This window comes from Streptomyces sp. NPDC088785 (genome assembly GCF_044750685.1).
Classification (GTDB): domain Bacteria; phylum Actinomycetota; class Actinomycetes; order Streptomycetales; family Streptomycetaceae; genus Streptomyces.
Genome location: NZ_JBIVKH010000012.1, coordinates 166765 through 221150 on the forward strand (window position 1 = coordinate 166765; position 54386 = coordinate 221150).

Annotated in this window: 55 protein-coding genes and 1 riboswitch (2 of these 56 only partly in view); of the genes, 25 read left to right on the forward strand and 30 right to left on the reverse strand. The window is 73.7% G+C overall.

Features of this window, described 5'->3' with window-relative positions; all coding sequences use genetic code 11:
* The 5 genes from ACIP5K_RS27685 to ACIP5K_RS27705 form a co-directional block, all read right to left on the reverse strand.
* Positions 1-892 carry the 5' portion of a YihY/virulence factor BrkB family protein gene (locus ACIP5K_RS27685; RefSeq protein ID WP_401413769.1) on the reverse strand. It extends 17 nt beyond the left edge of the window, so only the first 892 of its 909 coding nucleotides appear in the window; it begins with the start codon at positions 890-892; its stop codon lies off the left edge, out of view.
* A complete protein-coding gene (locus tag ACIP5K_RS27690) occupies positions 882-1463 on the reverse strand; it encodes a hypothetical protein (protein WP_401413770.1) in 582 nt (193 codons plus the stop codon). The genes ACIP5K_RS27685 and ACIP5K_RS27690 overlap by 11 nt, the downstream gene beginning before the upstream one ends.
* Positions 1453-2454, reverse strand: a complete 1002-nt coding sequence (locus tag ACIP5K_RS27695) for a DUF6286 domain-containing protein (protein ID WP_401413772.1) — start codon at positions 2452-2454, stop codon at positions 1453-1455. Before ACIP5K_RS27695 ends, ACIP5K_RS27690 begins: the two co-directional genes overlap by 11 nt.
* Positions 2451-2636, reverse strand: a complete 186-nt coding sequence (locus ACIP5K_RS27700; protein ID WP_401413898.1) for a hypothetical protein — start codon at positions 2634-2636, stop codon at positions 2451-2453. Before ACIP5K_RS27700 ends, ACIP5K_RS27695 begins: the two co-directional genes overlap by 4 nt.
* 81 nt (positions 2637-2717) lie before the next feature.
* Entirely contained in the window at positions 2718-3224 is a 507-nt protein-coding gene (locus tag ACIP5K_RS27705; protein ID WP_401413773.1) for an Asp23/Gls24 family envelope stress response protein, read from the reverse strand.
* Between the two features lie 254 nt (positions 3225-3478).
* Between ACIP5K_RS27705 and ACIP5K_RS27710 the strand changes: the two genes are divergently transcribed.
* Genes ACIP5K_RS27710 through ACIP5K_RS27720 form a run of 3 tightly spaced genes read left to right on the forward strand, consistent with a single transcriptional unit; the run spans position 3479 to position 5204 of the window.
* Positions 3479-4063, forward strand: coding sequence for an RNA polymerase sigma factor (locus tag ACIP5K_RS27710; protein WP_401413774.1), 585 nt, complete (start codon positions 3479-3481; stop codon positions 4061-4063).
* On the forward strand, positions 4060-4827 hold the full coding sequence (locus tag ACIP5K_RS27715) for an Asp23/Gls24 family envelope stress response protein (RefSeq protein ID WP_401413776.1): 768 nt from the start codon (positions 4060-4062) through the stop codon (positions 4825-4827). Before ACIP5K_RS27710 ends, ACIP5K_RS27715 begins: the two co-directional genes overlap by 4 nt.
* Positions 4824-5204 (forward strand): hypothetical protein, encoded by a 381-nt coding sequence (locus ACIP5K_RS27720; protein ID WP_401413778.1) that lies wholly within the window; start codon positions 4824-4826, stop codon positions 5202-5204. The genes ACIP5K_RS27715 and ACIP5K_RS27720 overlap by 4 nt, the downstream gene beginning before the upstream one ends.
* 97 nt (positions 5205-5301) lie before the next feature.
* Here the strand turns inward: ACIP5K_RS27720 and ACIP5K_RS27725 are convergent, their stop codons facing one another.
* Positions 5302-6261: a hypothetical protein gene (locus ACIP5K_RS27725; RefSeq protein WP_401413780.1), complete on the reverse strand. Its 960-nt coding sequence runs from the start codon at positions 6259-6261 to the stop codon at positions 5302-5304.
* A gap of 115 nt (positions 6262-6376) precedes the next feature.
* On the reverse strand, positions 6377-8335 hold the full coding sequence (locus ACIP5K_RS27730; RefSeq protein ID WP_401413781.1) for an acyl-CoA dehydrogenase family protein: 1959 nt from the start codon (positions 8333-8335) through the stop codon (positions 6377-6379).
* A 116-nt stretch (positions 8336-8451) separates the two neighbouring features.
* Between ACIP5K_RS27730 and ACIP5K_RS27735 the strand changes: the two genes are divergently transcribed.
* From ACIP5K_RS27735 to ACIP5K_RS27745, 3 genes are all read left to right on the forward strand, one after another.
* A complete protein-coding gene (locus tag ACIP5K_RS27735; protein ID WP_401413782.1) occupies positions 8452-9975 on the forward strand; it encodes an MFS transporter in 1524 nt (507 codons plus the stop codon).
* Positions 9972-10532, forward strand: coding sequence for a TetR/AcrR family transcriptional regulator (locus tag ACIP5K_RS27740; protein ID WP_401413785.1), 561 nt, complete (start codon positions 9972-9974; stop codon positions 10530-10532). Before ACIP5K_RS27735 ends, ACIP5K_RS27740 begins: the two co-directional genes overlap by 4 nt.
* 106 nt (positions 10533-10638) lie before the next feature.
* Complete coding sequence (locus ACIP5K_RS27745; protein ID WP_401413892.1) at positions 10639-11685, forward strand: enoyl-CoA hydratase/isomerase family protein; 1047 nt, start codon at positions 10639-10641, stop codon at positions 11683-11685.
* A gap of 26 nt (positions 11686-11711) precedes the next feature.
* Here the strand turns inward: ACIP5K_RS27745 and ACIP5K_RS27750 are convergent, their stop codons facing one another.
* Positions 11712-12188 carry a nucleoside deaminase gene (locus ACIP5K_RS27750; RefSeq protein WP_401413788.1) on the reverse strand — a complete coding sequence of 159 codons (477 nt, stop codon included), beginning with the start codon at positions 12186-12188 and terminating at the stop codon, positions 11712-11714.
* 100 nt (positions 12189-12288) lie between these two features.
* Positions 12289-13074 (reverse strand): SAM-dependent methyltransferase, encoded by a 786-nt coding sequence (locus ACIP5K_RS27755; RefSeq protein ID WP_401413790.1) that lies wholly within the window; start codon positions 13072-13074, stop codon positions 12289-12291.
* A 189-nt stretch (positions 13075-13263) separates the two neighbouring features.
* Between ACIP5K_RS27755 and aac(6') the strand changes: the two genes are divergently transcribed.
* Positions 13264-13737 carry an aminoglycoside 6'-N-acetyltransferase gene (gene aac(6'), locus ACIP5K_RS27760; RefSeq protein WP_401413792.1) on the forward strand — a complete coding sequence of 158 codons (474 nt, stop codon included), beginning with the start codon at positions 13264-13266 and terminating at the stop codon, positions 13735-13737.
* Between the two features lie 172 nt (positions 13738-13909).
* Here aac(6') and yicI read toward each other — a convergent pair whose 3' ends face one another.
* Together yicI and xylB are read right to left on the reverse strand one after the other, a co-directional pair.
* A complete protein-coding gene (yicI, locus tag ACIP5K_RS27765; protein WP_401413794.1) occupies positions 13910-16150 on the reverse strand; it encodes an alpha-xylosidase in 2241 nt (746 codons plus the stop codon).
* A 113-nt stretch (positions 16151-16263) separates the two neighbouring features.
* Positions 16264-17724, reverse strand: coding sequence for a xylulokinase (xylB, locus tag ACIP5K_RS27770; RefSeq protein ID WP_401413796.1), 1461 nt, complete (start codon positions 17722-17724; stop codon positions 16264-16266).
* Positions 17725-17998: 274 nt separating this feature from the next.
* Between xylB and xylA the strand changes: the two genes are divergently transcribed.
* The 5 genes from xylA (at position 17999) to ACIP5K_RS27795 (ending at position 23734) form a co-directional block, all read left to right on the forward strand.
* A complete protein-coding gene (gene xylA / locus ACIP5K_RS27775) occupies positions 17999-19168 on the forward strand; it encodes a xylose isomerase (RefSeq protein ID WP_401413798.1) in 1170 nt (389 codons plus the stop codon).
* Between the two features lie 129 nt (positions 19169-19297).
* A complete protein-coding gene (locus ACIP5K_RS27780; protein ID WP_401413800.1) occupies positions 19298-20524 on the forward strand; it encodes an ABC transporter substrate-binding protein in 1227 nt (408 codons plus the stop codon).
* Between the two features lie 14 nt (positions 20525-20538).
* A complete protein-coding gene (locus ACIP5K_RS27785) occupies positions 20539-21489 on the forward strand; it encodes a carbohydrate ABC transporter permease (protein ID WP_401413802.1) in 951 nt (316 codons plus the stop codon).
* 5 nt (positions 21490-21494) lie between these two features.
* Positions 21495-22346, forward strand: coding sequence for a carbohydrate ABC transporter permease (locus ACIP5K_RS27790; protein WP_401413803.1), 852 nt, complete (start codon positions 21495-21497; stop codon positions 22344-22346).
* 8 nt (positions 22347-22354) lie between these two features.
* Positions 22355-23734, forward strand: a complete 1380-nt coding sequence (locus ACIP5K_RS27795) for a GH1 family beta-glucosidase (RefSeq protein ID WP_401413804.1) — start codon at positions 22355-22357, stop codon at positions 23732-23734.
* A gap of 106 nt (positions 23735-23840) precedes the next feature.
* On the opposite strand, the gene ACIP5K_RS27800 is transcribed toward ACIP5K_RS27795, so the two are convergent.
* Positions 23841-25097, reverse strand: coding sequence for an ROK family protein (locus ACIP5K_RS27800; RefSeq protein WP_401413806.1), 1257 nt, complete (start codon positions 25095-25097; stop codon positions 23841-23843).
* A 43-nt stretch (positions 25098-25140) separates the two neighbouring features.
* Positions 25141-25692: a TetR/AcrR family transcriptional regulator gene (locus ACIP5K_RS27805; RefSeq protein WP_401413808.1), complete on the reverse strand. Its 552-nt coding sequence runs from the start codon at positions 25690-25692 to the stop codon at positions 25141-25143.
* A 119-nt stretch (positions 25693-25811) separates the two neighbouring features.
* Between ACIP5K_RS27805 and ACIP5K_RS27810 the strand changes: the two genes are divergently transcribed.
* Positions 25812-27008, forward strand: a complete 1197-nt coding sequence (locus tag ACIP5K_RS27810; RefSeq protein WP_401413810.1) for an MFS transporter — start codon at positions 25812-25814, stop codon at positions 27006-27008.
* A 41-nt stretch (positions 27009-27049) separates the two neighbouring features.
* Here the strand turns inward: ACIP5K_RS27810 and ACIP5K_RS27815 are convergent, their stop codons facing one another.
* The 3 genes from ACIP5K_RS27815 to ACIP5K_RS27825 form a co-directional block, all read right to left on the reverse strand.
* A complete protein-coding gene (locus ACIP5K_RS27815; protein ID WP_401413812.1) occupies positions 27050-27931 on the reverse strand; it encodes an SDR family oxidoreductase in 882 nt (293 codons plus the stop codon).
* Between the two features lie 192 nt (positions 27932-28123).
* Positions 28124-28696, reverse strand: coding sequence for a helix-turn-helix domain-containing protein (locus ACIP5K_RS27820; protein WP_401413814.1), 573 nt, complete (start codon positions 28694-28696; stop codon positions 28124-28126).
* Positions 28697-28820: 124 nt separating this feature from the next.
* A complete protein-coding gene (locus ACIP5K_RS27825) occupies positions 28821-29228 on the reverse strand; it encodes an STAS domain-containing protein (RefSeq protein WP_401413817.1) in 408 nt (135 codons plus the stop codon).
* Between the two features lie 160 nt (positions 29229-29388).
* On the opposite strand from ACIP5K_RS27825, the gene ACIP5K_RS27830 reads away from it, so the two are divergent.
* The gene (locus ACIP5K_RS27830; RefSeq protein ID WP_401413819.1) at positions 29389-29778 is read left to right on the forward strand and encodes an ATP-binding protein; all 390 of its coding nucleotides are present in this window, start codon (positions 29389-29391) and stop codon (positions 29776-29778) included.
* A 41-nt stretch (positions 29779-29819) separates the two neighbouring features.
* Here the strand turns inward: ACIP5K_RS27830 and ACIP5K_RS27835 are convergent, their stop codons facing one another.
* Positions 29820-31022 carry a cytochrome P450 gene (locus ACIP5K_RS27835; RefSeq protein WP_401413821.1) on the reverse strand — a complete coding sequence of 401 codons (1203 nt, stop codon included), beginning with the start codon at positions 31020-31022 and terminating at the stop codon, positions 29820-29822.
* Between the two features lie 120 nt (positions 31023-31142).
* A complete protein-coding gene (locus ACIP5K_RS27840; protein ID WP_401413824.1) occupies positions 31143-31994 on the reverse strand; it encodes a patatin-like phospholipase family protein in 852 nt (283 codons plus the stop codon).
* Between the two features lie 115 nt (positions 31995-32109).
* Here ACIP5K_RS27840 and ACIP5K_RS27845 point away from each other — a divergent pair, with 115 nt between their 5' ends.
* The 4 genes from ACIP5K_RS27845 to ACIP5K_RS27860 all read left to right on the forward strand — a co-directional run bounded on the left by ACIP5K_RS27845 (position 32110) and on the right by ACIP5K_RS27860 (position 34858).
* A complete protein-coding gene (locus ACIP5K_RS27845; RefSeq protein ID WP_401413825.1) occupies positions 32110-32763 on the forward strand; it encodes a TetR/AcrR family transcriptional regulator in 654 nt (217 codons plus the stop codon).
* Positions 32764-32833: 70 nt separating this feature from the next.
* On the forward strand, positions 32834-33268 hold the full coding sequence (locus ACIP5K_RS27850) for a VOC family protein (protein WP_401413827.1): 435 nt from the start codon (positions 32834-32836) through the stop codon (positions 33266-33268).
* 302 nt (positions 33269-33570) lie between these two features.
* Positions 33571-33694, forward strand: a riboswitch (cobalamin riboswitch).
* 61 nt (positions 33695-33755) lie between these two features.
* On the forward strand, positions 33756-34154 hold the full coding sequence (locus ACIP5K_RS27855; RefSeq protein WP_401413829.1) for a (2Fe-2S) ferredoxin domain-containing protein: 399 nt from the start codon (positions 33756-33758) through the stop codon (positions 34152-34154).
* Positions 34151-34858 (forward strand): (2Fe-2S)-binding protein, encoded by a 708-nt coding sequence (locus ACIP5K_RS27860; RefSeq protein ID WP_401413830.1) that lies wholly within the window; start codon positions 34151-34153, stop codon positions 34856-34858. Before ACIP5K_RS27855 ends, ACIP5K_RS27860 begins: the two co-directional genes overlap by 4 nt.
* 18 nt (positions 34859-34876) lie before the next feature.
* Here the strand turns inward: ACIP5K_RS27860 and meaB are convergent, their stop codons facing one another.
* The 3 genes from meaB to ACIP5K_RS27875 are packed head-to-tail and all read right to left on the reverse strand — an operon-like array spanning position 34877 to position 39885.
* Positions 34877-35866, reverse strand: a complete 990-nt coding sequence (gene meaB / locus ACIP5K_RS27865; protein WP_401413831.1) for a methylmalonyl Co-A mutase-associated GTPase MeaB — start codon at positions 35864-35866, stop codon at positions 34877-34879.
* Positions 35867-35878: 12 nt separating this feature from the next.
* A complete protein-coding gene (gene scpA, locus ACIP5K_RS27870) occupies positions 35879-38074 on the reverse strand; it encodes a methylmalonyl-CoA mutase (RefSeq protein WP_401413833.1) in 2196 nt (731 codons plus the stop codon).
* Entirely contained in the window at positions 38071-39885 is a 1815-nt protein-coding gene (locus ACIP5K_RS27875; RefSeq protein WP_401413834.1) for a methylmalonyl-CoA mutase family protein, read from the reverse strand. Before ACIP5K_RS27875 ends, scpA begins: the two co-directional genes overlap by 4 nt.
* A gap of 157 nt (positions 39886-40042) precedes the next feature.
* Between ACIP5K_RS27875 and ACIP5K_RS27880 the strand changes: the two genes are divergently transcribed.
* Both ACIP5K_RS27880 and ACIP5K_RS27885 read left to right on the forward strand, forming a co-directional pair.
* Entirely contained in the window at positions 40043-40354 is a 312-nt protein-coding gene (locus ACIP5K_RS27880) for an NIPSNAP family protein (RefSeq protein WP_401413835.1), read from the forward strand.
* Positions 40355-40426: 72 nt separating this feature from the next.
* Positions 40427-41290 carry a DUF3626 domain-containing protein gene (locus ACIP5K_RS27885; RefSeq protein ID WP_401413837.1) on the forward strand — a complete coding sequence of 288 codons (864 nt, stop codon included), beginning with the start codon at positions 40427-40429 and terminating at the stop codon, positions 41288-41290.
* Here ACIP5K_RS27885 and ACIP5K_RS27890 read toward each other — a convergent pair.
* Positions 41262-41921 carry a TetR/AcrR family transcriptional regulator gene (locus tag ACIP5K_RS27890; RefSeq protein ID WP_401413840.1) on the reverse strand — a complete coding sequence of 220 codons (660 nt, stop codon included), beginning with the start codon at positions 41919-41921 and terminating at the stop codon, positions 41262-41264. The two genes, ACIP5K_RS27885 and ACIP5K_RS27890, sit on opposite strands and share 29 nt — an antisense overlap.
* Positions 41922-42118: 197 nt before the next feature.
* Here ACIP5K_RS27890 and ACIP5K_RS27895 point away from each other — a divergent pair, with 197 nt between their 5' ends.
* Positions 42119-43261: an oxygenase MpaB family protein gene (locus tag ACIP5K_RS27895; RefSeq protein WP_401413841.1), complete on the forward strand. Its 1143-nt coding sequence runs from the start codon at positions 42119-42121 to the stop codon at positions 43259-43261.
* Positions 43262-43341: 80 nt separating this feature from the next.
* Here the strand turns inward: ACIP5K_RS27895 and ACIP5K_RS27900 are convergent, their stop codons facing one another.
* The 5 genes from ACIP5K_RS27900 to ACIP5K_RS27920 all read right to left on the reverse strand — a co-directional run bounded on the left by ACIP5K_RS27900 (position 43342) and on the right by ACIP5K_RS27920 (position 47921).
* Positions 43342-43749, reverse strand: coding sequence for a hypothetical protein (locus tag ACIP5K_RS27900; protein WP_401413843.1), 408 nt, complete (start codon positions 43747-43749; stop codon positions 43342-43344).
* Between the two features lie 71 nt (positions 43750-43820).
* Positions 43821-44828 (reverse strand): helix-turn-helix domain-containing protein, encoded by a 1008-nt coding sequence (locus tag ACIP5K_RS27905; protein ID WP_401413845.1) that lies wholly within the window; start codon positions 44826-44828, stop codon positions 43821-43823.
* 239 nt (positions 44829-45067) lie between these two features.
* Entirely contained in the window at positions 45068-46051 is a 984-nt protein-coding gene (locus ACIP5K_RS27910) for a class I SAM-dependent methyltransferase (RefSeq protein ID WP_401413847.1), read from the reverse strand.
* The gene (locus tag ACIP5K_RS27915) at positions 46048-47151 is read right to left on the reverse strand and encodes an NAD(P)-dependent alcohol dehydrogenase (RefSeq protein WP_401413849.1); all 1104 of its coding nucleotides are present in this window, start codon (positions 47149-47151) and stop codon (positions 46048-46050) included. Before ACIP5K_RS27915 ends, ACIP5K_RS27910 begins: the two co-directional genes overlap by 4 nt.
* A 14-nt stretch (positions 47152-47165) precedes the next feature.
* The gene (locus ACIP5K_RS27920) at positions 47166-47921 is read right to left on the reverse strand and encodes a (5-formylfuran-3-yl)methyl phosphate synthase (protein WP_401413851.1); all 756 of its coding nucleotides are present in this window, start codon (positions 47919-47921) and stop codon (positions 47166-47168) included.
* A gap of 332 nt (positions 47922-48253) precedes the next feature.
* Here ACIP5K_RS27920 and ACIP5K_RS27925 point away from each other — a divergent pair, with 332 nt between their 5' ends.
* Together ACIP5K_RS27925 and ACIP5K_RS27930 are read left to right on the forward strand one after the other, a co-directional pair.
* Positions 48254-48775: an EF-hand domain-containing protein gene (locus ACIP5K_RS27925; RefSeq protein WP_401413853.1), complete on the forward strand. Its 522-nt coding sequence runs from the start codon at positions 48254-48256 to the stop codon at positions 48773-48775.
* 232 nt (positions 48776-49007) lie between these two features.
* Positions 49008-49928 (forward strand): SGNH/GDSL hydrolase family protein, encoded by a 921-nt coding sequence (locus ACIP5K_RS27930; RefSeq protein ID WP_401413855.1) that lies wholly within the window; start codon positions 49008-49010, stop codon positions 49926-49928.
* Between the two features lie 73 nt (positions 49929-50001).
* Here ACIP5K_RS27930 and ACIP5K_RS27935 read toward each other — a convergent pair whose 3' ends face one another.
* Entirely contained in the window at positions 50002-50571 is a 570-nt protein-coding gene (locus ACIP5K_RS27935) for a GNAT family N-acetyltransferase (protein WP_401413894.1), read from the reverse strand.
* A gap of 255 nt (positions 50572-50826) precedes the next feature.
* Here ACIP5K_RS27935 and ACIP5K_RS27940 point away from each other — a divergent pair, with 255 nt between their 5' ends.
* Positions 50827-51234 carry a four-helix bundle copper-binding protein gene (locus ACIP5K_RS27940; RefSeq protein ID WP_401413857.1) on the forward strand — a complete coding sequence of 136 codons (408 nt, stop codon included), beginning with the start codon at positions 50827-50829 and terminating at the stop codon, positions 51232-51234.
* Between the two features lie 36 nt (positions 51235-51270).
* On the opposite strand, the gene ACIP5K_RS27945 is transcribed toward ACIP5K_RS27940, so the two are convergent.
* Positions 51271-52485: a homoserine O-acetyltransferase gene (locus ACIP5K_RS27945; RefSeq protein ID WP_401413895.1), complete on the reverse strand. Its 1215-nt coding sequence runs from the start codon at positions 52483-52485 to the stop codon at positions 51271-51273.
* Positions 52482-53846, reverse strand: coding sequence for a bifunctional o-acetylhomoserine/o-acetylserine sulfhydrylase (locus tag ACIP5K_RS27950; RefSeq protein ID WP_401413858.1), 1365 nt, complete (start codon positions 53844-53846; stop codon positions 52482-52484). The genes ACIP5K_RS27945 and ACIP5K_RS27950 overlap by 4 nt, the downstream gene beginning before the upstream one ends.
* Positions 53847-54335: 489 nt before the next feature.
* Between ACIP5K_RS27950 and ACIP5K_RS27955 the strand changes: the two genes are divergently transcribed.
* Positions 54336-54386, forward strand: partial view of a helix-turn-helix transcriptional regulator gene (locus ACIP5K_RS27955; protein ID WP_401413860.1) — the 5' portion only. 651 nt of this gene lie beyond the right edge of the window; only the first 51 of its 702 coding nucleotides appear in the window; it begins with the start codon at positions 54336-54338; the stop codon falls past the right edge of the window.

Here is a 54386-nt window from a genome sequence, read left to right on the forward strand (position 1 = left end):
GCTCCTGTGCGGTGAGTTCGGCAGTGAACTGGGCGCCCGAGAGCAGTGCCAGGTTCGACAGCCACAGCCAGATCAGGAAGACCACGGCACCGGCGAGGGACCCGTACAGCTTGCTGTAGGTGCTCAGCGCCGACGCGTACAGGGCGAACCCGGCGGAGACGACGAGCCACAGGACGGACGCCAGGATGCCGCCGGGAATGCTGTGGTCGCGCGTGCGCGCCGGCACCGGACCGGTGTGGAAGACGATGATGACCAGCAGCGCGACCACGCCCATCAGCAGCGGCCAGCGCAGCAGACTCCACGCCCACGCGGCCTCGGTGCCGAACCCGAACGAACGGCCGAGGTCCTCGGCGACCGGACCGGTCAGCAGCAGGACGAGCGAACTGAGGACGAGCAGTCCCAGCAGGGCCAGGGCGGTGATCAGGAGGCGGTGCGCCTTGTGCCACGGCGAGCGGTGGTCCGCCACCCGGTGCATGCGGTGCAGGGCCCGACGGAACACCGCGAGATAGCTCGACGCCGACCACAGCCCGCTCGCCGTCCCGCCGATCAGCAGGGTCCACGCGGCCGTGCCGCCCTGCAACGTCCGCGACAGCACGTCGTGGAGCTGGGTGCCCGACTGCGCGGGCGCGTAGGCGGTGACGTGGGCGACGAACGCCTCCGCCGTGCCCGGACTGATCAGGCTGAAGCCGATGGCGGTGACCAGCAGCGAGGGCAGCACGGCGAGGATCGCGTAATAGGTGAGGGCGGCCGCGTAGTCCGACACGTCGTCGCGCCACATGGAGAGCGGGGTGCGCCGCAGGGCGGTCTGCCACTCCGGGGGAATCCGGGCACCCCGCCATCTCGCGGCGAGCGAACGCGGACGGCCGGCGGGGGCGTGTGGTTCAGCGGACATGAGGCCTTCGATGGGAGCGGCTGGAGAACCGGATGTGCATGCGCAAACGGTACGGGCTGAGCACCGCCTCCGTGTTCCGCGCGAGTCCGGTGAGGGCGGGCAGCACGGCGTGCGGAGGGGTGTCCTCTCCTAGCCTTACCCGTAGGACGACTTCCAGCCGTTGCCGACGCACTCTGGTGCGCGCCCGGCAGTGCGCGACCCCGTCGACGGCGGCCGCCCGGCCGGCGAGGGAGTCTTCGAGGGCCCGGGTCCGCAGCGCACTGTGCGGGGCGGGCAGCGGCACCAGCCGGTGGAATCCGCTGCGCAGCTGGCGCACGCTCACGCAGGCGAGGACCAGCGTCGCGACGATCGACCCCGCCATGACCGCCGGCGCCCACCACCCGTGCTCGCGCAGGTCGGGGAGCAGGTCGGCCGCCACGAGCGAGGAGTGCGGACCCGGCAGGGGCCACCGCTCCGGCAGGTCGCGGACCCACGAGGTCTCGCCCGCCACCAGCCAGAAGGCCGCCGCGAGCAGCGCCGCGCCGACTGCGGCGAGCGTGATCCGGTTCAGGGCCGTACGACTACGAAGCATCGGCGCCGCCTCCGTCGACTCGGGCGTCGGGATCCCGGACCAGCGCTTTCCTCGGTCCGGCGGGGGTGTGCGCCGGGGGAGCGGCGGGTGCGGGCTCCCAGGAGACGTCCGGGCGCACCCGGATCCGCGGCCTGGGCGGTCGCCGCAGGTCGCAGGAGTCGAGGACGCCCCGCGTCGCCTCGCGCACCCCGTCCCGCGCCGTCTTCCGGTCCCCGAAGGACAGCAGGGCGCGGACGGTGGCCCGGCGGCGCCCGACCCGTACGCGTACCGGTCCGATCCCCGGCACGTCACCGACCGCGTCCCGGACGAGGAGGGCGACCGACGCGCGGTCCACCGCCGCCCGCACGCGTCGGTCCGCCGACGACACGGTCAGCAGCCGCCGGCGGCCCGGGGTGACCGCCAGGAAGATCATCAGGATGCCGAGCGCGGCCAGCACCCCGGCCCCGGCGCGCACGAACGGGTCGGCGGAGCCGTGGCCGGTCAGCCAGTGCACGGTCTCCGTGCGCCACAGCGCGGCGGGACGGTCCGCGAGATGCACCAGGACCAGGTCGAGGGCCAGGGCGCCGCAGAGCACGGCCCCGATCAGCGTGAGCAGGCCCGTCGGCAGCCTGCGGGACGACCACCAGCGCAGCGGGGTCCGCCCGGCGGGCGGCGGCTCGGCCGGGGCCGGCGCGTGCCACCCCGGCCGCGGGGGCAGCAGGGCGGTCACGCCGACGCGCGGCGCGTCGACGTGCAGACCCGTCAACTCCCGGGTGCGGTCCGACACATGGGACTGCATCTGCCGGACCGTGTCCGACAGCGACTCCTGGCACGGCAGCGAGACCTCCAGCGCGACGTCCGCGCGCCGCCCGCGCACGGTCGCGGAACCCTTCGCCCCGTCCCTGACGGGCCGGGCCCCGACCGGCGCGGCCTCGACGGCGGCCCGCTCGGCGATCTTGCGCACCGCCCGTTCGGACACGACCGTCGTGCCGCGCCGCGCGGCGGCGGTCATCGACGGCTCCGCTCATAGGCGTCGCGCAGGTCCTGGAGACGGCCACCGCGGTCGGACCAGTGGCCCACCCACGCTCCCAGACCGCCCAGGGCGGCCACGAGCAGGAACGCTCCGAAGCCTCCGAAATATCCTGCGAAGGCCAGTGCCATGCCGACGATCACTCCGATGAACGTCCTGCTCACTGCCACTTTCTCCCCTTCCGCCGACGTCTTCGCGCGTCGGTCACCGAACCGCCGACCGCTGTGCTGCGCACCGCGGAGGGGTCACTCCACGCGGGACTCCGCGGCCGGTGCCTCGGTGTCGTCCTCGGGCAGGTGCACGTCGTTGACCGTCACGTTCACCTCGACGACCTCCAGGCCGGTGACGCGCTCCACCGCCGAGACGACGTTCTCGCGCACGTCGCGCGCCACGTCCATGATCGGGACGCCGTACTCCACCACGAGGTCCAGGTCGATGGCGGTCTGCTTCTCGCCGACCTCGACCTTCACTCCGCGGCCCACGTTCGGCCGGCCGCCCGGCACGCGGTCGCGCACCGCGCCGATGGTGCGGGACAGGCCGCCGCCCATGGCGTGCACCCCGGGGATCTCCCGCGCCGCGATGCCCGCCACCTTCACGACGACGACATCCGCGATGGAGGTCCTGCCCCGGTTCGCGGCGGGCTGGTCGGCCCCGGTGACTCCACCGGAGACCGCGGTCGTGCGCACCGACGGGCCCGTGCGCACCGCCGGGGCGTCCGTGCCGGTCGGAACGGTCTGCGTGCTCGTGGTCATGAGGAGACCCTCTTCCTGTAGCGGGCTGTGGTGATCTGTGACAGGTGACTGGCTGTTCTGTCGCGCTCACTGGGACAGACCCGCCCCGGCCGCATCTGTGACGCGGTGGAACGAAGAATCTTTCTCCGCCGCGCCCGGAGCGGGACCGGCGCCCGGTGGGCACCCGGTCAGAGAACGCCGCGTCTCAGAACGCCGCGTCACAGAACGCCGCCGGGTGTGTCCAACCAGCAGGACGAGACGAGAGGAGCCGCCCAGTGGCGGGGGCCCGCACAGATACCGCACCGCCGGACGGCAGCGGCGCGAGGGACGACACCTTGCTGGTGATCCGTGCCGCGGAAGGGGACGAGGACGCCTTCGCGGCCCTCGTGCACCACCACGCCCCGGCGCTGCTCCGGCTCGCCACCCGGCTGCTCGGCTCCCGTACGGAGGCCGAGGACGCCGTGCAGGACGCGTTCATCAGCGCCTGGCGGCGACTGCCCGAGTTCCAGGGCCAGGCGTCCTTCGGCACCTGGACGTACCGCATCGTCACCAACCGCTGCCTGAACGTCCTGCGCGGCCGCCGCCCCGCGGCGCCGCTGGAGTCGGCGGGCGAGGTGGCCGCACCCGAGCACGTGGTGTCACCGGCGCGGATCGCCGAGGGCCGCGACGCGGTGCGCGAACTCGGCCGGGCCCTCGACCACCTCTCGGCCGAACAACGTGCCTGCTGGGTGCTCCGCGAGCTCGACGGCCGGTCCTACGAATTCATCGCGGACGCGGTCGGTATCAGCCAGGAGGCTGTCCGCGCCCGCGTCTTCCGTGCACGACGCTGCCTGACACAAGCGCTGGGGGCCTGGCGATGACCGCTCACACAGAACCGCCCAACCCGCACGACGACCTCGCCGGCGACGAACGGCTGCCCTGCGGCCGTCCGCTGTCCCAGGTCTGGGAGTTGTGGGAGGAGCAGTCCGACGATCCCCACCTGCACGCCTGCCCCCACTGCCAGGACGCCACGGGCGACCTGTACCGGCTGGAGACGGCGGTGCGCGACCTGCGCGAGGAGCCGCTGGACGACGCCCGGTACGACGCGTCGACGCTGACCCGCCGCGTCATGGACGTCGTCCGCCTCGAACTGCGCCCGGGCCGCCCGCTGCCGCTCGGCGAACCCGACGAGGACCTGTGGATCATGGAGGCGGTGGCCGCCCGCACCCTGCGGGCTGCGGCCGAGACCGTCCCCGGCGTCCGGGCCGGGTCCTGCCGGCTGCGGCCGGCCGACGGGCCGTCCGCCGAGCGCGTGGAGGTGCGCCTGGAGATCCACGCGCCGTCCGACGCCCACCTGCCCGACCTCGCCGAGGACGTGCGGATCCGGGTCCGCGAGGTCGCCGACCGGGACCTGGGCATGGAGATCGCGTCGGTCGACATCCGGATCACCGACCTCACCGACGGCACCGACGGCACGGACCGCACCGATCTGCACGGTGGCACCGACCCCCACGGTGGCACGGCCCTCACCCACGGCACGGACCCCAGCGGCATGGGCCTCTACGGCACCATGGACCTCCACGACAGCACGGATCCCGGTGGCGTCGCCGATCGCACCGACCGACAGGAAGGCGGCACCCGATGACCCAGGACACCGTGTCCGGCACCCTCTCCGAGGGCATCGCCCGGGCCGTGGCGGGCCTGCCCGACGTCGCTTTCCTCACGCCCGACCTCGCGGGCCGGCTGCGCTCCGTACTGGCCCGCCCCGGGGCCCGGCCCGACGCGCGCCCCGAACCGGTCGCCCCGCCGTCCCCGTCCGCCGGAGTACGGCTGACCGGGCCCACCGACGGCGCCGGCGCCGGGCCCTGGCGGGTCGAGATCCAGCTCGTCGCGCGCGGCCGGGCCCGCACCGTGGACGTCGCCCGCGCCGCCCGCCGCGCCGCCGAGGAACACCTGGCGGCGGCGCTCCCGGCGGAGGCCGCGCGGGCGCACGTCACGGTGACGGTCACGGGTCTGGTCTGACCGGCCGCGGAGGGACGTGCGACACGCGCCCGCCCCTCCGCAGCCGCCAGACCCGACCCGACCCGACGCGACCGGGCTCGGCCCGACTCGGCCCGGCTCAGGCGAAGTAGTGCACGGTCCCGCGCAGCGCCGGCTCCGCACCCTCGCAGTGCTGGACGAAGGTCGCGGCGAACGCGGTCACGTCGCCGGTGGCGTCCGTGACCAGCCGGGTCAGTCTGAACTCCCCGGTCAGCGTGTTGCAGCCCCGCGACAGCCCGTCGACGTCCAGGGCCCCGACCGTCTGGCTCCGGAACCGTTCGGCCTGGTAGACCTTGCCGACCACGAACTTCTGGCCGTCCGGCGCTTCGAGGCGCACGGACCAGTTGGCCCGCTTCCCCGAGGCGGTGTACTCGATCGTCCGGTTCGTGCCCCGCACGCCGAACGTGCTGTTCGCCCCGGTGTACGAGTCCGTGGTGCCGTTGCCGACAGGGTCGCCGGGATCACTGCTGTAGCCGTACGAGAGGGGCTGGGCCCGGTACTTGACCCGGCCCTTGAGCGGCGGCGCGCCCGCGGTCTCGCAGTGCTGGGTGAAGGAGGCGTCCAGCAGGGTCACCTGGCCGTCCGCGTCGTGGGCGACCTGGTACACGGTGAACTCGCCGTACACCTCGTTGCAGGCGCGCCCCTCGCCGGTGACCGCGAGACCGGGGGAGCGCCCCGTGCGGAAGGCGGCGCGCTCGGCGTCGCGGTACACCCCGGGCCTCAGCAACTCGCCGGGCGCCCCGGCGAATTCGATCGTCCAGTCGACGTCGCCGTTGCCGGCGAAGACCCGGACGAGCCCCGGGTCGACCTCGACCGGATTACTGGCGGACACGCCGTCCTGCGGCGCGGTGAACGTGGCGCCGCGGCCCTGGCCGATGTAGTCGCCGGGGCTGCTGGTGTAGCTGAAGGACGTGGCCGGAGCGGTGCCCACGCCCGCGGCCGCCGCCGGGGCGGGCACGGTGGCGGCGGCCGCGGCGAGCAGCAGGGCGAGCCCGCCCCCGGCCGCGGCGCGACGCCATAACCCGATGAGTCTTCGCATGCGTGGTCCCCTCCCGTGAAGATCCCCTGCGGATCGGTGAGCCGTATACCCACCGGAGGGCTCCCGTCACCCTCGTCACAGGAGGAAAGAGCGGAGCGCGGCGCTCCGCCCGTCCTCACCCCACGAGGTCGGGCGCGCGCAGCATCTCCGGGGGGACACCCCAGGCGTCCACGAGATCGACGGCCAGCGGCCGGACCTTGCGGCAGAGGTCATTGATCTCGCGGCTGATCGCCTTGGAACGCTGGATCGTCAGCCGCCCGTGCTCCATGAACCAGGCGCGGTCGGCCTCGATCGTCGACAGCGCGAACAGGTCGCACAGCAGCCCCAGCGCGACCTTGTTGCCGTCGTCGGGCAGCGTGCGCGTCCGGTCGACGAACGCCTCCAGGACGAGCCGTTCGACATGGACGCGGGCCACCGCGATCACGTGGTCCTGCACATGGGAGAAGACGGTGCCCGCTCCGAGCCCCTGGTCCACGCCGCGCTTGAGGCGGCGGGCCAGCCCGGCGAGCATGTGCTCCTCGCGGAAGCGGAGCATCGCGAGGTGGTAGTCGGAGTCGAGCAGGCCGGCCTCCTGGTCCCACTCGTCGCCGCCGGGCAGCAGGTCGCGCACCCGCTCCAGGAGCTTGTGCACCGAGGTCTTCTCGATGACCGTCTCGACGGCCTGCCCGGTGACGAACCGCACCATGCCGAGCTGGTCCATGTCCTCGAACTCGTGCGCGTAGTTGGTCAGCAGACCCTTGGCCACGAGCTGGAGGAGCACGTGGTTGTCGCCCTCGAAGGTGGTGAAGACGTCGCTGTCGGCCTTGAGCGCGGCGAACCGGTTGACGGCGAGGTAGCCGGCGCCGCCGCACGCCTCACGGCACTCCTGGATCGCGCGCGTGGCGTGCCAGGTGCCGAGCGCCTTCGTCCCGGCGGCCCGGGACTCCAGCTCGCGCCGTGCCTGCTCGTCGTCCGTCGCGCCCGAGAACACCTCGTGGAGCTGGGTGCGGACCACGTCCTGGGCGAAGTGCAGGGCGTAGGTGCGGGCGACCAGCGGCAGGAGGCGGCGCTGGTGCATCCCGTAGTCGAGGAGGAGCTGCTCCCCGGTGTCCGGCGCGGCGTCGAACTGACGGCGGCGCACGGCGTACTTCGTGGCGATGGTGAGCGCCACCTTGGCGGCGTTGATCGCACCGCCGCCGACGCTGACCCGGCCCTGGACCAGGGTGCCGAGCATGGTGAAGAAGCGGCGCCCCGGGTTCTCGATGGGGCTTTGGTAGACGCCCTCGGCGTCGACGTCGGCGAACCGGTTGAGCAGTGCCTCGCGCGGCACCCGCACCCCGTCGAAGGCGATCCGGCCGTTGTCGACGCCGTTGAGGCCCATCTTGCGGCCGTCGTCCTCGATCCGGACGCCCGGCGCCGGCGCGCCGTCGACCCGCACCGGCACGACGAAGGCGTGCACCCCCTCGGACCGGCCGCCCACTTCGAGCTGGGCGAAGACGACCGCGAGTTCGGCGTGGCGGGCGGCGTTGCCGATGTAGTCCTTCCGGGCGCCCTCGCCCCGCGTGGTGATGACGAACTCCTGGCTGTCCGCGTCGTACGACGCCACGGTGCCCAGCGCCTGGACGTTCGAGCCGTGCCCGGTCTCCGTCATCGCGAAGCAGCCCATCAGCCGGCCCGTGATGAGGTCCGGCAGATACGCCCGGTGGTGGCGCTCGGTGCCGAGGTGCAGGATCGCGCCCCCGAACAGGCCGAACTGCACGCCCACCTTCACCAGCAGCGACAGGTCGCCGAAGGCGAGCGTCTCGAACGCGGCGATCGACGCGCCGATGTCGCCCCCGCCCCCGTACTCCTTCGGGAAGCCCATGCCCGTCTGCCCCGTCGCCGCCATCGCGACGGCCAGCTCGCGCACCCGCTCCCGGAACGCGTCGATGCCGAGTTCCTCGGCCTCTTCGAGCACGGAGGCGTGCTTCACCAGGTTCGTCCGGACCAGCTCGCGAATCTCGGCGTACTCGCCGTCGAGCACCCGGGCGAGGGCCGGTACGTCGATGTCCGGCCGGGTGTACCCGCCGGCGGGCGTGGAGGTGTCGGTGATCATGAAACCCCAGTACCCCGTACCGGCCGGACGCAAGCGATCCTCGTCGAGCGCATGTCATCATGCAATGACATCGATTGATGACATGAATTGATGAAAAGAAGAAGAGGAAGCCTTCCTTGCAGCCCTCCATACCGGCGCAGCCCTCCGGCCCGGAGTCCGCGGCCCGCTCCGACGCGACGGCACCCGCGCTCCGCCACCCGCGGGCCCTGGTGCCCGTCCTCGTCTCGCTCGGCATGCTCGTGGCCGTCGTCAGCAGCCTCGGCGCCCCGCTCATCCCGACGATCGCCGCCGAGGACCACGTGTCCGTCTCCACCGCGCAGTGGGCGCTCACGGTGACGATGCTCGTCGGCGCGGTGGCCACCCCGGTCATGGGACGCCTCGGCGACGGCCCGCACCGCAAGCGGGTCATCATCGGCGGGCTCTGCTTCGTCCTCGTCGGCAGCGTCCTCGCCGCCCTCCCCGCCGGATTCGCCTGCCTGCTGGCCGGCCGGGCCCTCCAGGGCGTCGGCATGGGGCTGGTCCCGCTCGCCATCGCCACGGCCCGCGACGCGCTGCCCGAGACCCGCGCCCGCTCCGCCGTGGCGACGCTCTCCCTGACCACCGCCGCGGGCATCGGGCTGGGCTACCCGATCACCGGCATGTTCGCCGAGTACCTCGGCATGTACGCGGGATTCTGGTTCGCGGCCGGGACCGCCGCCGCGGCGCTGACCGCCGCGCTGCTCGTCGTGCCGCGCGCCCCGCACCGCGCCGGCGCCCCCATGGACCTGCCCGGCGCCCTGCTGCTCACCGGCGGCATGGCGGCCCTGCTGCTGACCCTCGCCGAGGGGGAGCGCTGGGGCTGGACCTCGGCGCGCCTGCTCGGGCTCGCCGCCGCGGCCGTCGTCCTGCTGGGCGCCTGGATCGCACACTCGCTGCGCAGCACCCACCCCCTGGTGCGGGTCCGCCTCGTCAAGGACCGCGGCGTCCTGGTCGCCAACCTCACCACGATGATCGGCGGAGTCGGCACCTACCTCCTCATCGCACTGGTCACCCGCTACGTGCAGACCCCGACCTCGGCCGGGTACGGCTTCTCCGCCTCCATCGTCGTCACCGGCCTGCTCCTCGTGCCGTTCTCCGCCGCCAGCCTGCTGACCGGCCGGCTCGTGCGGATGCTGGGCAGCGCGGCCACCCCCGGCCGGATGCTCCCGCTGGGCTGCCTGCTCTCCCTCGCCTCCCTGGTCTGCTTCCTGCTCGCCCGCTCCAGCCTCTGGGGCATCGGCACGATGATGGCGCTCGCCGGACTCGGCGTCGGCGTCACCTTCGCGGTCACCCCCGGCCTGATCGTCGCCGGAGTGCCCGCGCGGGAGACGGGCAGCGCGATGAGTTTCAATCAGGTCGTGAAGTACATCGGATACTCGACCGGCAGCGCCCTGAGCGCCGTCGTCCTCCAGGCCGCCACCGCCCCCGGCGCGAGCCTCCCCGACAACGACGGCTACCGCACCGCGGGCCTCGTCGGCTGCGCCGCCTTCGCCGTCACCGGCGTCGTCGCCGTCGCCCTCACCCGCGGCGGCCCGCGACCGCGCCCGTCCGTCGTCGCGAGGGTCCAGCCGGGCCCGTCCGCCGCCGCCGACCCGGCACCGACCGCACCGGGCCGCCCATGAGCACCCCGCGCAACTCCGCCCGCAGCAGGGAAGCCCTCCTCCGGGCGGCCACCACCCTCTTCTCCGAGCGGGGCTACGACCGCACGACGATCCGCGAGATCGGCGAACGGGCCGGGGTCGACCCCTCGCTGATCGCCCGCTACTTCGGCAGCAAACCGCTCCTCTACGTGGAGGTGCTGCGCGCCGAGCACGGCGCCGGCCGCCCGGACGACCTGCTCACCGAACCCCGCCTGCGCGAGGTGGCCCGCCGCGCGCAACGCCGCGGACCCGTGCCGCTGCTGCGCGTCGCCGTCGAACCGCTGAGCGACACCGCCGCCCAGGAAGCCACCCGGGCGGCCCTGCACGACCGGCTCGTCGAGCCGCTGCGGGACCGTTTCACGCGAGAGGGCCGCGACCGGCCGGGCCTGCGCGCCGACATCCTCGTCGCCGCGGTCTCCGGCGTGCTGCTGGCCCGGCACTCCGGCGCCTTCGACGACCTGGCCGACGCCGAGGTCGACGACGTCGTCGACATCCTCCTGGACACCTTCGGCGCCGACGGACCGTCCGGCACCGCCTGACGTCCCGCAGCCCGGGCCGGCGGGGGCGCCCCGCCCGCCGCGCCGGGCGGGGTGATACAGATGGCCCGGCCGTGATCTTCACCGGAAGCAACCGGAAGGACCCGTGTTGACCCCCGACGCCGCTCCCGTGCTCACCGCTGTCGACGGGCACGCCGCCCGCCTCACCCTCAACCGGCCGCGCGCGCTGAACTCCCTGACGCCCGCCATGCTCGACGCCGTCGCCCGGGCGCTCGACGCCTGGGAGCACGACCCCGCCGTGCGGACCGTCGTGCTCGACGGGGCGGGGGAGCGCGGGCTGTGCGCCGGCGCCGACATCCGCCTCTTCCACGACGACGCGCGCAGCGGCGACCACACCGCGTCCGAGGCGTTCCTGCGCGCCGAGTACCGGCTCGACGCGCGCATCGCGCACTACCCGAAGCCGTACGTCGCCCTCATGGACGGCATCGTCATGGGCGGCGGCGTCGGACTGTCCGCCCACGGCTCCGTCCGGGTCGTCACCGAACGGTCGAGGGTGGCGATGCCCGAGGTCACCATCGGCCTGGTGCCCGACGTGGGCGGCACCTTCCTGCTGTCCCGCGCCCCCGGCCACCTGGGCACCCACCTCGCGCTGACCGGCCTGCCGGCCGGCGCCGCGGACGCCGTGCTGTGCGGCCTCGCCGACCACGTCGTCCCCTCGGCCGCCCTTCCCGGCCTCCTGGCCGATCTGGCCCGCCTGCCCGCGCACGACGCGGTCGCCCGGCACGCCCGCCCGGCCCCCGAAGGGGTGCTCGCCGAGCAGCGGGAGTGGATCGACGCCTGCTACGCCGCCGACACGGTCGAGGAGATCGTCGACCGGCTCCACGCCTGCGGCGAGCCCGCCGCCAAGGAAGCGGCCGAGACCCTGCTGGCCAAGTCCCCCTCGGCCGTCAAGACGACCCTGGAGTCCCTGCGCCGCGCGGCCCGCCTCGACTCCCTGGAAGCGGCCCTCGACCAGGAGTTCCGGGTGTCCTGCGCGGCGCTGGACACGCACGACCTGCCGGAGGGCGTCCGGGCCCAGATCATCGACAAGGACCGCGACCCGCACTGGGACCCGGCGACCCTCGCCGAGGTCGGCGCCGACCGGGTGGCACGCTACTTCGCGCCCCTGGGCGAGCGGGAACTCGGCCTCGCCTGAAGCCCGCCGCCCCGCCCCGCCCGGCCTCAGGCCCGGTCGGCGAGGCGGCGGTGCAGGGCCTTCACGGCCGGCACCAGCGCGTCGACGGGCCCCTCGACCGCCACCGACGGCGCGATCTCCCGCACGGACAGCGCGCGGACCGGAGGCAGGGGGCGCCCCCACTCGGACAGCCACTCGGTCAGCTGGGCGGCCGAGGCGACGTACACGATCCGGCCGAGACCGACCCAGGCGTGCGCGGCCGAACACATCGGGCAGTGCTCGCCCGAGGTGTAGACGGTGGCGTCCCGCCGCTCCCGCGGGGTCAGGTTCTCGGCCGCCCAGCGGGCGAGCCCGAACTCCGGGTGCCGGGTGGCGTCGCCGCCGGAGACCCGGTTGCGGTCCTGCGCACGGACCGCCCCCGCGCCGTCCACCAGCACCGACCCGAAGGGCTCGTCGCCCGCCTCCAGGGCCTCGGCCGCCAGCTCGACACAGCGGCGCAGGTGCGCCAGTTCCCGCTCGTCCATCGCAGCCTCTTTCTGCCGTGGGGTAGGGGCAGCCGCCCATGCTGGCACGGGAGGGGACCGCGGACACGGCGCCCCGGTCCCCGGGGCGCCGTGCGGGTGGTCAGGAGACGCGGGCCACACCGACGTAGAAGCCGCTCGGCTCCGGAGTCGGCGCGGGCGTGTCCTTGTACCAGTGGGTGGCCGTGACCAGGCCGGGATCGACCATCTCCAGGCCCTCGAAGAACGGCTCGACCTCGGCCTTCGTCCGCATCCGCAGCGGGATCTCGCCCTTCTTGTACGTGGACGTCACCGTCTTCACCAGATGCGGGTGCTCGACGGTGGTCCCGTGCGAGAGCACGAGGTAGCTGCCCGACGGCAGCGCGTCGACGAGCGTGCGCGCGAGGCCGTAGGGGTCCTCCTCGTCGGTGATGAAGTGCATCAGCGCGATCATCGACAGCGCGACGGGACGGCTGAAGTCCAGGAACGTCCGCGCGTGGTCGAGGATCGCCCCGGGCCGGCGGACGTCCGCCTCGATGTAGTCCGTCGCCCCCTGCGGGCTGCTGACCAGGAGCGCCTCCGCGTGCCGCAGCACGATCGGGTCGTTGTCGACGTAGGCCACGCGGGCCGACGGCAGGATGCCCTGCACGATCTGGTGCAGGTTGGGCTTGGTCGGGATGCCCGTGCCCACGTCGAGGTACTGGTCGATGCCCTTCCCGGCCAGCCAGGCCGCGGCGCGGTGCATGAAGGCCCGGTTCCGCATGGCGTTGTCCCGTGCCTGCGGCGGCAGCTTCTGCGCCACTTCCTGATCGACGGGGTAGTTGTCCTTCCCGCCCAGCAGCCAGTCGTAGACGCGCGCCGGATGAGGTCTGCTCGTGTCGATGCGGCTCGGGGAGGATTGTGCCGTCATGCCTGGCTCCAGCGTGGATCGGATCGCGGACCGGACGGGGAACCACGACGTTCCCGGTGAGGCCCTGGAGGACCTCGTGATTATGGCACTGGCCAGGAGATCACGCAGAGGCACCGGCAGGGGGCGGCCGGGCCCATCTGCCGTGCGGCGGACGCCGATTGGGCGGGCGCCGTAAGGGAGAATGGGCCCATGGAACTGCGGGGGAACGAGGTCGTGCTGCGCCCGGTGGCCGAGGGCGACACGGCGATCCTGGACCGGATCGTGCGGGAGCCGGAGGTCGCCGCGTGGTGGTCGCCCCCGGACGACTACGAGGGCGCGCTGGCGGTCGTGCACGACGGCGAGGTCATCGGCCTCGTCCAGTACGCCGAGGAGAACGACCCCGAGTTCCGCCGGGCCGGCATCGACATCTTCCTGACGGCGCGGCGCCACGGCCGGGGGCTCGGCGCCGACACGGTGCGCACGCTGGCCCGCTGGCTGGTGACGGAGCGGGGGCACCACCGGCTGACCATCGACCCGGCCGCGGCGAACAGCGCGGCGATCCGCTGCTACGGCAAGGTCGGGTTCCGGCCCGTCGGCGTCCTGCGCGCCTATTGGCGCAATCACCGTACGGGCGTCTGGGAGGACGGCCTCCTCATGGATCTCCTCGCCGACGAGCTGACCTGAGGTACGGCCGCCCGTGCCCACCGGACGCACGGGGTGACGCACGCAGGCCCCCGAGGACCCCACCCGTCAGCACCGGCGCCACGCCGATCAGCGGCCGACGGGACCGGACACCCGAATGCAGTTCGGGGCACGGGGACGCCCCGCACGGCACCCGCCGGCCGCGTCGCGTCGGCTACCCCAGGGACCGCACCACCGCGGGCACGTCCTGCCCCCGCGGCGCGCTCACACTCACCGCTCCCGCCGCGTCCCGCACGACCTCGTAGACCGCCGCGTCGCGACCCCGGTGGTCGGGGACCGGCACGAGCACCGTGCCGCTCTCCCCGCCGGCCGGTGCGACGAGCAGGGACAGGCCCCGGAGCCAGTCGCCGTCCGGGCGGCTCGTGTCCGCTCCGATCGGCAGCACCGCGCCGGGCCGCACGTACAGCGGCAGGCTGTCGAAGCCGTGCCGCTCGCTGCGCCAGACCGGCCCCCGCACCTGCTCACCGGTGAGCAGATGGGTCCAGGTGCCCTCGGGGAGGTAGTACTCGACGGTGCCGTCGGCGGAGAAGACCGGCGCGACGAGGAGGTCCGGGCCGAGCATGTACTGCCGGTCGAGGGTGCGGGCGGTCGGGTCGCCGGGGAAGTCGAGCAGCATCGGGCGCATCAGGGGCACGCCGGTGCGGTGCGCCTCGGCGGCCGCTCCGTACAGGTACGGCATCAGGCGGTGCTTGAGCCGGGTGAACCGCCGGGCCACGTCGACCGCCTCGTCGCCGAACTCCCACGGCACCCGGTACGAGGACGAGCCGTGCAGCCGGCTGTGCGAGGAGAGCAGGCCGAATTGCAGCCAGCGCTTGAAGACCGCCGGGTCCGGCGTCCCCTCGAAGCCGCCGATGTCGTGCGACCAGAAGCCGAAACCGGACAGTGACAGCGACAGTCCGCCGCGCAGCGACTCGGCCATGGCGCCGAACGACGACCAGCAGTCGCCGCCCCAGTGCACCGGGAACTGCTGCCCGCCCGCCGTGGCCGACCGCGCGAACAGCACCGCCTCGCCCGCGCCGCGCTCCTCCTCCAGGAGGTCGAAGACGACCTTGTTGTACAGGTGCGTGTAGTAGTTGTGCATGCGCTCCGGGTCGGACCCGTCGTGCCAGACCACGTCCGTGGGGATGCGCTCGCCGAAGTCGGTCTTGAAGCAGTCCACGCCCTGGTCGAGGAGCACCTTCAGCTTGGTCCGGAACCAGGCGCACGCGGCGGGGCTCGTGAAGTCCACCAGGCCCATGCCCGCCTGCCACAGGTCCCACTGCCAGATGTCGCCGTCGGCGGTGCGCACGAGGTGGCCCAGTTCGGCGGCCTCCGCGAACAGGGCGGACTTCTGGGCGATGTAGGGGTTGATCCACACGGAGATCCGCAGGCCGCGCTCCTTGAGCCGGGCCAGCATGCCGACCGGGTCCGGGAAGACGTCCGGGTCCCAGGCGAAGTCCGACCACTGGTATTCGCGCATCCAGAAGCAGTCGAAGTGGAAGACGGAGAGCGGGATGTCGCGCTCGGCCATGCCGTCGACGAACTTCGTCACCGTCGCCTCGTCGTACTGCGTGGTGAACGAAGTGGTCAGCCACAGCCCGAACGACCAGGCCGGCGGGAGCGCCGGGCGGCCGGTCAGCGCGGTGTAGCGGCGCAGCACGTCCTTGGGCTCCGGGCCCGCGACGACGTAGTAGGTCAGCGTCTGGTCCTCGACGCTGAACTGCATCTGCCCGACGGACTCCGAGCCGACCTCGTAGCCGACCCTCCCCGAGTGGTCGACGAAGACGCCGTAGGCGCCGGCGGGGGAGACGTGCAGGCTGAACGGGATGTTCTTGTAGGCCTGTTCACTGCTGGTGCCGCCGTCGGCCTGCCACATGTCGACGACCTGGCCGTTCTTCACGAACGGCGTGAACCGCTCGCCGAGGCCGTAGACCTGCTCGCCGACCCCCAGGGACAGCTGACCGGCCATGTGGTGGGCGCCGTCGGCCGTCGTGACGAACGCGATGCCCTTGCGGCCCGCCGAGGCGACCTCCCGGCCCTCGGGATCGCGGAACGACAGGGTCCACGGTGCGGCCGTGTCCAGGCGGACGCCGAGCGCGCCACTGGTCAGTTCGACGACGTCGCCGTCCCGGCGCACCCGGCCGGCGCCGGTGTCCGCTCCGGGCAGGGCGAAGTCGGGGCCGCGGTGCGCGCGGCCCGCCAGGTGCGTGGCGCGCACGCCGATGACGCCCTCGGCGGGGGAGAAGCAGTCGACGGTCAGGAGCGGGGCGTTGAGGGTGTCGCCGCGCCGCTCGACGCGCTTCACCGCGGCGTACGCGGTGAAGCGGTCGTCGGTGGCGCGGACGTCGCGTACCTCGGTGGCGTACGAGGCATGGACGCCGTCGCGCATCATCCAGAAGCCGTCGGTGAACTTCATCATCTTCCTCGGGGTGCGGGGTGCGGGGTGCGGGGTGCGGGGTGCGGGGTGCGGGGTGGGGCTGGGGCTGGGGTGTGTGCGGCCGGGCGGGGCCCGGCGGCGGGGAGGGTGGGTCAGGTCAGGAGGGCTGGTGTCGCCGCGTCCAGCACGTGGGTCAGCCGGTTCCAGGTCGCCAGGTCCCGGGGCACGGGCGGCAGCAGGGCGCCCCGGCCGGTGTCCCATCGGGTGGCGACGGCGACCGGGTCGAGGCCGGTGGCGGCGGCGCGGGCCAGCGCGGCGGCGCCGAGCGCGACGAGCTCGCCGGACGCGGGCAGCAGCACCGGGCGGCCGGACAGCCGGCGCACCGTCTCCACCCAGAAACGGCCGCGGGCACCGCCGCCGATCAGCCGCAGCGGGCGCGCGCGGACCTCGGGGTCGCCGGGATCGAGGCCGCACGCCACCAGCAGCGCGTCCAGGGCGCGCAGCACGGTGAACACGGCGCCCTCATGGGCGGCGCCCAGCAGTTGCCGCCCGCTGGTGGCGTGCCGCAGGCCGGTGAGCAGGCCCGCGGCGTGCGGCAGGTCCGGAGTGCGTTCGCCGTCGAGGTAGGGCAGGAGGACGGCGCCGCCGCCGGGCTCGGCGTCCGCACGATCCAGGCCGAGCAGGGCCGCGACCCGGTCGACGGCGAGCGTGCAGTTCAGGGTGCAGGCCAGCGGCAGGTACGTCCCGTCGGTCGCGGCGAACCCGGCCAGGTCCCGGGAGGCCGGGCGGGTGCGGGTCGCGGTGAAGACGGTGCCGGAGGTGCCGAGGCTGACGACCGGGTGGTCGAGGAGGCCCGCGCCGCCGAGGCCGAGCCCGACGGCGGCCGCCATGTTGTCGCCGGTCCCCGCCGCCACGGCGATGCCCTCGGGCAGGCCCAGCGTCCGCGCGGCCCGCGCGGTCAGCGAGCCCGCCCGGGTGCCGCCGGTCGCGGCGACCGCCGGCAGCAGCTCGGGCCGCAGGCCGAGGAGGCCGAGCACCTCGGGGTCGTAGGCACCCGTCGCGGTGGAGTACCAGCCGGCGCCGGAGGCGTCCCCGGGGTCGGTGACCGCCCGCCCGCACAGCCGCTCGGTGAGGAAGTCGTGCGGCAGGCGGACGGCGGCGACCGCGCGGGCCGGCTCGTGCTCGCGCAGCCAGCGCCACTTCGTGGCGGTGAGCGAGGCGACCGGCACGGAGCCGGTGCGCGCCAGCCAGGCGTCGGGGCCGCCGAGCTCGCGGGTCAGGGCGGCTGCCTGCGGGGCGGAGCGGGTGTCGTTCCACAGCGCCGCGGGGCGCAGCGGGCGGCCGTCCGCGTCGAGGACGACGAGGCCGTGCTGCTGGCCCGCGACGGCGATGCCGGTGACCGCCCCGGGGGCGGTGTCCGCCTCCGCGAGCCCCTGCGCGACCGCGTCGCGCAGGGCCCGCCACCACACCTCCGGATCGGTCTCGCGGGCGCCCCGCTCGCCGGTGACCACGTGCGGTGCGCGGCCGACGGCGAGGAGCCGGCCGGTGGCGGCGTCCGTGACGGCCGCCTTGGTGGACTGCGTGGAGCTGTCCACGCCGATCACGACGGCCATGTAGCCCCCTCAACGTGCTGACGATCGTGGCCGCGCAGCGGAGCGGTGCGCGGCCGGCCTCGGTTCGAAGCGCCTGTAGGACGCATTTGATCGTAAAGAAAACAAAAGAACAAGGGGCGTCGGGGTGTGACCTTGCGCAAGCGCTTCGATTGGCTAAAACACCAGGTCGTTGCCGATCGGTGCCGTGTGAGTTTCCTCCCTGGGTCTAGCGCCGAGCGACAGGATGGCGTATTAGTCATGTCAGAAAACAAACGATCGACCCAAGGACGGCACCATGTCCGGCGGATTCACCCCCACCCCTGAAGACAAGTTCACGTTCGGTCTGTGGACCGTGGGCTGGCGGGGCAACGACCCGTTCGGCGACGCCACGCGTCCCGCGCTCGACCCCGTCGAGTCGGTGCGCCGGCTGTCCGAACTCGGCGCGTACGGCGTCACGTTCCACGACGACGACCTCATCCCCTTCGGCTCGACCGACGCGGAGCGCGAGGCGATCGTCAAGCGGTTCCGGCAGGCGCTCGACGCCGCCGGCATGGTCGTCCCGATGGCCACGACGAACCTGTTCACGCACCCGGTCTTCAAGGACGGCGGCTTCACCGCCAACGACCGTGACGTGCGCCGGTACGCGCTGCGCAAGACGATCCGCAACATCGACCTGGCCGCCGAGCTGGGCGCGCGCACGTACGTCGCGTGGGGCGGCCGCGAGGGTGCCGAGTCCGGGGGCGCCAAGGACGTGCGGGACGCGCTGGACCGGATGAAGGAGGCCTTCGACCTGCTCGGTGAGTACGTCGTCGAGCAGGGCTACGACCTGAGGTTCGCGATCGAGCCCAAGCCCAACGAGCCGCGCGGCGACATCCTCCTGCCCACCATCGGCCACGCCCTCGCCTTCATCGAGCGCCTGGAGCGCCCCGAACTCGTCGGCGTGAACCCCGAGGTCGGCCACGAGCAGATGGCGGGTCTGAACTTCCCGCACGGCATCGCGCAGGCGCTGTGGGCGGGCAAGCTCTTCCACATCGACCTCAACGGGCAGACCGGCATCAAGTACGACCAGGACTTCCGCTTCGGCGCCGGTGACGTGCGCCAGGCGTTCTGGCTGGTCGACCTGCTGGAGAACTCCGACTACGCGGGCCCGCGCCACTTCGACTTCAAGCCGGTGCGCACCGACGGCTTCGACGGCGTGTGGGAGTCCGCGAAGAACTGCATGCGCAACTACCTGATCCTCAAGGAGCGCGCCGCGGCCTTCCGCGCCGACCCCGAGGTGCGCGAGGCCCTGCTCGCCTCGCGCCTCGACCAGCTCGCGCAGCCCACCGCCGCCGACGGCCTCGCCGCCCTCCTCGCCGACGGCGGCGCCTACGAGGAGTTCGACGTCGCGGCGGCCGCGGACCGCTCGATGGCCTTCGAGCGCCTCGACCAGCTCGCGCTCGACCACCTGCTCGGCGCCCGCTGAGCCCCGCGGGCGACCCGCCCGCCCCCGCGTACGGCCGGGCCGGACCCGTACGCCGTTCCTCACCTCCTCCCGGCGGGACACAGGCGTCCCGCCGGGCCGGCCACCCCTCCCCAGGCAAGGGCAACCACCGTGACAGCAGCACGCCGGCGGGCCGCGATCCCGCTCACCGTTGTCTCCGTCCTCGTCGCCTCCGCGGCACTCGCGGGCTGCGGCAGTCAGCGCGACGACGACGTCTACACCGTCCTCAACTCCTCGACCGACGCCTCCTACCACGGCTGGGACGCCGCCACCCTCAAGCGGTGCAGCGCCCGGCTGGGCCTCACCATCGAGCAGCAGAGCGTCCCGGCCGCACAGGTCATGACGAAGTCGCTGCGGATGGCGTCGTCGAAGTCGCTCCCGGACGTCATCCAGTTCGACGCCTCCGAGATGCCGACGTTCGCCGAGGCGGGCGGCCTGGTCGACCTGACGTCGCTCGGCCTGTCCACGCGGGACATCCCGAAGGGCATCGTCGACTTCGGCTCCTACAAGGGCGGTTACTACGGCGCGGCGCGCACGGTGAACACCCTCGCGCTCTTCTACAACAAGGACGTCCTGAAGCAGGCCGGTCTCGACGTGCCCACCACCTGGGCCGAGATGAAGGAGACCGCGAAGGAGCTCACCCGGGGCAAGCGGTACGGCATCGCCCTGAGCGCGGGCGGCGCCGAGGACGGCGTCTTCCAGTTCACACCGTTCATGTGGTCCAACGGCGGCGACGAGACCGACCTGGACAGCAAGCCGGTCGCCGAGGCCCTCGACTACTGGAAGGGCCTCCTCAAGGACGGCTCGCTGTCCCGGTCGACGGTCAACTGGACGCAGGCCGACGTCAACGACCAGTTCATGGCCGGCAACGCCGCCATGATGATCAACGGGCCGTGGCAGGTCGAGACGCTCGACACCAAGAAGTCCCTGCACTGGGGCATCGCGCAGATCCCGGTCCCCGAGTCCGGGGACGACTCCGTCGGGCCGCTCGGCGGCGCCGTCCTCACCGTCCCGAAGACGGGCGACACCGCGCGCGAGCGGACCGCCGCCAAGATCGTCGGGTGCATGTCCTCCGAGAAGGAGCAGATCACCTACGCCCGCAACAGCTGGATGGTGCCCGCCAACGAGAAGGCCGCCGCGATCTGGCGCGAGGAGGTGCCCGAACTCGACGCGCTCGCCGACCAGGTGGCCACCGCCCGCTCGCGCACCGCGAAGGTCGGAGCGGGCTGGTCGTCGGTGTCGCTGGCCCTGCAGAGCGCCTTCCAGTCCGCGCTCACCGGTCAGAACAGCGCGGACGCGCTGAAGAAGGCGCAGGCGCGCGCCACGAGCGGGAACTGAGGGATTTCACGACCATGTCGACCACCACGGCCTCCGCCGCCCCCGAAACCCGGCCGGCCCCCGCCGCCCCGGTGCGCCGGCGGCGCGACACACGGCGCCGCAGACTCTCCCAGTGGGGCTTCATCGCCCCCGCCGTCGTCTTCATGCTGCTCTTCTTCGGCTACCCGCTCGTCCGCAACGTCGTGATGAGCTTCCAGGACTTCTCCCCGTCCACGTTCTTCGACGGCAGGTCGCCCTTCAACGGCACCGACAACTGGAGCAAGGTCTTCCACGACGACCTCTTCGGCAAGGCGCTCTGGCACACCGTCGTCTTCACGATCGGCTCGCTGATCGGCCAGTTCGGCATCGGCCTCGCGCTCGCCGTCTTCTTCACCAAGCGGTTCCCCCTCAACGGGTTCCTGCGCTCGCTGATCCTGCTGCCCTGGCTCGTCCCCATGGTCGTCTCCGGCATCGTCTGGCGCCGCATCCTCGACCAGGACACCGGCGTCCTGAACTCCTTCCTCGACACGCTCGGCCTCGGCGGCCACGCCCCGTGGCTCACCAGCCCCGGCATGGCCCTGTTCTCCGTGATCATGGTGAACATCTGGATCGGCATCCCGTTCAACATGGTGATCCTGTACGGCGGACTCCAGGAGATCCCGAAGGAGCTGTACGAGGCCGCGTCCCTCGACGGCGCCTCCGCCTGGCGGACCTTCCGCTCCCTCACGCTGCCGCTGCTCAAGCCCGTCATCACGGTCGTCCTCGTGCTCGGCTTCATGTCGACGGTGAAGATCCTCGACCTGATCCTGGCCCTCACCGACGGCGGCCCCGCCGACTCCACGCAGACGCTCGGCACGCTCACCTACCAGAACTCCTTCGTCCAGCTCGACTTCGGCGCGGGCGCCGTCGTGGGCAACGTCCTGATCCTGATATCCGCCGTCTTCGCGGTGTTCTACCTGCGGGCCAACCGCTCCGAGGGGAAGTGACCGGCATGGCGACAGCTTCCGTTTCCGTCACCACCGAACCCGCCATCACCCGGCCCCGGCGCCGCTGGGGCGCCACCGTCGCCGGCGTCGTCATCCTGTGCCTGATGCTGTTCCCGCTGTATTGGATGATCAACACGGCGCTCCAGCCCGAGTCCGGCCTCCTGGACGTCTCACCCGTCCCGCACTCCCTGGACCTCTCCGGCTTCTCCTCCGCCCTCGGCGACCAGGGCACCCACCTGCTGACCTCGCTCGCCGTCGCGCTCGGCGCCGTCGCCATCTGCCTGGCCGTCGCCGCGCCCGCCGCGTACGGACTGGCCCAGTTCCGGCTGCCCGGCACCAGGTCCATCGTCTTCGGCACCCTCATCACGCAGATGGTCCCGGGCATCGTCATCGCCAACGCCCTCTACAGCGCGTACGTCGATCTGGGCCTGGTCAACTCCTACTTCGGCCTGATGCTCGCCGACGCCTCGCTCGGCATCCCCTTCGCCATCGTCCTGATGCGGTCGTTCATGGTGGCCATCCCCAAGGAGGTCATCGAGGCGGCCGAGGTCGACGGCGCGGGCAAGCTGCGCACCTTCGTCCAGGTGGTGCTGCCGATGAGCCGCAACTCCCTGATCACCGCCGGTCTGTTCTCCTTCCTGTACGCGTGGAGCGACTTCATGTTCGCCCTCACGCTGAACACCACCGACGACGTCAAGCCCGTCACGCTCGGCATCTACCAGTACATCGGCGCCCACGTCGGCGACTGGGGCTCCGTGATGGCCGCCTCCGTCCTGTCGGCGATCCCGGCCGCCGTACTGCTCGTCCTCGCCCAGAAGTACATCGCCGCCGGCATCACCGGCGGATCCGTCAAGTAAGGCTTCCCATGAGTGACCTGCCCGTATTCCCCGAAGGCTTCGTGTTCGGCGCGGCCACCGCCTCCTACCAGATCGAGGGCGCGGCGGACGAGGACGGCCGCGGCCCGTCCATCTGGGACGTCTACAGCCACACGCCCGGCCGCACGGACGGCGGCGACACCGGCGACGTGGCGTGCGACCACTACCACCGCTACCGCGAGGACGTGGCGCTGCTGCGCGGCCTCGGCGTCGAGTCGTACCGCTTCTCCGTCGCCTGGCCCCGCATCCAGCCGACGGGCCGGGGCCCGGCCAACCGCAAGGGGCTCGACTTCTACTCGCGCCTCGTCGACGAACTCCTCGAAGCGGGCATCGAACCCGCCGCCACCCTCTACCACTGGGACCTGCCGCAGGCCCTGGAGGACCGCGGCGGCTGGCGGGTCCGCGAGACCGCCGAGCGGTTCGCCGAATACACGGCGATCGTCGCCGGACACCTCGGCGACCGGGTGCCGCGCTGGATCACCCTCAACGAACCCTGGTGCAGCGCCTTCCTCGGCTACTCCGTCGGCCGGCACGCACCCGGCGCCCAGGAGGGCACCCCCGCGCTCGCCGCCGCCCACCACCTGCTCGTCGGCCACGGCCTCGCCGTCAAGGAGCTGCGCGCGGCCGGTGTCCGCGAGGTCGGCATCACCCTCAACCCGGACTTCAACGTCCCGGCCACCGACTCCGCCGCCGACCGGGCCGCCGCACTGCGCGCCGACACCCAGCACAACCTGGTGTGGACCGACCCGATCCTCGCGGGCCGCTACCCCGCGTCCGAGGAGGACACCTGGGGCGAACTGATCACCCGCCAGGACTTCCGGCGCGACGGCGACCTCGACCTCATCGCCCAGCCGCTGGACTTCCTCGGCGTCAACTACTACCGGCCCACCCTCGTCGCCGACGCCCCGCACCGCGAACCCGACGCCGCCCTGCGCACGGCGAGCGACAACCGGTACGCCGAGCGCCCCTGGCCCGACGTCCGGCGCAACGCCATGAACTGGCCGGTCGTCCCCGAGACGTTCACCCAGCTGCTCACCGGCCTCAAGGAGCGCTACGGCGACGCGCTGCCGCCCGTGCACATCACGGAGAACGGCACCGCCGAGCACGACGCGCCCGCCGCCGACGGCGCCGTCCACGACACGGACCGGGTCACCTACCTCCACGACCACCTCACGGCCCTGCGCGCGGCCATGGACGCGGGCGTCGACGTGCGCGGCTACTACGTCTGGTCGCTGCTCGACAACTTCGAGTGGGCGCTGGGCTACGCCAAGCGCTTCGGCATCGTCCGCGTCGACTACGCCACCCAGGAGCGCACCCCCAAGGACAGCTACCACTGGTACCGCGAGCTGATCGCGGCCCACCGGGGCTGACGGCCCCCACCGGCCACCGCCCCTCGCCCGTGCCCGGCGGACCTCCCCGCCGGGCACCGGTGCGTCCGGGCCCGCCGGGCCTCGGAGGCGGCCCGGGCGGCGTCGTTCAGACCGTGCCCGGTACGGCGTACGCCGCCGGGTCCGCGAGCACATCGCGGACCACGCGGGCGGCGGCGCCCCGCGCCGCGTCGCCGGACGAGGACGACGCCCGCAGCCGGCCGCTGCCCGGCTTCCACAGGCCCGACACCACGCGCGCCGTCAGCTCGGCGTCCGCGGCGGGCGCCAGCCAGGGTTTCAGCTCGCGGAAGGCGCCGCCCAGGATCACCGCGTCCGGGTCCAGCAGGTTCACCGCCCCCGACAGCACCCGGCCCAGCCGCCGGCCCGCCTCCTCCAGGGCCCGCAGCGCCCGCGGCTCGCCGGCGCGCGCCCTCGACTCCAGCTCCGCCACACCCGCCGCGCCGGCCTTCTCGTCCAGGCCCGCCGCCCGCAACAGCGCCGCCTGCCCCGCGTACTGCTCCAGGCAGCCGCGCGCGCCGCAACTGCACGACGGGCCCTCGGGATCGACCACCACGTGCCCGATCTCGCCCGCGAACCCATGGGCGCCGCGCAGCAGTTGACCGTTCAGGACCAGCGCGCCGCCGACCCCGATCTCGCCCGTCAGGTAGACGAAGCTGTGCACCGGCGGGCGGCCGTCGTCCCCGGACGCGAACCACAGCTCGGCCATCGCCGCCAGATTCGCCTCGTTGTCCGCGCTCACCGGCAGCGCCGGGTGCTCCGGCCGCAGCGCGCTCAGCGCCTGGGCGAACAGGCCCTCGACCGGGACCCGGTTCCAGCCCAGGTTCGGCGCCTGCCGCACCGCGCCGCCCGAGACCAGCCCCGGCAGCGCCAACTCGGCGGCCACCGGCCGGAGTTCCTGCTCCGTGGCGGAGGCGATGGCGCGCGCCGCGATCCGGGCGGCCTGGTTGAGGACCGCCGCAGGCGCCGCGCCCCGGTTGTCCATCCGCTCCACCAGGCGGACCCGGTCGGTGCCCGCCAGATCGACGACGCACACGGCCACGTAATCGATGTTGATCTCCACGCCGAGTCCGGCGGGGCCGCTGCGCGCCACCTTCAGGACCGTCCCGGGGCGCCCCGCCTGCCCGCTGAACGTCTTGCCCCACTCGCCGAGGAACCCCTCCGTGAGGAGCTGGTCGACGAGCGACGACACCGCGGCCCGGGTGAGCCCCACCCGCGCGGCGATCCCGGCCCGGGTCGCCTCGCCCTCGTCGTGGACGGTACGCAGCACCAGGCTCAGGTTGTGCCGTCGCACGCCTGCCTTGTCGGCCTTCGCGGGCGGGGCGGGGGAGACGTTGTCGCTGTTCATCGTGGTACCGACCCTAGACGACGCCGGGCGGCGCGGGCCCGGGTCAGCGGGCGACGACGGCGCGGACCACGGCCGCGACGCCCGCCCGGTCCGTCGGGTGGGCGTCCACGGAGTTGTGGATCGAGAAACCCTCCACCAGGGCGTCCAGCGCGCGGGCGGTGAGCGGGTCGAAGTGCCGGGCGAGGGAGGCGCGGCTGGCCCGCATCCAGGAACGCATCACGTCGCGCAGCTCGGGATGGCGGGTGGCGAAGGCGTACAGCTCGTAGCTGAGCAGGAGATTGCGGTCGGAGCCCCACACCTTGCCGCAGATGATCTCGACGACCGCCTCCTGCGCCTCCTCGGGGGTGCGCGCGGCGGCCAGCAGCGCGCCGTAGCGGGTGGAGACGGACTCGGCGAGACGGGTGAAGGCCTCGGTGAGCAGGTGCTGCATGTCGTCGAAGTAGTACGTGAGCGAGCCCAGCGGCACCCCGGCCGCCGTGGCGATCCGGCGGAAGGTGACCTTGATCGCGCCGTGCTCGGCGATGACGTCGAGGGCCGCGTCGAGAATCCGCTCGCGCCGCCGCGGGTCGTTGGGGCCGCGGTTGCTTCCGGTCATCGTGGTCGTCCGCCTTCTCTTCTCTCCACCCCACCGGGTATGTACATTTGTGCATACCCGGTGGGGGCGGGACGCGTCGCCTGCCCGGCCCATTCTTCCGAACTCCCGCGGAGCACCCGTTGACCGACCCTGCCGTGCGCCGGCGCCGTCAGGCCCTGTACCTCCTCTTCTTCCTCAACGGCATCGCCATGTCGTCCTGGGTCACCCGCACCCCCGACGTGCGCGACGTACTGGACGTGTCGACCGCCCGGATGGGCCTGGTCCTCTTCGGCCTGTCCGTCGGGGCCATGGCCGGCATCCTGTGCTCCGGCCGCTTCGTCTCGCGCCACGGCACCCGGCCCGTGACCGCCGTCGGCACCTGCCTGGTCGTCGCCGCCGTCGTCGTCATCGGCGCGGGCAGCGCCCTCGCCTCGGCGTCCCTGGTCACCGCCGGACTGTTCCTCTTCGGCGCGGGCACCGGCGCGGGCGAGGTGGCCGTCAACGTGGACGCGGCCGACGTCGAGCGCCTCACCGGCCGGGCCGTCCTGCCCACCCTGCACGGCTGCTTCAGCCTGGGCACGGTGCTCGGCGGACTCGCCGGCATGGCGGCCACGGCCGCCGCCGTCCCCGTCCCCTGGCACCTCGCCGTGGTCGCGGTGATCGCCACCGCCCTGCTGCTCCACGCGCTGCGCTCGGTGCCCGCGGGCACCGGACGCGGCGCCGCACCGACGGAGCCGGAGGCGGGCCGGCGCTCCCGGCCGCAGGTGTGGAAGGACCGGCGGCTGCTCCTGATCGGCGCCATCGTCCTCGCCATGGCCCTCGCCGAGGGCGCCGCGAACGACTGGCTGCCGCTGCTCATGGTCGACGGCCACGGCCTGGACGCGGCGGCGGGCTCCCTCGTCTATGTCGGGTTCGCCGCGGCGATGACCGCGGGCCGGTTCTGCGGCACGTTCTTCCTCGACCGCTTCGGGCGCGTGGCGGTCGTCCGGGCGAGCGCCGTCTCCGGGGCCGTCGGGCTCGTCCTGGTCATCTTCTCGGACAGCGCCGTCGTCGCGGCCGTCGCCGTCCTGTTCTGGGGCCTCGGGGCCTCGCTCGGCTTCCCGGTCGCGCTGTCCGCGGCGGGCGACTCGGGCCCCGACCCGACGGCCCGGGTCTCCCTGGTCGCCGTCATCGGCTACGTGGCGTTCCTGGTCGGCCCGCCGGCCCTGGGCTTCCTGGGCGACCACTACGGCCTGCGCTCGGCGATGGTCGCCGTCCTGGTGTTCGTGGCGGGCGCCGTCCTGCTGGCCCCGGCCGCCGACACCCGCACCCGCGAGACCGCCGCCGCCGACGCTTAGCCGTCGACGGCACGGCCGGACCCGGAGCGCGGAGCGGCCGGTCAGGGCTGGATGTTCTCCAGGTCCGCCAGCAGGGCGGGGTGCCGCGGTTCCCAGCCGAGCGCCTGCCGGGTGTGGGCGCCGGACGACGGCTGGTCGGCCTCGAAGATCGTGCCGAGCGGCCCGTAGGTCTCCGTCGGCACCGACTCCACCGGCAGCCCCAGTCGCCGCCCGATGACCGTGGCGATGTCCCGCACCGCGTCCCCCTCGTCGGCCACCGCGTGCCAGGAACTGCCCGCCGGGGCCTTCTCCAGGACGAGCCGGAACAGCACGGCGGCGTCGAGCGCGTGCACGGCGGGCCAGCGCTGGGTGCCGTCGCCCGGGTAGCCGGACACGCCGCTCTGGCGCGCGATGTTCGTGAGCAGCCCCGCGAAGCCGCCGGTGCCCTCGTTGTGGACGGTGCGCGGCAGCCGCACCGCCGCACTGCGCACCCCCTGGGCGGCCAGGTCCAGCGCCCGCATGACCGCGACGCTCCGGCCGCCGACCGGCCCGTCCGTCGGCAGCGGATCCGCCTCGGTGGAGGGGCGGCCCGGCGTGAGCGGTGTGCCCGAGACGGTGACGAGCGGCCGGTCGCTCCCGATGAGCGCGTCGCCCAGGGCCGCGAGCGCGGCGCTCTCCTCCTCGACCCCCCGGGCGAGGGCCTCGGGGCTGCTGAAGTCGTTGCTGAACGCGAGGTGGACGACGCCGTCGGACGCGGCGACGCCGGAGCGCAGGACGTCCAGATCCGCGAGCCCGCCCTTCAGGGGCTGGGCGCCGGCCGCCTCGACGGCCGCGGCGGAGGCGTCGGAGCGGGCGAGCGCGAGGACGGAGTGGCCGTGGCGGAGAAGTTCGGCGACGACCGTGGAGCCGATCAGGCCGGTACCGCCGGTGACGAAGACGCGCATGGATCTCTCCTCAGAGTGACGTGACAGGTGACGGGACCCTGTCCCATCACTCTTCCACCGTACACCTGTGATGGGACAGAGTCCCGTCACGGAGGAGGGCGGCATGGCGCGGTGGGGGAAGGGGGCGGTTGCACGTGAACGGCAGGGTTGTCGGCGCTGCCGTCCTGCGGGTCGGCGCCCCCCCCGCCCGCCCTACGCGTGCGGGATCGGGCCCGTGGCCAGCAGGTGGCCCACCGCGATCCACAGGCCCACGGCCGCGCCCGCGAGGCGGAATCTGCGCAGCCGGGCGCGCGGCACCGGATCGGGCGCCGGGCCCACCGGCAGGCCCGGCGTCGTCGGAGCCGCCCCGCGCAGGACGGGTGACGCGGCGACCGCGCCCGGCGCGACGCGCGGGGCACGGGGCATGGGCGTCGCGACGCGCGGGGCGCGGGGCGTGGACGGCGCGACGCGGGGAGGGCGGGGCACGGGCGGCGTCGCGGCCGGGGGAGTGCGGGTGGCGGAGGGTGCCGGTGCCAGGCCGTGCGCGAGGCCGCTGAGGAACGCCGCGTACGCGGCCCGGCGCGGCCCGCGCGGCGCGGACCGCCCGGACTCCCAGGAGCGGACCGTCGCCGGCGTCACCCCGAACGCCTCGGCCACCTGCGCCGCGCTGAGCCGCCAGGCGCGCCGCAGCCGGGCGCGTTCCGCGGGGGCGGGCAGCGGGGCCCGGCCGTCGCTGCGGCGCGGGTGGGAGGGCATGGGCTGCCGGGTGATGAGTTCGATCGTCATGACGGTATGACAGTGCGACCGTACGACATGTGACGAAGTGTCAGAGAATGCACCCGTACGGCCCAGCGTGCACGGCCCGGCGCCGGTGTCGTCCGCGCAGGAGGGGCCCCGCGGGGCCCCGGCGTCACTGCGGGTCGGACGCGGAGGCCTGGTCGCTGCCGAGCGGACCGAGGAGTTCACGGACGCGGCGCATCCCCTCGGCGCGGCCGTCGGTCATCTCCAGGGCGCCGTCGGCCCCGGTGATCTCCAGGAGCCTGATGATGGCCGTCTGGTACGGGCCGCAGAGCACGAAGGGCCGCTGTACGTCCTGGTGCTCGTTGTAGGCGCGCAGGATCACGTTCAAGGTCGTGCTGTCGGCGAAGGCGAGGCCGGCGAGGTCCAGGAGGGTACCGGTGGTGCCGGTGTCCCGGAGCGCGCCGGACAGCGCCAGGTAGGCCTCGGCCTCGTCCGTGAGGTCGAGGTCGTCACGGAAGGAGACCACGGTCACCCGGTCCTGGCGGGTGACGTCGATTCTCTGTCTGTCGGAAACCATCCGCAGACTTTCCCACAGGTTCCTGGGCGTGTGATCAGCAGATCCCCCTTTCTCCTCCGGGGCGGCCCGAATCGGGGGAGTGTCGGATCGACGGGTGCGGGGAAAGCGAGAATCGTGGCGGCACGAGGTGCGACACGCAAGGGAAAGGACCCACGACATCATGAGCCCGGCTCAAGCACTGGAAACAGAGGAGATCAGTTGTGCGGACGCCCGGGTGGCGGTCCGCGCGGCACTGGCCGACGCGGCGGACGAACTGCCACGGGACCGGTCCCGGCAACTGAGCGAGGACGCGCTGCTCGTGGTCAGCGAACTGGTGACGAACGCCCTGGTGCACGCGGGCGGAGTCACCCGGCTCGAGGTCGAGGTCACGGACGACGTGCTCCGGCTGCGGGTGAGTGACGCCAGCACGACCGCGCCCCAGCGACTCCACACGCGCGCGGGAACCCCCGGCGGATACGGCCTGGTCGTGATCCAGCGGCTCTGCTCGGAGATGGACGTCGAGATCGGCCCCGAAGGAAAGACGATCACCGCCGCGATGCCCCTGCGGTGACCACCCCCCTCCGCACCGCCCGCCACCGCGCGGAGGGCCCCTCACCCGCCGCCTCGCCGTCCGAGGCGCAGAGGAAGATCGGTCAGCCCCCGCAGTAGGGTGCTGCCGCGCCACGTCAGCGTCGCCGGATCCGTGGCGAACGCGACCGTCGGGAAACGCGTCAGGAAGCACCGCAGCGCCACCTCCGCCTCCACCCGGGCCAGGGGCGCACCCAGACAGTGATGCGGGCCGTGCCCGAACGCGAGATGCGCGGGACCGGAGCGCCGCAGGTCGAAACGGTCGGCGTCCGCGTAGTGCCCGGGATCCCGGGAAGCGGCCGCGAGACCGACCAGCACCGCGTCGCCCGCCGCGATCGACGCCCCCGCCAGCTCCAGCGGCTCCGCCGCGAACCGGAAGGCGCTGGAGTGCACCGGCGCGTGGAAGCGCAGCGACTCCTCGACCACGGCGGCCGTCAGCGACGGATCCGCGCGCACCCGCGCCGCCAGGCCGGGCTCGGCGAGGAGGCTGAACAGCGCCGCCGAGATCAGATTGACGGTCGTCTCGTGCCCGGCGACGAGCAGCAGGAAGACCATGCCGAGGAGTTCGTCGGCCGAGAGGACGCCGTCCCGTCCGGCGGCGGCCAGCTCGCTGAGCAGGGTGCCGTCGGGAGCGGCGGTCTTCCGGTCGACCAGCTCGCCGATGAGCCCGGTCAGGTGCGCTCCGGCCGCTGCCGCCGCCTCCTCGGACGTGGGCAGCACCAGCTCGCGCGACCAGGCGTGGAAGGCGTCCCGCGCGTCCTGCGGCACGCCGAGCAGCTCGCAGATCACCGCGACCGGCAGAGGCAGCGCGTACCGCTCGACCGCGTCGACGACACCCTCGTCGGGCAGGTCGCGGAGCAGGCCGTCCGCGAGGGCCTCGATCCGCGGCCGCAGCGAGCGGATCCGCCCGGCCGTGAAGTGCCCGGCGACGAGCTTGCGCAGCCGCGTGTGGTGCGGCGCGTCGCTCTGGAGCATGTTCCGCCCGAGGGCGTGCCCGCCGTCGTCCGTCCAGGTCGCCGAGTGGCGGATGTCGTTGCTCAGCCGGGGATCGGCCAGCGCCCGGCGTGCCGCGTCCCGGCTCACCACGAGCCAGCTCGGACCGCTCCCGGGGACGACCACCCGATGGACCGGTCCGCGCGCCCGTAGCGCCGCGTACTCCGGGAAGGGGGCGTGCGCGGGATCGTGGCCGGGAGCGGCCGCGTCGTCCCGTGGAGATGTCGATGGCATGGAGTCGTCCCTCGCTTCGTTCGCGTGCGGTGTGTCGCGGTGGTGGTAGTGGTGCGGTGGTGGTCCGGTGGTGTCGCGGTGGTGGCGCCGGCCGTCGCCGGGAGGCGTCCGGGGGAGGGCTCAGGCGGGCAGGAGGTCGTCGATCGCGCCGAACGCGGCCAGCGCCCGCGCCTGCGCGCGGCCGGCACGCGCGGCGCCGGGCCTGCGGTGGTCCGCGGTCATGTTCCGCCCCATGGCGCGGCGCGCCGCCGCGTCGGGCGTGACGAGCGTGACGTGGCTCCCCTCCGCCGTCAGCGCGGCGGCCTGGCGCCCGGCGTGCGGGTGCGGCCCGACGGCGGAGGGGAGGGGGACCACGGCCAGGACGCGCCGGTGGCCGCGGGCCAGCTCCAGCGGAGCCGTCGACCGGCTGCCGCCGTCCATCCACCGCCGGCCCGACAGCGTGATCGGTGGCCACACCAGGGGAACGGCGCAACTGGCGGCGACCGCTTCGACGACCGTCGCGCCCGTGTGCCGGTCGAAGGCGCCGGTGGCGCCCGTCGCGGCGTCCACGGCCGCGAGCCGCAGCGGACGGTCGGGCCAGTCCCGCACGCCGTCCAGCAGCGTGCGCACCGTGTCGAGCACCACGTGCTCCGGGACGGTCCGGGCGGCGAGCGCGGCCCGGCCGAGGCGGCGCGCGGAGCGGTCGGGGTCCCGCGACCCGAGGGCCGCCCGGAGGAACCGGAGCGTCTGGACGACCGTGACCCCCAGGTCGACGCGGTCCGCGCCGGCCAGCTGACGCTCGTACAGCTCCTGCGGGGACTGCCCCGACAGCAGCCGGGCGGCGAAGACGGCCCCGGCCGACGCGCCCGCCGTCAGGTCGGCGTCGGCCGGATCGCACCCGGACTCCGCGAGACCGGCCAGGACGCCGACCAGCCACGCCCCGCCGACCGGCCCGCCACCGCCCAGGACGAGTGCCCTGCCCGCATCCCCCATGACCCGCTCCTCACCCCGCGCCAAACGGGGAGTGCTCCCCGTTTTGATGGACGATAGCATCTCCACCGGGGACCACTCCCCGGATGTCCCGGGGAGACGCGTGAAGGAGGACCACATGGCCGGCGCCGCATCCGGCACGACGGCACACCGGCGACGCGACGCGCGACGCAACCGGGAGCTGATCGTCGAGGCCGCGCGCGAGCTGTTCCGGGAGCAGGGCCTCGCGGCCCCCCTCGACGTCGTCGCCCGCCGGGCCAACGTGGGCAACGCGACCCTGTACCGGCACTTCCCGGCCCGCGCCGACCTCGTCGACGCCGTCTTCCGCGATCAGTTGGGCGGCACGATGACCGCCGGCGAGGAAGCGCGCGCGGCCGCCGACGCGTGGGCCGGCCTGACCGGCTACCTGGAGGTCGTGTTCACGGTGCTCGCCACGGACCGGGGCACGAACGACCTGATGACCACGAGCCTGGAGGGCGTCACGGCGCTGGACGCCGTCCACGCGCACAACCACCGGACCGTGGACGAACTCCTGCGGCGCGGACAGGCGCAGGGCTCCGTCCGCGCCGATGTCGTCGTGGAGGACGTGCTGTTCGGCCTCGCCGCGCTGGGGCGGGCCGTCCCCGCGCTCACCGCCGCGGCCGCGCCCGACGCCTGGCGCCGTCCCCTCGCCCTCCTCCTGGCCGGGCTGCGTCCCGCCGCCGCGCAACCTCCGCTCCCGGCCGCCGCCCTGACGCCCGGACAGCTCAGGGCGACCCTCGCCGGACTGTGACACCGGCCGCGCGCCGGGCCTTCCGGAAATAGGGAGGTGGGCGGGCGGACGACGTTGGTATGGTGCGCCGATGTCAACGATCAAGCAGTTCCAAGTGACCTTCGACTGCGCGGAACCCGAGCGTGTCGCCCGGTTCTGGTGCGAGGTGCTGGGGTACGTCATGCCCACGCCGCCGGAGGAGTTCGGCACCTGGGACGAGTACCGGGCCGCGCAGCCGCCCGAGGAGCGCGACACGTGGTCCGCCTGCGTCGACCCCTCGGGCGCGGGCCCGCGCCTGTACTTCCAGCGCGTTCCCGAGGGCCGTGTCGTCAAGAACCGCGTGCACCTCGACGTACGCACCGCCACCGGTCTCAAGGGCGCCGAACGCCTCGCCGTCCTGGAGGCCGAGTGCGCCCGCCTCGTCGCCCTCGGCGCGACCCACGTGACCACCCTGTACGCCGACGAGGAGAACGAGTCCTGCATCCCGATGCAGGACATCGAGGGCAACGAGTTCTGCATCGACTGACCCCACGCGAACCGACTGACCCCACGCAAGAGGACCGGGAGGCCCGCGGGCCCGCCGGTGCGGGCCTCCGGTCCTCCGCGTCCACGACGCTCCGGTCACCTGGACCCGCGACCGTCCGGCCGTGTCGTTCGCCGCGACCCGCGACCCGCGACCCGCGACCCGCGACCCGCGACCCGCGACCCGGTACCCGCGACCGCACGGCCGCGTCGGCCGTCGCCGGAGCCCGGCACCGGCCCCCGACGCCCCGTGGACAGCGGCGCGCCGAATGGCATGATGGCCCCTGACATGGGCGACAGCCGCCCGAGGAAACCGGTGCGATTCCGGTGCGGTACCGCCACTGTGATCGGCGAGCGGATCCCGACGAGCCACTGCCCCGCGCGGGGTGGGAAGGCCGGGACGAGCGCGGACCCGAGAGCCAGGAGACTCACGCTGTCGCCTCCTCGAAGCACCCCGGGGCGGACCTCCCCGGCGAGAGGAAGGACACGGCATGCCCGAGCGGCCCGCCGACGGCACCGACACGACCACGGCGACGGGAGCCCGGGCCGTCCCGTGCCGGGTGGTGGTCTGCCGCGACTGCTGCTGCGGCACCGTCAAGGTCGACGGCGACCACGCGGCCCAGACCGCGCGGCTGCGCCAGATCGCCCCGGTGCGGATCAGTGAGTGCCTGGACGTCTGCGAACAGGCCAACGTCATCGTCGTCCAGCCCTCGACGGCCGGCCGGGCGGCAGGTGCCCGCCCGGTCTGGCTCGGCCTGGTCAACGACCCCGACGCCACCGAGGACATAGCGGACTGGGTACGGGCCGGCGGCCCCGGTGTCGCCGCCCGCCCCGACATCCTCGACCTCTACCTCATCAAGCCGCCGCGCCGCGCCCCGGCCGGCTCGTGAACGCCACCGCGCACCCGGCGGGCGAGGCCCGGCCGGAACAGGTCGCCGAGGCGCTGCGCGACCTGGCGCGGCTCGGCGGGTTCTTCGCCCTCGACACGGCCGCGCCCGGCACACCCCGGCAGGGGGCGCCCGCCGACGGCCGCGGACTGCGCGAAGGGTTCGCCGCCCGGGCCCGGGCCGTCAACGACCGTTTCGGGACGGCCGAGCCCCGCGTCGGCGTCTCCGTCGCCCACCTGGGACTCGCCGCACGGCTGTGGTCGCCGGTCCTCGCCTGCGTGCTCGTGCACGGGATCCTGCCCGCGATGGACGCCGCGGAATGGGCGGGGGACGGCACGGCCGTACGCCTGAACGGCGCGCGGGGACGGCTCACGGCACGGCTGCCGGCGCCGGCCGACGCCGTCCACGCGGAGGTGGACGGCGCGCTGCGGAACGTCGAGGACGGCCTCACCGTGAAGATCGCGCCGGGCCTGCTGGCCGGCAACTCCGCGTCCGCGCTGGTCGGTTCGGCGGCCCAGCTCCAGCGGACGCTGCCCGCCCTGCGCGCCCCGCTCGGCCGGCTGACCCGCGACCTGCTGCGGACCGGCCGACTGCGCGGTACCGGCCGGATCACCGGCCCCGGGCCGGCGTTCCGCCGCAACAGCTGCTGCCTCCTCTACCGCGCCCCCGGCGGCGGCACGTGCGGAGACTGCTGCCTGACCGGGTGACCCGGCGACCGGGACGCGTCAGTGCGCGTCCCGCTGCCCGAACGTGTCGAGGATCCGCTCGGCGGCCAGCGTCGCCGTGAGCTCGCCGTCCCGGACCTGACGCTCCAGACCGGGCGTGACCGCGCGCACCGCCGGATCGGCGTGCAGCCGCCCGAGCAGCTCGTCGCGCACCATCGTCCAGGTCCAGTCGACCTGTTGCGTACGCCGCCGCTCCGCCAGCCGGCCCGTCGAGTCGAGGAGCGAGCGGTGCCGCTCGACGCGCTCCCACACCTCGTCGAGCCCGGTCCGCTCCCGGGCGCTGCACCACAGCACCGGAGGCGTCCAGAACGCGTCCTTGCCGTGCATCAGCCGCAGCGCGCCCGACAGTTCGCGCGCCGCCGACCGCGCGTCCCGCTCGTGCGGCCCGTCGGCCTTGTTCACCGCGATGACGTCGGCCAGCTCCAGCACACCCTTCTTGATGCCCTGCAACTGGTCACCGGTCCGCGCCAGCGACAGCAGCAGGAACGTGTCGACCATATTCGCCACGGCCGTCTCCGACTGGCCGACGCCGACCGTCTCCACCAGCACGACGTCGTACCCGGCGGCCTCCATGACGACGATCGACTCGCGGGTCGCCTTCGCGACACCGCCGAGCGTCCCGGCCGTGGGGGAGGGGCGCACGAAGGCGTCCGGATCGACCGCGAGCCGCTCCATCCGCGTCTTGTCGCCGAGGATGGAGCCGCCCGTGCGGCTGGACGACGGATCGACCGCGAGCACCGCCACCCGGTGGCCGCGCCCGGTCAGCAGGGAGCCGAACGCGTCGATGAACGTCGACTTCCCCACCCCCGGCACCCCGCTGACGCCGATCCGACGGGCCCGGCCGCTGTACGGCAGCAGCTCCGTCAGCAACTCCTGCGCCAGGCGGCGGTGCCCGGGACGCGTGGACTCCACCAGGGTGATCGCCCGCGCCACCACGGCCCGCTTCCCGGCGAGGACGCCCTTGACGTACGTATCGAGATCGATGGCCACCCCGTCACCGGCTCACTGGTCGTCGTGCCCGAGGTCCGCCGCGAGGCGCGCCACCAGGTCGTGGGCGGCGTCCGGGATCACGGTGCCGGGCGGGAACACGGCGGCGGCCCCCATCTCCACGAGCGTGGGCACGTCCTGCGGCGGGATCACCCCGCCCACCACGATCATGATGTCCTCGCGTCCCTCGTCGGCGAGCGCCTCGCGCAGCGCCGGTACGAGGGTGAGGTGCCCGGCCGCCAGCGACGACACCCCGACGATGTGCACGTCCGCCTCGACGGCCTGCCGCGCCACCTCGCCCGGCGTCTGGAACAGCGGGCCGACGTCGACGTCGAAGCCCAGGTCGGCGAAGGCCGTCGCGATCACCTTCTGGCCGCGGTCGTGCCCGTCCTGGCCCATCTTGGCGACGAGGATGCGCGGCCTGCGCCCCTCGGCCTCGGCGAACGCCTCGACGCGGCCGCGGGTCCGCTCCACGTTCGCCGACTCCCCTGCTTCGTTGCGGTACACACCGGAGATCGTACGGATCTGTCCCGCGTGCCGGCCGTAGACCTTCTCCAGCGCGTCCGAGATCTCGCCGACCGTGGCCATCGCCCGCGCCGCGCGCACCGCGAGCTCCAGCAAATTCCCGTCACCGCCCGCCGCCCGGGTCAGCGCGTCGAGCGCGTTCCGGCAGGCCGTCTCGTCCCGCTCCGCGCGCAGCCGGCGCAGCTTGGCGATCTGCTGGGCGCGCACCGAGGAATTGTCGACCTTGAGGACCTCGATCTCCTCGTCCGCGTCGACCCGGTACTTGTTGACGCCGATGACGGGCTGCCGGCCGGAGTCGATCCGCGCCTGGGTGCGGGCGGCGGCCTCCTCCACGCGCAGCTTCGGGATGCCCGCGTCGATGGCCTGCGCCATGCCGCCCGCCTGCTCGACCTCCTGGATGTGCTGCCACGCCCGGCGCGCCAGGTCGTGGGTCAGCTTCTCCACGTACGCGCTGCCGCCCCACGGGTCGATCACCCGCGTCGTGCCCGATTCCTGCTGGATGAGCAGCTGGGTGTTGCGGGCGATCCGCGCCGAGAAGTCGGTGGGCAGCGCGAGCGCCTCGTCGAGCGCGTTCGTGTGCAGCGACTGGGTGTGTCCCTGCGTCGCCGCCATCGCCTCCACGCACGTACGTGTGACGTTGTTGAACACGTCCTGCGCCGTCAGCGACCAGCCCGACGTCTGCGAATGGGTGCGCAGGGAAAGGGACTTGGCGTTCTGCGGATCGAACTGCTTCACCAGCTTCGCCCACAGCAGGCGGGCCGCGCGCAGCTTGGCGACCTCCATGAAGAAGTTCATGCCGATCGCCCAGAAGAAGCTCAGGCGCGGCGCGAACGCGTCGACGTCGAGTCCCGCCTCGCGGCCCGCCCGGAGGTACTCCACGCCGTCCGCGAGGGTGTACGCGAGCTCCAGGTCGGCCGTCGCACCCGCCTCCTGGATGTGGTACCCGGAGATGGAGATCGAGTTGTAGCGGGGCATCCGCTGCGAGGTGTACGCGAAGATGTCGGAGATGATCCGCATCGACGGCTTCGGCGGATAGATGTAGGTGTTGCGGACCATGAACTCCTTGAGGATGTCGTTCTGGATGGTCCCGGCCAGCTTCTCCGGCGGCACCCCCTGTTCCTCGGCCGCCACGATGTACAGGGCGAGCACGGGCAGGACGGCGCCGTTCATCGTCATCGACACGGTCATCCTGTCCAGCGGGATGCCGTCGAAGAGCTGCCGCATGTCGTAGATCGAGTCGATGGCGACGCCCGCCATGCCGACGTCGCCGGTCACGCGGGGGTGGTCGCTGTCGTAGCCGCGGTGCGTGGGCAGGTCGAAGGCGACGGAGAGGCCCTTCTGGCCGGCGGCGAGATTGCGCCGGTAGAAGGCGTTGGACTCCTCGGCCGTGGAGAAACCCGCGTACTGGCGGATGGTCCACGGCTGGTTCACGTACATCGTCGGGTACGGACCGCGCAGGTACGGCGCGACCCCCGGGTACGTCCCCAGGAAGTCCAGGCCCTCCAGGTCCTCACCGGTGTACAGCGGCTTGACGGAGATGCCCTCGGGCGTCTCCCACAGCGGATCGGCGCCGTCGCCCGCGCGCTTGAGGGCGCTGCGCCACTCCTGCGCGGTGGTCCCCGGCGCGGCGCCGTCGAGACCGAGCGCGGAGAAGTCGGGGACACCGGACGTGCCAGGGGCGGTCATCGGGACACTCCCATGCGGTCGAGCGTGGCGCTGAGCACTTCGACGGCGTCGCAGCCGGCGAAGACGAAGCTGTCGGGGCCGCAGGCGGTGCCCGGTCGGCCCGCGAGGAACACGTGCCGGGCGCCCGCCGCGCGCAGGGACCGCGCGGCGTCCTCGGCCTGTTCGGCGTAGACCGCGTCGCTGGAGCACAGGCACGCCTCCCGCGCCCCGCTCTCCTCGAAGGATCCGTCGCCGACCGGTTCGATGCCGCCCGCCTGGAACAGGTTGGCGGCGAAGGTCGTCCGCGCGGTGTGCGCCGCGGCGGGGCCCAGCGCCGCCAGATAGATCCTCGGCCGCTGCCCGGTGGCGGCGAGATGCGCGTCCGAGCGGGCCCGCAGCGCCTCGAACGCCTCGTCACGGCGCACCCGCGGCAGCCCGCCGGACGGCTGCGGCGCCGCCGCCGCACGCACCACCGGCTTCTCGGCGAGATGCGGGAACTCGCTGACACCGGTGACCGGTTCGCGCCGCTCGGCGAGCCGCCGCGACCGCACCGCCCACGTCGCGGCGAGCCGGTCGGCGACCAGACCGGAGCGCAGTGCGGCCCGCTGACCGCCCTCCCGCTCGATGGTCTGGAAGAACTCCCAGGCGGCGTGCGCGAGTTCGTCCGTCAGCCGCTCCACGTACCAGGAGCCGCCCGCCGGGTCGATGACCCGCGCCAGATGCGACTCCTCGATCAGGATGGTGGAGGTGTTGCGGGCGATGCGGCGCGCGAACGCGTCCGGCACCCCGAGCGCGTCGTCGAACGGCAGCACGGTCACGGCGTCGGCGCCGCCGACCCCGGCCGCCAGCGTCGCGACCGTCGAGCGCAGCATGTTCACCCACGGGTCGCGGCGCGTCATCATCACCGGCGACGTCACCGCGTGCTGCACCTGCGCCCCGCTCCTCGGGGCGCCGCAGGCCTCGGCCACGCGCGCCCAGAGCCTGCGCGCGGAGCGGAACTTGGCGATGGTGAGGAACTGGTCGGCGGTCGCGGCGTACCGGAACTCGACCTGGGCGAGGGCCTGCCGGACGTCCAGGCCCGCCTCCGTGAGCCCGCGCAGATAGGCGACGCCCGTGGCGAGCGACGCGCCCAGCTCCTGCGCGGCCGAGCCGCCGGCCTCGTGGTAGGGGAGCGCGTCCACGGTCAGCGCGCGCAGCCCCGGGTACCGCTGGGCGCAGAGCTTCGCGAGGTCGGCGGGGGGCCCGGTGTCGTACGCCTGTCCCGTACGGGCTTCGAGGCCCAGAGGGTCGGCGCCGAGGTTGCCGCGCGCCGCGTCGGCGGCGACGCCCCGGTCCTCGTACACGCCGAGCAGGGTGCGCGCGGCGTCCTCGGTGTCGGCGCCGGCGTCGAGCACGACGGGGGCCAGGTCGAGGTAGACGCCGTCGAGCGCGGCGGGCAGCGCCGACACGGGGAAGCCCCCGGCGTCGCCGACCGTCAGCCACAGCGACGTCACGCCGTTCTCCAGGTCGGCGAGGAGGGCGGCGGACTCGGGCAGCACATGGCGCTGCCGCACGTCCCAGCCGCCGGCCGTGTTCCCCTCGGGGCGCCCGCCGCGCACGAACGGCGGGAAGCCGGGCAGGCCGGCCGGGGGAGCGGTGTCGTCCGCGGTGTAGAGCGGGCGCGCGCGCAGCCCGTCCTCGAGCGTGGTGGACAGGGCGTCCTCCGCCTCGCCGGCCGAGACTTCCCTGCCCGACTTGCGCAGGACACCGGCGACAAGCTGCTGCCACTGATCATGCGTCGCGTCAGGGAATTCGGCTGCCAGGGAGAGCCCGTCGTCAGGCAGGACCGTCATGTTCGGATGCTAAGGCAGCGCGCAGAAGAGCAGCAGGCGACACACATGTGACCTTGTTCTCCTTGTCTTGCGCGCGTCGATCGCCTAGTGACCGGGAAAGGGCGGAGCGCCGGGAGGAATCCCGGCGGCCGGCCCGCCCGCCCCTTAGCCTGTCGCGATGATTACCTGTGTGGTGGAGTACGTGATCGACGCGGCGCAGACCGAGGCGTTCGAACGGTTCGGGCGGCGCTGGATGGAGCTGGTCGACCGGCACGGCGGTACGCACCACGGCTACTTCCTGCCGTCGGAGGGCGCCAGCGACAAGGCGCTCGCCCTGTTCAGCTTCCCCAGCCTCGCCGCGTACGAGGAGTACCGCTCGCTGTTCGGCCACGATCCGGAGTTCATCGCGGCGGACCGGATCAGGGACGAGAGCGGCTGCGTCCTCCGCTACGAGCGCACGTTCATGCGGCCGGTGCTGCCGACGTCCTAGACGCCGCCCCGAGGACCGCGAGATCCGAGATCCGAGGACAGAGAACAGAGAACAGAGGAGGACACGGTACGGATGAGCGCCGCGTCACCGGCTCCCCAGGAGCGCGCCCTTCGCCACGTGGCGGGTACGGCGTCCGGCCCGCCGGTCGACCCGGCCCTGCGGGTGACGCTCAACTTCCACCCCGACCGCGTGTCGCGGGGGCGGCCCATCCTGGACGCCATGGCCGAAACGGGCGGCTACCGCTCGCAGTTCGTCACCGGCACCAGCAACGGCGGCCTGACCGCCCACCCCGGCGGCGACCGGTGGCGCTGGGAGAGCCGGATCTTCGGCAGGGCCTACGACACCGCCCCCGCCCGGGACCGGCCGGTCTACGGGGCGCTGAACTTCCGCCGCAAGCCGGCCGGCGGGGCTCCGCGCTTCGGCTCCGCGCACTTCCGGCTGGCCGCCGAGACGCTGTCCCGGACGACGTTCTGCTACCCGGACAGCTTCCACGAGCCCGTCGACTTCGGCGTCGCGGACCGCATGGGACTCGTCGAACTCGCCCTCGCCGACCAGCAGGACGACCTGGACGACTACATCGAGGCCCAGGTGCACGGGCCGGTGCGGCCGGCCCTCGACGTCGAGGCGCTGGTCCTGGACCCCTGCTACCGGGGCACGGCCGTCGAGGACGCGGCGCGGCGCCTGGGCTGCGCGGTGGAGTGGCACCAGGGCTTCCGCCTCACCGTCGGGGAACTCCGCAGGCATCCCGGCTACCGCGGCCAGGAACACGTCGACCTCGGCGTCCGGATCGCCGCCGACGGCGTCCTCGACCCCCGGGTCATCGGGGAGGCGGTCCGCACCGGCCGCCACGACCCGCAGGCACTGAAGAAGGTGTGGCACTACGTGGCCCGTTTCGGACGGCCCGCGGTCACACGGCGGTCGGGCGAAGGTAGTTGAGCGCCAGCTGCGTCAGCTCCAGCAGGAACACGTCCCGCTGGATGGGCGGCCGGTCCAGCACATAACGGACCGTCAGGTGCTCGACCGTGCGGACCAGCATCCAGGCCGCCGCGGGCAGGGACAACTCCGGGCGCAGCTCGTCGCGCCGAGTGGTGAGATACGCGAGGACCAGCTCACCGATCCGGTCCTCGAAGATCCGCAGGGCACGGCCGTCGTCCAGCTGCGGACCGTGGACCACGGCGGCGCGCAGGAACGGCGGCTCCACGTCCAGCCCGTCGAGCAGCGTGGCGAGGGTGGTGCGGACGATCACCGGCGCGGGCTGCTCGAACTGACCCGTCATCTGCGCGGTGATCCCCGCCACCAGCCGGTCGCTGTAGCGCTCCAGCACCGCCAGGACGATCGCGTCCTTGTGCGGGAAGTACTGGTACAGCGAACCGGGGCTGAGCCCCGCGGCCGTCGCGATGCGGCTGGTCGACGCACCTTCGTACCCGTGCTCGGCCAGGACGTCCGCCCCCGCCTCCAGGATGCGCTCCACCGTCGCCCGCGACCGCTCCTGACGGGGGACCCGGCGCGCCGAGACGCGAGTACCCGGTGCGTACCGGTCGTCGTGACCGGGCGATGACCTGGGCATCAGAAGACGAGTTGAACGCGAATATGAGAGACCGTCAGCATCGGGTCATGGTCGCACACGAGCCTTCCACGCGAGATGCCTCGGTCGAACCGCACCGCACGAGGACGACCTCGCCCCCGCCGCCCCCGTACCCCCGGCGCTTCCGCGCGACGGAACGCCTCAACCGCCGCCTGGGCCGCCCTCTGCGCCTGCTGCGCGTGAGCCGTGGCCGCGTCGACGAGCGGCTGCTGGCCACCATCGGGGAGCGGCTCACGGCGCGCGACGAGACCGGCGCGGCCCTCGCGGACGCCCTGCGCGGAACCGGCCGGGGCGCCGCCCCGGCCGAGAAGGTGACGATGAGACAGTTCCGGCACGCCCTGCGGGACGGCATCGACGCGGTGCCCGAACCCCCGCGCGCGCTGCGGGACTTCTTCGCCGCCGTCGAACCGGTCCCGGACTGGGTGGACTTCGACCTGGTCGAGGAGGGCGGCCGGGTGGCGCGCCGGTTCGGCCGCAACACCGCCGACGTGATGCTGCAACTCGCCCTCATCGGCTCGTACCGGTTCGACGGGCCACCCCGGCTGCTGGTCGAGACGGGCGGCCTCGTCGGCGGCTCCGCGCTGCGCCGGATCGCCGAGACCCAGCACTGGGCGACGGCCGTCACCGCCCCTGGCGCGCTGCGCCGCGACGGCGAGGGCTACCGCCTGACGGTCCACGTCCGCCTCATGCACGCCCTGGTCAACCACCGGTACGAGCGGCACGGCGGCTGGGACGCCGACCGGTTCGGCCTGCCCGTGAACCGCTCCGACCTCGCCGCCACCCTCGGCCTGTTCAACGCCGTCCAGCTGCTCGGCGTCCGTCTCCTCGGGGTCCGCGTGACCCGCGCCGAATCCCGCGCGGTCATGCACCTGTGGAAGTACGTGGGCCATCTGCTCGGGGTCGATGAGGACTGGCTCTTCGACCACGAGTGGCAGCAACACCGCCTGAACTACCACCTGTTGCTCACCCAGAGCTACGGCGGAAGCGCAGGTCCGCCGCTCGCGGGCGCACTGGTGGAGGCGCAACGGCAGCTGCACTTCCGGTACTTCGCCCGCGTCCGCCGCGCCTACGCGCGCGCCCGGCTGCTGAGCATGCTCCGCTACTTCCTCGGCCGCCGCGGCCTGCACGACCTCGGCCTGCCGCCCGCCCTGCCCTGGGCCGTGCCTCCGCTCATCGCCGCCAACCTCGTGCGCTACCACCTCCTCGGCCGCACCGGGGCGGGGCGCGCCCACCTCCAGCGGCGCGGCGAGCGCTTCGTCCGACGGCACCTGCGCCGCCACTTCCACGACGACACCCCGGACGTCGCGGCCGTCGACGTGTGAGCCCCGCCGGTCCGGGGGCGGCCCGGACGACCGGCCGGCGGCGCGGGGACTCCGCGCCGCCGGCTGTCGCTGAGCTGTGATCAGGCGGCCACCTGGCCCCGGCTGACGCCGGTGCCCTCGAAGTCGAGCCAGTACCCGCTGCCGTCGAGAACGCCGGAGGCGGCGACGGTCCACTGGCCGGCCGGGGCGTTGCGATAGCCGTTGCAGGTGCCGCTCGTCTTCCAGCAGACCCTGACCCGGCGGGTGGTGGTCGGCTTGACGTTGATGTCGGCGCAGTTGCTCGTGGTGTAGGCGAACCCGCTTCCGGCCGGCCAGAAGCCGACATTGTCGGTCGTGTAGCTCTTCGCGCTCCCGTAGCAGCTCAGGGCGGCGGTCGGGGCCGCCGGTCCAGCGGCCGCGGAGGCGGTGGTCGCCAGTCCGAGGCCGAGCCCGCTGCCGATGACGACACCGGCCAGGGCGAACGGGGCGACTCGTGAACGTATGCGCACAGCTGATTCCCCTCGTTTCAACCGAACTCTGTGGTCACCGGGGACGCTAGCCGCGCGTGCCGCACGGCACGTTAGCGCTCGGCGACCGGCACTTGGGAATGCCCGCCAGCGCGCGCTCTGAGCCGGAACTCACCGGGCGGCACGCCGTACACCGAGCGGAAGGCCCGGGAGAAGTCGGCGGCCCGCGGGAAGCCCCACCGGGCTCCCACCGCGTGCACGGGGACGGTCGCCTGGCGGGGATCGGCGAGCGCCTGGGCCGCCTGCCCCAGCCGCTGCCTGCGGACCAGCTCGGTCGCCGTGGTGCCCTCGGCCCGCAGGAGCCGCTGGAGGGAGCGGACCGAGATCTGGTGGGCGGCGGCGATGGCGGACGGCGAGAGCTCCGGGTGGGAGAGATTGCGCCGGATGTAGGAGTGGACGCGCAGCGACAGCATCCGCTCCTGCGCGTCCGCGTCGAGCGTGTCCAGTTCCAGCCGGTGGGCCAGGACGGCGCCGACGAGGTCGATGAGCACGCTGCCGAGGCGGGCGCGGTCGAGGGCGCTCGTGCGGCCGTCGCCCCCTTCGGTCAGCCCGCGCAGCATCTGCGCCAGCAACAGGCCGGGGCCGTGCGCGGACTGGAGGGGTGTGGCGAGCAGGGCCGCGGCGTGCCGCGACGGGACGGGGAGCAGCCGGCGGGGCACGTGCGCGATGACCGAGGCCGCGCGCGCGTCCGTCGGGCGGGCCGGCACGGAGCGGGACTCCAGCGGGTGCGAGCTGCTGTACAGGACGAGCTGCCCCGGCCCGAGCTCGCAGGCGCGGTGGGCCTGGGCGAGGAACTTGCGGCCTGTGGTGATCAGTTCGAGCTGGTAGGTCTCCGGGTCGCAGCGCCTGATCAGCGCCGCGGTGCGCGCGGCGGTCTCCGGCGGGCGGGAGACGGTGTTGACCAGTGCCTCGCCCAGCGCGAGGGTGGTGACCCGGACGGGGAACGAGGCGCTCCGCTCCGGCCTGACGTGGGTGGGGAGCGAGGTGCCCACCGTGGTGTCGCTCCACCATGCGGCCTGTTCCCCGGCCGGGAGCACGCGGTTGTCGTAGAGCAGGTCCAAGGCCGCCCCCTTCACTGTGGTGGCAAACGCATGACAACCTACGGGCGCCGGCGCCTCGGCGTGGGGGAGTGGGGAGGGTTGTCCGGATGCGGGTGCTGCCGCGGCCGGCTGTCGCTCGGCCGGAGATCTCCTGTCCACGGGTGTGGCCGTGTTCCTGGACACGGCGAGGAGCGGGGAGAGGGCGGCGCGGCCACGAGCAGGCCGCCCCGGCCGGGGTCCCGGCCGCGGCGCGCCGGACGTCACGGCGCGGGCACGGTCCTCGTCACCGGCGGCGGGGGAGCGGTGGGGCCCGGCTTGTGCGCGAACACCCATCGGTTGCCCGCCAGGGCGTCGTTCTCCTCCGGCAGCGGCCCGCGGCCGTGCCGGTGGGTGAACTCGAAGGGCGTGTGCACCGACACGGACCAGTCCCGGCCCGTGAGAGCACCCGCGGAGTCGGGTCGCGGTTCCTTGACGAACAGGTCGAGCAGGTCGATGCCGATCTGCTGGGCCGTCGCGGTGTAGAGCGGGCTGTCGCGACAGGCCATCAGGTCCGGTTCCAGTTTGACCTCGTAGGCCAGTGCGCTGCCGGGTGCGCTCAGCCGGTCCACCTCGGCGACCAGGGCTGCCTCCGCGTCGGCGGGGAGGTAGAACAGCAGCCCCTCGGCCAGCCAGACCGTCGGCGCGGAACGGTCGAATCCCGAGTCGGCGAGGGCCGCAGCCCAGTCGGCGCGCAGATCGACCGGGACCGGTGTGCGGGCCGCCTTCGCGGTGGCCGCCAGCCCGTCGAGCACCTGCTGCTTGAACGCCAGCACCTGCGTCCTGTCGATCTCGAAGACGGCCGTGCCAGCAGGCCAGTCGAGCCGGAAGGCCCGCGTGTCCAGCCCCGCGCCGAGCAGCACGACCTGCCGGGAGCCGGCCGCGTGCACCGACCGGATGAGGAAGTCGTCGAGCACCCTGGTGCGCAGGCCGAAGTAGCGCGCGAAGCGTCCCCACAGCGGGTTCGCGTTCCCGTCCCGCACCTGCTGGAGGCGGGTCGGCCAGCCCGCGGACGCCGGCGCGGCGCGCACGAAGTGCTCCGCGAAGACGTCCTGGGCCAGGGAGTCGGGGCGGTGGGTCTCGATGGCGCGGGCGGCGGCGACCAGGAGCGCGGTCGTCCCCACCCCTCCGTCGACACCCGATGGGTGCTGCGCGCCGGTGCTGGTGCTGGTGACCACAGGACCTCCGTCGGCGGGTGCGGTGTTCATCGGCTTCGCTCCGGCGGGACGAGGACCGGTTTGACGACCCGTCCCGCTTCGCAGTCGCGTTCGGCTTCGTCGACGTCGGCGAGCGGATACGTCCGGACGAGCTCGTGGAACGGGAACCGGCCCGCCTGCCACAGGCCGATCAGCCGCGGGATCAGCAGGCCGGGCACGGCGTCCCCCTCGCAGATGTGGGAGATCCTCCTGCCGCGGTCCAGGGCCCCCGGCTCGATCGGCAGCGCGGTGTGCAGCCGCGCCACCAGGCCGAGGTGGCCGGTCGGACGCAGGGACCGGAGCGCCTCGTTGATCAGCGCGGGCGCGGCCGTGGTGTCGAGCGCGAAGTGCGCGCCGCCGTCGGTGAGTCGTCGTATCCGGTGGGACAGGTCGGCCGTCGACGCGGGCAGGGGCACCGCGCCGTAGCGCTCCGCGAGGCCCAGCCGCTCGGGGTGCCGGTCGACGGCCACGGACACCGCACCCGACGCGGTGGCGGCCATGACCGCCGCCAGGCCCACCGCTCCCGCCCCGAAGACGGCCACGGTGTCGCCCGGCCCGGCGCCGAAGGAGTTGAGGACGGCCCCGGCGCCGGTGAGGAACCCGCAGCCCAGGGGGCCGAGCAGTTCGACCGGCAGCGCGGGGTCGACGCGCACGGCGTTGCGGGCCGCCACCACCGCGTACTCGGCGAACGACGACTGGCCGAACCAGCGCGGGGCCAGGGCCCGTCCCCGTGCGTCGGTGAACCTGTCGGCGTGCTCCGTCCGCCCGCCGAACAGGTTGAGCGCGGCGAAGGAGTCGCAGTGGGCGGGGGCGCCGGTCAGGCAGTTTGGGCAGTGGCCGCAGGAGTCGAAACTCAGGACGACACGGTCACCGGGGCCGAGCCCCGTGTGCGGCCCGCCCGTCTCGGTGACCGTCCCGGCGCCCTCGTGGCCGAGGACCGCCGGGAGCGGCGAGCGGCCCGCCGAGCCCCGGACCGCGAGATCGGTACGGCACATCCCGCAGCCCGCGATCCGCACCAGGACCTCCCCGTCGGCCGGGCCGCTGTGCAGCAGCACCTTCTCGACGGTGAACGGGTCGCCGGGGGAGCGCAGCACCGCCGCGTCGAACGTCATCGGCACGGCGGCGGTCAGCCCGCGGCGACGGCGGCCGCGGCGTGCTCCCGGGCGTGCCGGTCCAGCTCCGCGCGGAAGGCGGCGATCAGCCGCGGCTCGATCCGGCCGGTGTCGCGGTCACCGCCCGCGCAGACGGCGCCGCGCACCCCCACGATGTCCGTGCCGATCCGGGTCAGCACACCGAGATCGCCCGCCTTGACGCTGCCCGCGAGGGCGGCGAGCAGTTCCGCCTCGTGCGCCCGGCGCACGAACTCCGCGCAGACCTCCGGCGGCACGTGGTCGAAGAGACGCGTCCCGTCCTTGATCGCGGTGTCCAGCATGGCCGCGTCGGCCCCCGACCGCAGGGCGATGTCGGGCAGGGCGAGCGGGTTGACGCAGCCGATCCGGTGCGCGTCGGCATAGCCCGAGGCGACGACGAGGGCGTCCGGCCGGTGGTCCTTCACCGCCCGCACGACGCCGCGCATCACCTCGACGGCCTGCTCGGGCGTCGTGCATCCGTAGAGCCCGACCTTGATGTACGTGGCACCCGAGACGACCGCGCCGAGCGCCGCCTGCGCCACCGTGCCGGGCTTGTACGGCACGTCGCCCACCGTGGCGGACACGGGCTTGGGCGCGGGCACCGCGTCGCGGATCTCCTTGATGACCCACGGAAAGTTCGCGCCGAGCGAGCCCTCGGCGGGTCTCTTGACGTCCACGATGTCGAGATGGTCGGCCGCCTTCGCGCACTCGACGGCTTCCTCGACGCTGTCCGGGGAGATCAGAAGTAGCAACGTGTGCTCCTTTCCGCACCTCACCACAGGCCCCGGGAGGCAGGCGGGAGGCACGAACGCGCTGATGTCTCTTGCGGTCGGCCCATCATCGGCCGCGGCCCGCGATCACCGGTAGGGCGCGCGCGGGGCGAGGGAGGCGTCACCCGCGGGGCGAGTGAGCCGTGCGCGCCGGTTCCCTCGGCCCCGCCTGCCTTTCATGTCGGCGCGGCGCCCTCTTCACTCGTTCTGCTGATCACGACCGCCCTTCCCCGGCCTCCGGCGGCGCGGGCCCGCATAGTTGCTGCTCGGCCGGCACATCGACGGTCTCCCGGACGCACGAAAGGCAGCCACCCATGCGCACCGAAGCAGTCACCCGTGTGAAGCTGGTCTTCTCCCTGTTCGACGCCGACGGCAACGGCGTCCTGGAAGCGGCCGACTTCGCGCTCATGAGCGACCGGGTCGCCGCGGCGGTGCCCGACGCCGACGCGGCCCGCACCCGGGCCATGCGCGACAGCTTCCAGTACTACTGGCAGACGCTGGTCCGTGAACTCGACGCCGACGGTGACGGCCGGATCACGTACGAGGAGTTCCAGGCGTGCGTCCTGTCGCCGGAGCGCTTCAGGGGAGCCGTCGACGCGTTCGCGGCCGGCTTCGCCCGGTTCGGCGACGTGGACGGCAGCGGGACCGTCACCCGGCCCGTCTTCATCGGCATGATGCGCGGCGTCGGTTTCGAACTCGCCAACATCGAGGCGCTGTTCGACGCGTTCGAACCCGATGCCGCCGACCGGATCCGGGTGGACGTCTGGGAGGCCGAGATCAAGAACTACTACGCCCCGGACAAGGGGGGCGTCCCCGCGGACCTGCTGGCCGCCTGACCCGCGCCGGGCCGGCACCCCGGCGGCCTCCCGGGACCGGGCGACCGGCACCGGGGCCGCCGGCCCTCCCGCCGATGTGCCCCGGCATCCTGCCGCCCGGCGGCACCGCGGCCCCGCCACGTGATTCCCTTCAGACGCAGGTACGTTCGTTCGAACCCTGGCCCAAATGGCTACCGGCCGGTATACAGGCGAAGTTGGACCATGACGGTGTGGGCTTCAGGGGAGGGGCACGATGCTGCAACGGACGCACGGGGAGGGGACGGCGCCGGGACGCCGGACCGTCACGGGACTGGCCGTACTGGGCAGCCTGGCGCTCACCGCCGCCATGACGGGCGCCGCGGACGCCGCACCGGCGCGGCACGAGGCACGGCCCCTCTCGAACTACGTGGCACTGGGCGACTCGTACACGTCGGGCCCCCTGATCCCCCGCCAGGTCGACGCCAACTGCGCCCGCTCCGACCACAACTACCCGTCGATCACCGCGAGCGCGCGGCACGTCGACTCGTTCACCGACGTGAGCTGCGGCGGTGCGACGACAGCACAGATGTGGCAGGCCCAGGGGACCAACGGCCCCCAACTCGACGCGGTCCGGCGCGACACCGATCTCGTGACGTTGCAGATCGGCGGCAACGACATCGGCTTCGGGTCGATCATCAGCACGTGCGCCGCGCTCGGCTCGACGGCCCCCGCCGGAAACCCCTGCGAGCAGCACTACCGGACGGCCGGCTACGACGAGCTGTCCCTGAAGATCCTCCAGACCGCGCCCGAGGTCGCCCGCGTCCTGCGCGCCGTGCACACCCGGGCGCCGCACGCCCGCGTGGTCGTCGTCGGCTACCCCGACCTGCTGCCCGACGACGGCACGGGCTGCTACCCGTCGGTTCCGTTCGCGGCGAAGGACTTCCCCTACCTGCGCGACACCGGCAAGCGCCTCAACCTGATGCTGCGCGCGGTCGCGCTCGTGAACCGGGCCGAGTACGTGGACACGTACAAGCCGACGGTCGGCCACGACATGTGCAAGGCACCCACCGACCGCTGGATCGAGCCGCTGAACCCGACCTCGCCCGCGGCTCCGGCCCACCCCAATGCCAAGGGCATGCAGGCCATGGCGCAGGCACTGCTGGACACGCTGGAACGCGGCGCCGGCCACCGCTGACCTCCGTGCCGGAGCATCACCCGGCGCAGGGGGGTCGGTCGGTGTCGTCCCGCCGCGCCGGGCGACTGCCGGGTCAGTCGCCCGGCCGGCTGCGGAGATCCGCGGACAGCGCCGCGTAGATGTACTCGCTGCCCCAGCGTTCCCCGTCGAGGTCGTTCTCGACCAGGTGCGCTTCCCGGCGCATCCCGAGGCGTTCACAGACCCGCACGGATCCGGTGTTCTCCACGTCCAGCCGTGCGTAGAGCCGGTGCGTGCCGAGTGTGCCGAAGGCGAACCCGGCCAGCGCCGCCGCCGCCTCGGTCGCGTAGCCGTGTCCCTCGTGACCGGGGTCGAGGGTCCAGCCGATCTCGGCCTGCGCGGCGCGGGCATCGGCCAGCCTCAGGCTCACCTCTCCGAGGACGCCGGGCTGGTCACGGCGGCAGACGGCGAGCGCGAGTCTGTCCCCGTCGGCGCGCCAGGCCGTCTGCGCCGCACGCTCGGCGGCGACCTGCTCGCTGCGCTCCCGGGTGTGCACCGGCCGGTACAGGTAGCGCGCCACGCTGGGCAGGCTCTGATAGGCGTACAGGGCGTCGGCGTCGCCGGGAGTGAACAGGCGCAGCGACAACCGGGCCGTGGTCAACGGCAGCAGCGAGGCGATGTCCATGCGGCTCCCCGAGGCGTGGGTGTGGGTGCGGGTGTGGGTGTGGGTGTGAGTGCGGGTGCGGATGTGGATCAAGATGCGGACGGATTGTCGCATCAGGGCCGCCCCGCGGCCACGCCTTTTCCCGGAGCCCGGCCCGGCCCCGGGGCCCTGGGTCCCGACCGGTGGCAGAGGTCCGGTCCATCGAACACGATGGACGGGCCGAGGGACGTCCCCCTGGTCCGCACCTCACCGAACCGATTCAGGAGACGAAAGCCCATGTTCTCTGCCGATACGCTCCTCCAGGCCCATCCCGCCGCCGCCGAGCCGAAGCTGCTCGAAGCGATCGCGCAGGCGGTCGAGGCGGCGCTGGGCTGCGTGGCGGCCTGCACGGCGTGCGCGGACGGATGTCTCGCGGAGGAGGACACGGCGCGCCTGTCCGGCGCGGTGGCCGCCGCCGAGAGCTGCGCGACGGTCTGCGCGGCGACGGCCACGACGCTCCTGCGGCAGAGCGCCTACGCCGACCGGGAGGGCCTCATCACCCTCGTGCAGAGCTGCACCAGCGCCTGCCTGCGCTGCGAGCGGGAATGCCGCGAGCACGAGATGATGCACGACCACTGCCGCCTGTGCGTCGAGGCCACCACGGCGTGCGTCGAGGCCTGCGAACGGGTGATCGCGCTGCTGTGACGCCGCCGGCCGCCCCGCCCCGGCCGGGTCGTCGCCTCAGCCCTCCGCGGGCCCGGGGGACGCACCGCTCACGTCCCCGGGGCGCGGACGTCGGCGGTCCTCCGGGTGGGACAGCAGCGCGTCGACGAGACCGGCGACCTGCTCGTCCTCGATCAGGAAGCCGTCGTGGCCGTACGGGGAGTCGATCACCCGGACCGCGTCGGCGGTGGGAATGCCCGCGGCCAACTCCCGCTGCTGGGACGGCGGATAGAGGCGGTCGGACCCGACGGCGGCCACGAGCGTCGGGGCGGTCACCCGGCGCAGCGCGCCGCGCACTCCACCCCGGCCGCGGCCGATGTCATGGCTGTTCATCGCCTCCGACAGCACGACGTAGCTGCCCGCGTCGAACCGCCGCACCAACTTCGCGGCATGGTGGTCGAGGTACGACTCGACCCGGTACCGGCCGCCGTCCCACGGGTCCTCCGCCTCCTGCGGAAGCCGGCCGAACCGGGTGTGGAGCTCCTGCTCGCTGCGGTAGGTGACGTGGGCGAGCCGCCGGGCCTGGGCCAGTCCGGTCGCGGGACCGCGGCCCGTGCCATGGTAGTGGCCGTCCTGCCAGTACGGGTCGGAACGGATGGCGTGCAGCTGGACGGTGGCCCAGGCGATCTGTTCGGCGCTCGCGGCGGCCGTCGTGGCGAGCAGGAGGAGCGCGCCCGTGCGTTCGGGACGCGACACCGCCCATTCGAGCGCCCGCATCCCGCCCATCGACCCGCCGGCCACCAGCGCCCAGCGGTCGATGCCGAGCGCGTCGGCCAGATGGGCCTCCGCCGCCACCTGGTCGCGCTGGGTCAGGAACGGGAAGGCGCCGCCCCAGCGGCGGCCGCCGGGGGCGAGCGAGGCGGGGCCGGTGCTGCCCTGGCAGCCGCCGAGCACGTTCGGCGCGACGACGAACCAGTGATCCGTGTCGAGGGCGCGGCCCGGGCCGACGAGCCCGTCCCACCAGCCGGGCGTGGGATGCCCGGGGGCGGACGGGCCCGCGACGTGGCTGTCGCCGGTGAGCGCGTGCAGGACCAGTACGGCGTTGGACGCGTCCGGAGCGAGCCGCCCCCACGTCTCGAACGCCAGCCGTACGCCCGCCAGTTCCCCACCCGCCTCCAGCTCCAGCGGGGCTTCGTGGGCGTACCACTGGCGGCGCCCGGGCGGGTCCCCCTCCTGCCAGGCCCCGGTGGCCCGCGGGAGGGGAACCCGTGCGGACGTCAGTACGGTGTTCAGGAGGACGCGCCCTTCGCGGCACGGAATCCCGCGTCGAGGTCCGCCTTCAGGTCGGCGAGGTTCTCGATGCCGACCGACAGGCGCACCAGGCCGGGGGACGTGCCGGTGGCCGCCAACTGCTCCTCGTCGAGCTGGCTGTGGGTGGTGGAGGCAGGATGGATGATGAGGCTGCGGACGTCGCCGATGTTGGCGAGGTGACTGAAGAGCTCGACCGCGTCGACGAACCTCCGGCCCGCCTCCACACCGTCCCGCAGCTCGAAGGAGACGACGGCACCGGCCCCGCGCGGCAGGTACTTCCGGCCCGCCTCGTACCACCTGCTGGATTCGAGCCCCGGATAGTGCACGGCGGCGACCTCGTCCCGCTGCTCCAGCCACTGGGCGAGCGCCAGGGCGTTCTCCGTGTGCCGCTCGATGCGCAGGCTCAGCGTCTCCACGCCTTGCAGCAGCAGGAAGGCGGAGTGCGGGGACAGCGCGGGCCCGAGGTCGCGCAGCAGTTGGACCCGGAGCTTGACGGCGAACGCGCCCGGGCCGAGGGCCGGCCAGTACCGCAGGCCGTGGTAGCTCGGGTCGGGTTCGACGAAGTCCGGGAACCGCTCGGCGTGCGCGCCGAAGTCGAAGGTGCCGCCGTCGACGACGACACCGCCGATGGCCGTGCCGTGCCCGCCGAGGAACTTGGTCGCCGAGTGCACGACGATGTCCGCGCCGTGTTCGAGGGGGCGCAGCAGGTACGGCGTGGGGACCGTGTTGTCGACGATCAGCGGCACACCGGCCTCGTGGGCGACGTCCGCCACCGCGCGTACGTCGAGCACGTTGCCGCGGGGGTTGCCGAGGGTCTCCGCGAACAGGGCCTTCGTGCGCGGCCGGATCGCGGCCCGCCACGCCTCCGCGTCGTCGGGGTCGTCGACGAAGGACACTTCGATGCCCAGCTTCGGCAGCGTGTGCCGGAAGAGGTTGTACGTGCCTCCGTACAGCGAGGCGCTGGAGACGATGTGGTCGCCCGCGCTCGCGAGGGTGAGCAGGGCCAGCGTCTCCGCGGCCTGCCCGGACGCGAGCGCGACGGCGGCGACCCCGCCCTCCAGCGCGGCGATCCGCTGCTCCAGGACGTCCTGCGTGGGGTTGTGGATGCGGGTGTAGATGTTGCCGGGCTCGGCCAGCGAGAACAGGTCGGCGGCGTGCTGGGTGTCGCGGAACACGAACGACGTCGTCTGGTAGATCGGGGTCGCGCGGGCCCCGGTCGCCGGATCGGGCACCGCCCCCGCGTGGACCTGCTGGGTCTCGAAGGACCAGGCCGGGGTGGCGCGTGCGGCGGGCGGCTCTTCGGGGGTGTGACCGGCGGTGACGGAGTCGATGGGCTGGCTCATGGCGATGCTCCCTGGACGAGGTACGAGACGACGGGGACGACGAGACGACGGACGGAAAGCGGACATGGGGGGCCGCACGGTGGGGAGTGGAGATGCCACAGCGGTCCCTGCGGCAAGGAAGCGGCAAGGAAGAAGACGCGCGAAGAGGTGAAGGCACTTGCAGTGACGGAGGCACGCTCGGAGGGGGAGCGAGGGACGATTTCACCGGCCCGGCACGCCGGAAGGGCGGCCAGGGAGGGAGCGCGTCGTCAGCCGGTGGCGCGACAACCGGTGGCGCGACAACCGGTGGTGGTGACACGTCCGTAGTCGACATGGCGACGGGTCACGAGCACGGTCATGACGTCAGGGAACCACAGCGGAGCCGCCTGCCGCCGGAAACTGCGGAATCTACGGAAAGTTGTCACATGGCGCCACGGGTGCCCAGGTCCGGTGGCGGACCCTGCTTGCCCGGCTTCTAAATCCAACGCGTGTTGTTCATAGACTGCGCGGGTGGAGAACATCGATGCGATCGCGGCCCTACAGGATCCCGTACGCCGACGC

What these genes read in the sequence shown, in the direction of transcription:
- ACIP5K_RS27690 (WP_401413770.1), bottom strand. Translation starts at nt 1,463, where the DNA reads ATGCTTCGTAGTCGTACGGCCCTGAACCGGATCACGCTCGCCGCAGTC.
- ACIP5K_RS27695 (WP_401413772.1), bottom strand. Translation starts at nt 2,454, where the DNA reads ATGACCGCCGCCGCGCGGCGCGGCACGACGGTCGTGTCCGAACGGGCG.
- ACIP5K_RS27705 (WP_401413773.1), bottom strand. Translation starts at nt 3,224, where the DNA reads ATGACCACGAGCACGCAGACCGTTCCGACCGGCACGGACGCCCCGGCG.
- ACIP5K_RS27715 (WP_401413776.1), top strand. Translation starts at nt 4,060, where the DNA reads ATGACCGCTCACACAGAACCGCCCAACCCGCACGACGACCTCGCCGGC.
- ACIP5K_RS27720 (WP_401413778.1), top strand. Translation starts at nt 4,824, where the DNA reads ATGACCCAGGACACCGTGTCCGGCACCCTCTCCGAGGGCATCGCCCGG.
- ACIP5K_RS27725 (WP_401413780.1), bottom strand. Translation starts at nt 6,261, where the DNA reads ATGCGAAGACTCATCGGGTTATGGCGTCGCGCCGCGGCCGGGGGCGGG.
- ACIP5K_RS27730 (WP_401413781.1), bottom strand. Translation starts at nt 8,335, where the DNA reads ATGATCACCGACACCTCCACGCCCGCCGGCGGGTACACCCGGCCGGAC.
- ACIP5K_RS27740 (WP_401413785.1), top strand. Translation starts at nt 9,972, where the DNA reads ATGAGCACCCCGCGCAACTCCGCCCGCAGCAGGGAAGCCCTCCTCCGG.
- ACIP5K_RS27750 (WP_401413788.1), bottom strand. Translation starts at nt 12,188, where the DNA reads ATGGACGAGCGGGAACTGGCGCACCTGCGCCGCTGTGTCGAGCTGGCG.
- ACIP5K_RS27755 (WP_401413790.1), bottom strand. Translation starts at nt 13,074, where the DNA reads ATGACGGCACAATCCTCCCCGAGCCGCATCGACACGAGCAGACCTCAT.
- yicI (WP_401413794.1), bottom strand. Translation starts at nt 16,150, where the DNA reads ATGAAGTTCACCGACGGCTTCTGGATGATGCGCGACGGCGTCCATGCC.
- xylB (WP_401413796.1), bottom strand. Translation starts at nt 17,724, where the DNA reads ATGGCCGTCGTGATCGGCGTGGACAGCTCCACGCAGTCCACCAAGGCG.
- xylA (WP_401413798.1), top strand. Translation starts at nt 17,999, where the DNA reads ATGTCCGGCGGATTCACCCCCACCCCTGAAGACAAGTTCACGTTCGGT.
- ACIP5K_RS27785 (WP_401413802.1), top strand. Translation starts at nt 20,539, where the DNA reads ATGTCGACCACCACGGCCTCCGCCGCCCCCGAAACCCGGCCGGCCCCC.
- ACIP5K_RS27790 (WP_401413803.1), top strand. Translation starts at nt 21,495, where the DNA reads ATGGCGACAGCTTCCGTTTCCGTCACCACCGAACCCGCCATCACCCGG.
- ACIP5K_RS27795 (WP_401413804.1), top strand. Translation starts at nt 22,355, where the DNA reads ATGAGTGACCTGCCCGTATTCCCCGAAGGCTTCGTGTTCGGCGCGGCC.
- ACIP5K_RS27800 (WP_401413806.1), bottom strand. Translation starts at nt 25,097, where the DNA reads ATGAACAGCGACAACGTCTCCCCCGCCCCGCCCGCGAAGGCCGACAAG.
- ACIP5K_RS27805 (WP_401413808.1), bottom strand. Translation starts at nt 25,692, where the DNA reads ATGACCGGAAGCAACCGCGGCCCCAACGACCCGCGGCGGCGCGAGCGG.
- ACIP5K_RS27815 (WP_401413812.1), bottom strand. Translation starts at nt 27,931, where the DNA reads ATGCGCGTCTTCGTCACCGGCGGTACCGGCCTGATCGGCTCCACGGTC.
- ACIP5K_RS27820 (WP_401413814.1), bottom strand. Translation starts at nt 28,696, where the DNA reads ATGACGATCGAACTCATCACCCGGCAGCCCATGCCCTCCCACCCGCGC.
- ACIP5K_RS27825 (WP_401413817.1), bottom strand. Translation starts at nt 29,228, where the DNA reads ATGGTTTCCGACAGACAGAGAATCGACGTCACCCGCCAGGACCGGGTG.
- ACIP5K_RS27830 (WP_401413819.1), top strand. Translation starts at nt 29,389, where the DNA reads ATGAGCCCGGCTCAAGCACTGGAAACAGAGGAGATCAGTTGTGCGGAC.
- ACIP5K_RS27835 (WP_401413821.1), bottom strand. Translation starts at nt 31,022, where the DNA reads ATGCCATCGACATCTCCACGGGACGACGCGGCCGCTCCCGGCCACGAT.
- ACIP5K_RS27840 (WP_401413824.1), bottom strand. Translation starts at nt 31,994, where the DNA reads ATGGGGGATGCGGGCAGGGCACTCGTCCTGGGCGGTGGCGGGCCGGTC.
- ACIP5K_RS27845 (WP_401413825.1), top strand. Translation starts at nt 32,110, where the DNA reads ATGGCCGGCGCCGCATCCGGCACGACGGCACACCGGCGACGCGACGCG.
- ACIP5K_RS27850 (WP_401413827.1), top strand. Translation starts at nt 32,834, where the DNA reads ATGTCAACGATCAAGCAGTTCCAAGTGACCTTCGACTGCGCGGAACCC.
- ACIP5K_RS27855 (WP_401413829.1), top strand. Translation starts at nt 33,756, where the DNA reads ATGCCCGAGCGGCCCGCCGACGGCACCGACACGACCACGGCGACGGGA.
- scpA (WP_401413833.1), bottom strand. Translation starts at nt 38,074, where the DNA reads ATGACCGCCCCTGGCACGTCCGGTGTCCCCGACTTCTCCGCGCTCGGT.
- ACIP5K_RS27875 (WP_401413834.1), bottom strand. Translation starts at nt 39,885, where the DNA reads ATGACGGTCCTGCCTGACGACGGGCTCTCCCTGGCAGCCGAATTCCCT.
- ACIP5K_RS27880 (WP_401413835.1), top strand. Translation starts at nt 40,043, where the DNA reads ATGATTACCTGTGTGGTGGAGTACGTGATCGACGCGGCGCAGACCGAG.
- ACIP5K_RS27885 (WP_401413837.1), top strand. Translation starts at nt 40,427, where the DNA reads ATGAGCGCCGCGTCACCGGCTCCCCAGGAGCGCGCCCTTCGCCACGTG.
- ACIP5K_RS27890 (WP_401413840.1), bottom strand. Translation starts at nt 41,921, where the DNA reads ATGCCCAGGTCATCGCCCGGTCACGACGACCGGTACGCACCGGGTACT.
- ACIP5K_RS27910 (WP_401413847.1), bottom strand. Translation starts at nt 46,051, where the DNA reads ATGAACACCGCACCCGCCGACGGAGGTCCTGTGGTCACCAGCACCAGC.
- ACIP5K_RS27915 (WP_401413849.1), bottom strand. Translation starts at nt 47,151, where the DNA reads ATGACGTTCGACGCGGCGGTGCTGCGCTCCCCCGGCGACCCGTTCACC.
- ACIP5K_RS27925 (WP_401413853.1), top strand. Translation starts at nt 48,254, where the DNA reads ATGCGCACCGAAGCAGTCACCCGTGTGAAGCTGGTCTTCTCCCTGTTC.
- ACIP5K_RS27930 (WP_401413855.1), top strand. Translation starts at nt 49,008, where the DNA reads ATGCTGCAACGGACGCACGGGGAGGGGACGGCGCCGGGACGCCGGACC.
- ACIP5K_RS27935 (WP_401413894.1), bottom strand. Translation starts at nt 50,571, where the DNA reads ATGGACATCGCCTCGCTGCTGCCGTTGACCACGGCCCGGTTGTCGCTG.
- ACIP5K_RS27940 (WP_401413857.1), top strand. Translation starts at nt 50,827, where the DNA reads ATGTTCTCTGCCGATACGCTCCTCCAGGCCCATCCCGCCGCCGCCGAG.
- ACIP5K_RS27950 (WP_401413858.1), bottom strand. Translation starts at nt 53,846, where the DNA reads ATGAGCCAGCCCATCGACTCCGTCACCGCCGGTCACACCCCCGAAGAG.